Origin of the sequence: Mediterranea massiliensis (assembly GCF_900128475.1) — a bacterium.
Classification (GTDB): domain Bacteria; phylum Bacteroidota; class Bacteroidia; order Bacteroidales; family Bacteroidaceae; genus Bacteroides; species Bacteroides massiliensis_E.
This window is the reverse complement of sequence record NZ_LT635837.1, coordinates 445669-503339: the sequence shown is the minus strand read 5'-3', so window position 1 is coordinate 503339 and position 57671 is coordinate 445669. Positions and strand designations below refer to the sequence as shown.

The following is a 57671-nucleotide window of genomic DNA, read 5'->3' as shown; positions in this document are numbered from 1 at the left end:
GGCTGGATGTGTCGGGCGGGCTGGAGTGGCGTACCAAGAGCCACTTGCGGACCACGGACCGGTGGGGGCTGGACGTAGGTGCCAAATATGCCGTACTGTCTTTTCTGAAGCTGGGGGGCGGATATGAGATTCATTATCGCAACCGGGGTGGAGACGGGTGGAAGTTCCGCCACCGTTATCATGCCGACGGCACGTTGTCCGGCCGTTGGGGAAGGGTGAAGCTGTCCTTGCGCGAAAGGTTTCAGCATACCTGGGACGACGTGGAGAACGAGCTGAGGCTGCGCTCCCGCCTGAAGCTGGCCTATGACATACGCCACTGCAAGCTAGAACCCTATGCATCGGTCGAAATGTACAACAGCCTGAACCGTGGGGATGGTTTCGACGTAGCCCGCATGCGCTATCGGGCCGGGCTTTCGCTGCCACTCTTTTCGGAAAACTGGGAGGCGGATGTGTTCTACTGCCGCCAGTGGGAGGCCGACGGACGGAAAAACATCTTTGGCGTGGATTGTGTGTACAAGTTCTGAAATCTTTTTATTACATTTGTTGCGTACACTAAAATCGGAAACACTCATGAAGAAGATAATCAATCCTTGGAAGAAGCTGGAAGGGTACAACTGTTTCGGTTGTTCGCCCGACAATGAATATGGCGTGAAGATGGATTTCTATGAAGACGCTGACCAGGTGGTGAGCGTCTGGAAGCCGGACGGCCATTATCAGGGTTTCCTGCATACGCTGCACGGAGGCATACAGTCGGTGTTGCTCGACGAAATCTGCGGATGGGTGGTGTTCCGCAAGCTGCAGACGGCGGGCATGACGACCCGGATGGAAACCCGTTACCGCAAGGCGGTGTCTACCGACAGCCGTTACTTGTTGCTGCGTGCATCGCTCCGCGAACAGAAGCGCAACCTGGCTTTTGTGGAGGCCCGGCTCTACGATGACAAGGGCGAACTTTGTACGGAGGCCCTTTGTACCTATTTCACGTTCCCGAAGGAGAAGGCCGAGAAGGAAATGTACTTCCGCAGTTGTGAGGTGGAGGCCGAAGACGTGGCTTTGGAGTCGTTGTTGCCGGCCGAATGATTGCCGGACATTTGGTCTTTAGCCCCGGTAGCGGAGTGGAATGTATCTTTTCCACAACCGGTAGGTGAAGATGCCTGCCAGCAAGACGGTGCCGCAAATGCAGACAATGCCGAACAGTTCTTTCAAGCTGGTCAGCGTGGTCTGTTGCGAGACGACGGCGTAGAGGTTGCGGATAGACACGTCGGGCGTCCAGCCGTTCACTCCGTCCATGCGCCGGCTGAGGAGGCCGATGTTGTCCTGTTGCAGTTGCCTCATCCAGCGGGTCAGGATGGCGGTTCCCAGCGGGGTGGCGATACTGGTACGGATGAAGCTGAGTACACACAATCCCTGGAAGAAATGTTTGAAAGGTACGCTCTTGGCCACGTAGATGGTGAGCGAGATGTAAAGGATGCCATGCCTGACTCCTTTCAGAAAGTTTGGCAGGTAGAGGCTTTCGATATTCAGGTTGGGGTGGATGAGGAAGTACATGTAATATTGGTAGACCACAATCAACAGGAACCCTAACGAGATGAGCAGTTTGTAGCCTTTGTGGAGCACGGCCTGGCGGTAGAACACGATGCCTGCGCCGGCCAGGATACCGGTGAACACCAGCCAGTTGAGAGAGACGGCATTCAGCGGGTCGTAGTGCAGAATGGAGCTCATGAACTGGTTCTGCAGCACGGACGAGGTGGTGAGGAACAGGCAGAGCATCAGGAACAGGAAGAGGATGACAGGAAAATTGCGGTAGCGGAACACCTGCGGCTCGATGTAGGGGCGGCGCAGGGTACTCATGCGGTTGATGTTGATCATCAAGGCCACAACGGCGATGACGATGCACGAGCGGATCTCGACACTGTCCAGCCAGTCATAATATTCTCCGTAGATGCAGACGAAAACGATGGCAAAGAGGATGACTCCCCACAGGAAGCCGCCCAGCCAGTCGATGCCGTAAAGGGGGAGTTTCTTCATGGCCCGGTAAGGCCGTGTGAACAGCAGGACACACATCCACACCACAAGCAGCATGCCGATGACAAACCAGTGCATGTAGCGCCAGTTGGCCCAGTCGCTGATGTGGGTCGCCACCAGGCCCGAGAGCTGGATGCTTTCGAGCACAACGATGTAGATGACGGGGTAGAAGACCGAGAAATTGCCCGACGGAGTGACGCTGAGGCGCATGTTGGAGAAGCATTCGAACGTGCCCCACATTCGGAAGAACCCGGAGACGAGGCACACCATGATGAATACGGGCAGGCTGTTGACGTGCAGGGTGATGAGGTTGCAGGCTATCAGCACCGGGCAGACGGAGAGGAAGATGCTGCGGGTAGTGAAGCGGAACTTGAGCCGGAAGAGGATCGGGAAAATCAGGGTCATGCCGATGAACGAGGCGTACCCGGCCATATTGACATCTTCCTGGATGCAGCCCAGTGCGCTGGACATCTGCACGGCAGTGGGCAGGAACACACCTCCGTTGAACTGGAAGACCATGGCAAAAAACATGGAGAGGAAGATGCACACGGGGGTGGGCAGGAATTCTTTGAAGTAAGGTATGCGGGGGCGTTGTTCAGGCATGGCTTTATTCCCTTTCATTTCGGTTATTGTTCAACGTAGCATTCGGCATTCATGCCTGCGCGGAGGCGTTGCAGGCTTTCAGCGGTATTGTTTTCGGTAAATTCGATGCGCACAGGGATGCGCTGTTCCACCTTGACAAAGTTGCCGGCCGAGTTGTCCTGGGGAATGATGGAGTAGAAGGAGCCGGTAGCATCGGAGATGGAGGCGATGCGTCCTTCATAGACTACATCGGGGATGGCATCCACGCGTACCTCTACCAGCTGGCCGCGTTTCATGTAGGTGGTTTGTGTTTCCTTGTAATTGGCAATGACCCATTTCTCCGTGCCGTCTACCAGCGTGACGAGGGTCTGTCCCTGCTGTACCAATTCGCCTTCATGTATGTTCTTCCGGCCCGTCACCCCGTCGGCATTGGCCAGGATGATGGTGTACGAAAGGTTCAGCTTGGCCAGGTTGAGGGCAGCTTCGGCCAGCTTGATGTCCGACTCGTTCTGTTCCAGGCGTTGCGTCTGCTCTTCTTTGGTCAGCTGGGTGGACTGCTTCTGCCTCAGCAGTTGTTCGTAGCGGGCCTGGGTGGCGGCGTAGTCGGTCTTCACGCGGTCGAACTGCTGCGGGGTGACGGCTTCGCCCTTCAGCAGTTCCTGGTAGCGCTTGTAGTCGGTTTCGGCGTTCTGCAGGCGGACGCGCTGTTCCTCGATGGCGGCATCAGTGACCAGAATGTTGTTCTGGGCTGTGTTGATGCTGGTGAGCATGGCTGTTTTTCCGGCCAGGGCGTTGTGGTAGTCGGCCTCGGCCTGTGCCACTTTCAGTCGGTATTCGGTATCTTCGATGATGACCAACGTGTCGCCCTTCTTGACGTTCTGGTATTCTTCGAAACAGATTTTCTTGATGAAACCCTGTACACGCGTGCTGACGGGCGTCAGGTGCTGCTGTATCTGTGCGTTGTCCGTAAATTCGACGTCGGACAGGTGGACAAATCGTCCGCATACCCAGCTGATGCCAGCTACCAGGACGAGGGCAATGAAGAAATTGGGAATGGCTCTTTTCTTGTTCTTTATCATATCTGTTCTGTTCTTTTTATTTTGTCATGAAACTGTGATCTCTGTGGCTGGAGGCCGTTGCCTATAGGGTGCCAATCTGTCTTTTCAGCAGAAAGTATTGGTAGAGGATGCCCACCTGATAGTTGGCCAGCTGCAGCTCCATGTTGAGCTGGGTGTTGCTGGCATCGAGCATGTCGGTAATCAGGGCCAGGCCGTTCATGTATCGTTGGCGCACGATGTCGAAGTTCTCGTGGGCCAGCTGCACGCTTTTCTCCTGGGTATGCAGGCGGATGTAGGCTTCCTGCAAATTGATGTAGGCCTTGTGGATGGAATTCTCCAGCTCTTCCTCGGCCAGACGGCGTTTCTCTTCCAGTTTCTGGATGGCAATGTCGGCCTGGCGCAATTTGCGTTTGCTCTTGAAAAGGGCGTCCAGATTATAGGATACGCCTACGCCGACAAACCAATAGGTGAAGTTGTTGTTCAGCGGGGGGACTTCTACTAGGATGGGACCGTTGAAATCGTTGGTAGCCGAGAACGTGATGTGGGGCAGGCGTTCGGCCTGTATCATGCGCTTCTGGTTTTTGCCCATTGCGATGTCGATGTCGTTCAGTTTCATACTGGGAGCTTCGTTCATGCCGGCTTTCCATTCGTCTTCCTGTAGATTGTCAATGACCAGTTGTCTCAGGTATACAGTATCAGGAACAATGCGGGTTTCGACTGGCAATTCGATAGTGGTTACCAGCTGGTGGTTCAGTACGTTGAGCTGGTTAATGGTAGAGGTCAGTCCCAGCTCCAGGTTTTGCAGTTGCAGTTCGTAGCGGGTAATGTCACTCTTTAGGGCCGTTCCCTGCTGATAGGCTGCCTGCATGTCTTTGACAAGCAGGTGGGTCTGTTCGATATTCTTGCGGTACACCCGTTCCTGGTTTCTCAGTTGGAACAGGTCCAGATAGTATCCAGCCAGCAGGAAGCGCAGATTCTGCCGGTTGTCAAGGTGAGTCTGCTCGGCTGCCTGCTTCTGCAGCTTGCTTTGCTTGACGCTGCTTTGAATGCTTCCTCCTGCATAGATTGTCTGTTGTGCTTTGACGACGAAGGAATTTCCCCAGTGGGGCATGTCGGCATGGACCGCGTTCGAAAAATCACGGTCGGTCATGCAACCGTCGCCGATGTACGTTGCTTCAGCCCTGACGCTGAGGGAAGGCAGGTAGGCATTGCGTGCTACCTTGATGCCTTGTTCGGCTTCCCGGATGACAAGCTGGTGCAGACGGATGCTTTTACTGTTTTTGTCTGCCAGTGAGAATAGCTCGTTCAGGGTAAATACACGCTCTTGTGCATATAAGCCGGTAGAGGATAAAAAAAGTGCCAAATACGCAAATTTGACAGTCAATGGTCTAAAAATAGATAGCATGTTATTCTTTTTGTCTCTTCAAAAATTTGATGGTGCAAAGGTAAAGCTTTACTTTTGTACCGAATTTGCAAATTCTGCAATATCCTTATCGATTTAGGCCAACGAAAAGAGAATGAATAGCGAACAAAGTGCATACATATCCAGTATTGGAGATTCGGTTCCGGAAGAAATCTTCATCAAGAAGACAGGATGGGAAGAAGTCAATCTCTCAGTCCATTCGCATGGAAAGCATCAGATTGTCTATACCTTGTCGGGTACGTTACATGTAAGGATAGGGTCGGACAGTTATTTTGTACCAGAGAAGCACATTGCCTGGATACCCAAGGGTGAGGCACACGAACTTTCCAGCAAGAACCGTCAGGTGTCGCTGGTCATTTATTACATAGACTGGGGAGAGGATGCGTCCGAAACAGCGTCTACAAGGACATTTTCCATTTATTCTACGAATACGGTCATTGCAGAAAATTTGCGGTTCATCGCTTCTCGGGGACCCAAGATCTTGCATACGGTATCACCTGAATTATACGACTTTACGCTCAGCTTCTTCCGTTTGCTCCCTTCCATGTGCTTGGCTCGGGAAGTACTGTTGAAGACTTTGGTCATTCCCGACGATCCCCGCCTGCATCCGGTACTCGACTATATGATGGAGCATTTGTGCGACAATCTGCACATCGAACAGGTGGCGACAGAATTTGGCTTTTCAGTGCGCAACCTCAGTCGTCTGCTGCATGCCTCTGGAATCCGTTTTCCCGATTATATGAACCATCAGCGCATCGTGAGGGCTATCGAACTGTTTTCCGACGGAGGAAGGACGATGCAGCAAGTGGCCTATGAAGCGGGTTTCAGTACGCCGAACCATTTCAACCGGGTGTTCAGGCAGGTGACTGGCATGTCGCCGGGTGTATTCTTTAACCGTTGGAAACATACGGATGTGGAATCTTAACCGTAAATTATACCTTTTAAGCTGGGAAAAGTGAGAAAATGAAAGATAAAAGCGAATTTTTCTGTTATATTCTTGGCGGTTTCAAAGGAATGGTTTACATTTGTCTCGAAATAAAACGAGAAAGAAATGAAATATAGCATTGCACATCATCACCATCATCATTATCCTGACGAATCAATTCGGTAGGCGGACGGGTGTATGTGCAAAGGAAAGATACATGGTTGGAAGAAGCTTGCCGGATGTGGGCAGGCTTCTTTTTTTATATATGAATAAAAACAGAAAAAAATTATGCTGAGAATTGCAGTACAAGCCAAAGGTCGTCTTTACGACGAGACGATGTCGTTTCTGGAGGAGGCTGACATCAAACTGAACGCGACGAAACGTACGCTGCTGGTACAGTCGTCCAATTTTCCCATCGAAGTGTTGTTTCTGCGGGATGATGATATTCCGCAGACAGTGGCAACGGGAGTGGCCGACATCGGTATTGTAGGCGAAAATGAATTTGTAGAGCGGGGCGAAGATGCCGAAATCGTGAAACGTCTGGGATTCAGTAAATGCCGCCTGTCACTGGCCATGCCGAAGGACATTGACTATCCGGGTATAGAGTGGTTTGAAGGACGTAAGATAGCCACGTCCTATCCGGGAATCCTGTCGGACTATCTGAACAGGTGTAATGTGCATGCCGAGATTCATGTGATTACCGGTTCGGTGGAAGTGTCGCCGGGTATCGGCTTGGCTGATGCCATTTTCGATATTGTCAGCTCGGGATCGACGCTGGTGAGCAATCGGCTGAAAGAGGTGGAAGTGGTGATGCAGTCGGAAGCATTGCTCATCGGCAACAAGCATCTGTCTGCCGAGAAGAAGGAAATCTTGAAGGAACTGCTGTTCCGCATGGATGCGGTGAAGACGGCCGAAGACAAGAAATATGTGCTGATGAATGCCCCCAAGGAACGGCTGGACGACATCGTGGCCGTGCTGCCGGGCATGAAGAGTCCGACGGTGATGCCGTTGGCGCAGGAAGGCTGGTGCTCGGTTCACACGGTGCTCGACGAGAAATGTTTTTGGGAAATCATCGGCAAGCTGAAGCAGCTGGGAGCGGAAGGCATTCTGGTGTTGCCCATTGAAAAAATGATTATTTGAAAAAGAAGCAGACGGTTATGATATTGATTGATTATCCTGAAAAGTCCCAATGGCAGGAGTTGCTGAAGCGCCCTGTCATGAATACGGAAAGTTTGTTTGGCGTGGTGCAGGGCATCATCGGCCGTGTGAAGGCGGAGGGCGATGAGGCTGTACGCGAATATGAACGCCAGTTTGACAAGGTAGAACTGACGACCCTGGCGGTATCGCCGGAGGAGTTCGAGGAAGCCGAACATCGGGTGAGCGAAGAGCTGAAGGCTGCCATCCGGCTGGCTACCGACAATATCGCCGCCTTCCACGCTTCGCAGCGTTTTGAAGGCAAGAAGGTAGAAACCCGTCCGGGGGTTGTCTGCTGGCAGAAGGCGGTAGCCATCGAGAAAGTGGGTCTGTATATTCCGGGAGGAACGGCTCCCCTGTTTTCCACGGTACTGATGCTCGCCGTGCCTGCCCGCATAGCCGGGTGTCGGGAGATTGTGTTGTGTACCCCTCCGGGGCGTGACGGCAAGGTACATCCGGCCGTTCTGTTTGCCGCCCGTGTAGCGGGTGTGCAGCAGGTGTTCAAGGCCGGTGGCGTGCAGGCAATAGCAGCGATGGCCTACGGTACGCAGAGCATCCCCAAGGTGTATAAGATTTTCGGTCCGGGCAATCAGTATGTCACGGCAGCCAAGCAGTTGGTTGGTCTGCGCGATGTGGCCATCGACATGCCGGCCGGACCGTCGGAAGTGGAAGTCCTGGCCGACGGGACGGCTGATCCCGTATTTGTGGCTGCCGACTTGTTGAGTCAGGCCGAGCACGGAGTGGACAGCCAGGCGATGCTGATTACCACTTCAAAAGAATTGCAGCAGGCTGTCAAGGACGAAGTGGAGCGTCAGCTGGAGGCATTGCCCCGCAAGGAAATTGCGGCACGTTCGTTGGCCAACAGCAAGCTGATTGTGGTACTCAGCATGGAAGAGGCCGTTGACATGACCAATGCCTACGCCCCCGAGCATCTGATTATAGAGACGGCCGACTATCAGTCTGTGGCCGGGAAGATAGTCCATGCCGGTTCCGTTTTCCTGGGTTCGCTGACTCCTGAGAGTGCCGGCGACTATGCTTCGGGTACCAATCATACCCTGCCCACCAACGGGTATGCCAAAGCCTATAGCGGGGTCAGTCTGGACAGCTTCATCCGCAAGATGACTTTCCAGGAAATCAGTCCCGAGGGGCTTCGGCAGATAGGACCGGCCATCGAGGTGATGGCGGCCAATGAGTCGTTGGATGGTCACAAGAACGCCGTTGCGGTGCGCTTGAAGGCCATTGGTGATGTGAAATGAATGTTTAAGTGAGATATATCTGAATGAATATGATGAAACCGTTACAAGAACTGGTCCGTCCGAATATTTGGAGGCTGAAGCCTTATTCCTCGGCCCGCGATGAATACAGCGGAGTCGATGCTTCCGTTTTTCTGGATGCCAACGAAAATCCGTATAATCATCCGAACAACCGTTATCCCGACCCGTTGCAGCGGGATTTGAAGGGGCATCTGTCCCGTATCAAAAAGGTCCCCGCAGAGAATATTTTTCTGGGCAACGGAAGCGATGAGGCCATCGATCTGGTGTTTCGTGCCTTTTGTGAGCCGCGTATCGACAATGTGGTGGCCATCGACCCCACGTATGGCATGTATCAGGTGTGTGCCGATGTCAATGACGTGGAATACCGCAAGGTGTTGCTGGACGAAAATTTCCAGTTCACGGCCGATCGGATGCTGGCTGCGGCCGATGAGCATACCAAGCTGATGTTCCTATGTTCGCCCAACAATCCTTCGGGCAACAACCTCTGCCGCGACGAGATGGTGAGGCTGCTCGAACGATTCAGCGGCATTGTCGTGGTGGACGAGGCCTACATTGACTTTTCGGATGCCCGTTCCTTCCTGCCCGACTTGGCGGATTATCCGAACATTGTGGTTCTTCAGACATTTTCCAAAGCCTGGGGATGTGCGGCCATCCGGCTGGGCATGGCTTTTGCTTCGGAAGAGATTATTGCCATCTTCAATAAGATCAAATATCCGTATAATGTCAATCTGCTGACCCAGAAGCAGGCTTTGGAGATGGTGCTCCGGCACTATGAGGTGGAACGGTGGGTCAAGATCCTGAAGGAAGAACGAGTATGGCTGGAAGAGGCTGTCAAAGAATTGCCCTGTACGGTCCAGGTGTTTCCGTCGGATGCCAATTTCTTTCTGGTGCGTGTGACCGATGCCGTAGCTATCTACCGCTATCTGGTCGAGCAGGGGATTATTGTGCGCAACCGCCATACCGTGGCCCGTTGTGGAAACTGCCTGCGCATTACGGTAGGTACGCGGCTTGAAAACGAACAGTTGCTGAAGGCTTTGAGAAACTATCAGGCATAAAAGGAAAAAGATGAAGAAGAAAGTTTTGTTTATCGATCGCGACGGGACGTTGGTCATCGAACCGCCCGTCGACTACCAGCTGGATGCTTTCGAGAAGCTGGAGTTCTATCCGGGAGTGATGCGGAACCTGGGATTCATCCGCAGCAAGCTCGATTTTGAGTTTGTCATGGTGACCAATCAGGATGGTCTGGGGACGGATTCGTTTCCCGAAGAAACATTCTGGCCGGTGCACAACCTGGTGATGAAGACGCTGGAAGGCGAGGGCATCACGTTCGACGACGTTTGTATCGACCGCAGTTTTCCCGAAGACCAGGCGCCTACCCGCAAGCCAAGGACAGGGATGCTGACCCGTTATCTGAATAGTGAAGCGTACGATATGGCGGGCAGTTACGTCATCGGCGACCGGGCTACCGATGTGGAGCTGGCCAAGAACCTGGGCTGTCGGGCCATTCTGCTGCAGGCCGACAAGTCGTCATTGAAACCGGTGTCGGAAGGCGGTACCGCTGCCTGTACAGGGCTGGAAGAGGTCTGTGTGCTGGCCACGACCGACTGGGCCCGGGTAGCCGATTTCCTTTTTGCCGGCGAGCGTCGGGCGGAAGTCCATCGGGTGACCCACGAAACGGATGTATATGTATCGGTCGACTTGGACGGTTTCGGACGGTGCGACATTTCTACTGGCCTCGGCTTCTTCGACCACATGCTCGAACAGATAGGACGGCATGGAAGCATCGACCTGACTGTCCGTGTCAAGGGGGACCTCTATGTGGACGAACATCATACCATTGAAGATACGGCCCTGGCCTTGGGTGAATGCCTCTACAAGGCTTTGGGCGACAAGCGGGGCATCGAACGCTATGGCTATTCGTTGCCCATGGACGACTGCCTGTGCCAGGTGTGCCTCGACTTTGGCGGACGCCCGTGGCTGGTGTGGCAGGCCGACTTCAAGCGCGAGCGGATTGGAGAGATGCCTACCGAGATGTTCCTGCATTTTTTCAAGTCGCTGAGTGACGCCGCGCGGATGAACCTGCATGTCAAGGCCGAGGGGCAGAACGAACACCACAAGATAGAAGGTATCTTCAAGGCCTTGGCCCGTGCTTTGAAGATGGCTGTGAAGCGGGATATCTATCGCTACGAACTTCCTTCCTCCAAAGGAGTGCTTTAGCGGTGGTTCAGGCGATGCCCAGCAGCTCGATTTCGAAAATCAGGGTCGAGCCGCCGGGGATGCTGGGCTGCGAGAATTTGCCGTAACCCATTTCGGCGGGCAGGTAGATTTCCCATTTGTCGCCCACACACATCTGTTGCATGGCGATAATCCAACCTTCAATCAGGTCGCTCAGCCGGAAAGCGGCTGGTGTGCCGCCCCGGCTGCTGTCGAACTTCTTGCCGTTGATGGTCCAACCTGTGTAGTGGGCGGTGACGATGCTTCGTGGGGTGGGGTGCTTGCCGTCGCCGGCTCCCGAAGCCAGCACTTTGTAATAGATGCCTTTGGACAGAGGCTTGACGCCTTCTTCCGCTGCTTTTGCAGCCAGCCAGTCTTTGTTGGCCTGGATGTAATCTTTCTTTGCCATATCAGTTCGGATTTTGGGGCAAAGATAAAAAAGGATTTCATAACTACCTACATTAGCTCCGTAAAGTCCCTCTTTAGCGCGCTAAAGTGCCACTTTACGGAGCTAATGTTGATGTTTAGGATTAGTAATGTAGGCTATGGAATTTTAGTCCTCCCGGGTATACTCCTCAATGTCGCAGATGGCTTCCTTGGCTTTGCGGCGTTCATTCTTGAGATACCGCAGGCCTATGACGGCTCCGACTACAAAACCGACACCTCCTCCGATGCAGATGGACTCTCCGCTTTCTTTGGGGTAGCTCTCAATGATGAACCAAACAATCCATAGCAAGGCGAAAGGGAGGCCGAAACACAGCCATTTCAGCCCCAGACGGTTCATGCGTATCAGGGCCCTGCTGATGTCCACCAGGTTGTCGGTCGATATTTCTTGGATGTTTACGCCTTTGTGGCTGTATATCTGATACAGGCAGGCAGCAATCAGAAAGAGAGAGGTGACGACGCAGAACATCCATGAATAGTCCATCCAGATGAAGAACATATTGCAATAGATCAGAGCAAACGGAATTCCTATATACATGATTCTCTTATTGCGATTGATATAGGCCAGTTTTTCCCGGGTGGATTGCATCATCATTTTTTCGCTGATGATGGTTTCTTTGGCCAGCTTGTCTTTCAATAACCGGATTTGCTGTTTCATCTCTTCCAGTTCGAAGCTATCTTGATACTTTTCCATACTGATGCGTTTTTAGCGGTTCGACATTTTTTTCAACTCCTCCTTGATGCGATACAGGCGCACGGATACGTTTTTGGTCGAGATGCCGACGATGGCACCTATCTCTTTGTAGCTCATGTTTTCCAGCCATAGCAGGACGATGGCACGGTCGAAGGGTTTGAGCCGGTGGATGCGGTCGTAGAGCTGCCGGATTTGCCGGGAGTCCTCGTCCTTGTCTTCAAACAGGTTGATGTCCATGGTCAGTGGAAGGGTGGCCCGCTTCTGCTTTTCCGTTCGTAGGAGATACAGGTGTTGAAGCTCACCTTCCAAATCCAGGTGTCAACGCTGCTGCGGTTCTGGAAAGACGCGTAGCCTTTCCACAGATTGATGAGCACTTCCTGAAACAGGTCGCTGACTTCATCGGAATCTTTCGAGAACATGAAGCACACCGTGTAGATGGTGCTTTTGTGCTCCCTGATCATTTGCGCAAATGTAGTATCCAATGTTTCCATATCGAATTGAGTAGTTGTTTTTGTCCGTTAGACGCAGGCGCCGTCGGAAAAACTACACAAAAATAGAACTTTTTGGGGAGGAATATGAGAAAGTGCCAAAGAGGGACTGGCAGATTGTAGCATGAAGGCGCGGATTACGTGGAAATTCACGGATTGATTTTACATCCTTTTCCGTGCTCTTCCGCGTAATCCGCGCCTTAATAATGTACTTTATATATTTAAGGATGACAGTTCGTACTATTGCTTCTTCAGCGTGAACTCCAATTTCTGCAATCCTAATTTGTAGACATTGGCAAGAATCAGTGCGTAATGCAGTTCTTCGCCTGCCTGCATGGAACCGGTGATATGATTGAACTCGTCCTCCGGAACTATATCCTTGAACATCGGTCCCGATGAACCGTTTCTGATTAGGCGGATTTCATCCGTAAGGGGTGACAAAACATAAATATAAGTTGCCTGATAAGGGATGCGTTGGAAATCTATCCAATTCGGATCATCTTTAGGGAGAATGTTTTCAATCCAAAGCCTGGCCATGTCATAGGAAGGCAGCAGGTCTCCATTATTATATCTTATATGACCTTCATCGTCAACCAGCAGTTCTTTTCCCATAGCAATAGCATACTTGTTGATGGGGCATGATTCTTCATATTCGATATCTTCTTCCGATTGGATTTCTTTGTCATCCGGTGTCTCAGGCTCAGTGACAAGCCGGTCCTGAAGAATGGATACAAGCGTATAGGTGCGGTCTGGGGCATCCATCGGCGGATTGGCAAGAATGGTTCTTTTGCCCCGAAGTTCATATTCATGCCCTCGTTCGTAGGTGAAGCCTTCGATGGCATCGAAAGCAAGCGGTTGCCATTCTTTGAAATTGTCTTCGGTCTTGACGAGCATACATTCGATGGGGTGCTCTCTATCAGTATCGAATAGAGCATACATGATGCCCGTTTCCGAAGATACCGACATGGCAATCTCCTTCACAATATCTGTAGGCTTGTCGTCATTATTACAAGCTGTCCAAAAGAGGCAAACGAACGTAAACAGGAAAATGATGAACTTGCTCATGGTTATACAATTTCTCTATAGGTTCAATAGAGGTTTTAGGTTTGAAATGCCAGAAACGTGAGCCGGTATGCCGTTTTTTCAAGTATGAGACGGGCATAACGTTTCTTCTTTCTCTCTCACATGTCGTTTCGGTTAGGAAGGATATTCTTAACTCAATTACAAAGATAATAATCCTATTATAATTTCCTGTCATCGGACGTATTTTTCCCTTTCGCTTGCTCAAAGCTGTTTGCTTTTGAAATGGAAGTGTTATCTTTGTGCCAAGGTGTACCATTATTATGAGAGTATGAAAAAAAGTCTGATACTTTGCCTGTTTATTTTTTGTAGTCTTTGCCGGGTGCAGGGACAGACCGAAGTTTGTTTGGTGGGGACGAAGCATGAACCTCGTGTATACTTCAATAGCGACAGTGTCTATGCCATTCTGTTGCGAGTACAGCCTGATGTCGTGTTGATGGAGCTGGATTCTTCTTTCTTCGACAAAAACTTCCGCTTCAATCTGGAGAAGTATCCCGACCTTCTGTCGACTAACGAAACCATAGGAGCGCACCGCTACCAGCAGGAGCAGGGTGTGGATTTACGTCCTTTCGAAATTACGGGCCGGAATGAATGGTATCGGGAGCATCGGTACTTTGAACGGCAGGACAGCATGTGGCGTGACGCATTGGCCTTGTATCGGGCGGATAAACTGAGCCGGAAAAATCGGGAGGACATGGAGTTGATTCTCCAAGTGATGAACTATAATGATATGAAATTCGCTTCACCCCGCGACATGAATTCCAGCATGACGATGGGATACTTGTCGCTTCGTGAGTATATCCTTTATCAGAAGTTGGTGTCCATTGTGGAAACGGAGGAGATGCTCAATCATTGGCGAAGCTTTGTTCGTCTTTGGTCGTCCCGTTGGTATGAGCGCAACGTGGTGATGGCTGCCAATATCCGCCGGATGGCCGAAGTCTATCCTGGCAAGCGTCTGTTGGTATTGGTCGGTCTGGAACATAAACCCGGACTCTTGAAGTTGTTGAAGGAGTGTGAGGGGGTGGAGCTTAAGGAATACTGGGAATTTTAGGCATAAGGAAACGCGTAGACAAAAGTTATGATTGGATAATGAAAACGAACGATATTCTGGATAATCTCAAGATAGAACAGTTGAACCCTATGCAGGAGACCGTAGGGCGTGTGTATGAATCGTGCAGAAGCCTGATTGTGCTTTCACCCACCGGCTCGGGAAAGACGCTGGCCTTTCTCTTGCCGTTGGTACAAGGGCTGTCGGCCTCGACGGAGGCAGTGCAGGCGGTTGTGTTGGTTCCTTCGCGCGAACTGGCCTTACAGATAGAGGGTGTATTCAAAGCCATGAACACGGGTTTCAAGGTGATGAGCTGTTACGGAGGCCGTCCGGCCATGGACGAGCATCGGACAATGAAGAGCCTGAAACCGGCAGTTATCGTGGGGACGCCCGGACGTATGAACGACCATCTGCACAAGGGTAATTTCGGCGTAGAAGAGATTCGGACGCTGGTCATCGACGAATTCGACAAGTGCCTGGAATTCGGCTTTCAGGAAGAGATGGCCGAAGTGGTAGGTCAGCTTCCCGCCCTGAAAAAACGGGTGCTGCTTTCGGCGACCGATGCCGAAGAGATTCCTCGGTTTACGGGGGTGGCCGAAGGAGAGGCTGGCTTAGAGAAACTGGATTTCCTGACGGAAGGAGGAGTCTCTTCGCGACTGACTTTGCAACAGGTCCTTTCGCCCCAGAAAGACAAGCTCGACACCTTGTACAGGTTGCTTTGCACCGTGGCTTACAAGCCGACACTGGTGTTCATCAACTACCGGGAGAGCGTAGATCGCGTGGTCGGTTACCTGCAATCGAAGAAGTTTCCTTGCGAGGCTTTTCATGGAGGCATGGAGCAGCCCGACCGCGAACGGGCACTTTACAAATTCCGGAACGGCAGCTCGCCCGTATTGGTGTCTACCGACCTGGCTGCCCGTGGACTTGACATACCTGGCGTGGAGAATATCGTGCACTATCATTTGCCGGTCAATGAAGAGGCCTTTACACACCGCAACGGACGTACTGCCCGCTGGGAGGCTACAGGCTCGTCGTTCCTGCTGCTCCATTCGGAAGAACGATTGCCCGAATATGTACCTCAGGATATCCCGGTTTTTACGTTGCCCGAAGAAACGCCCAAACCTGTCAAGGCACGATGGACTACCTTATATATAGGTAAGGGGAAAAAAGATAAGTTGAACAAGGTGGATATTGTAGGTTTTCTATATAAGAAAGGTGGCTTGTCGCGCGAAGACGTGGGGCAGGTCGACGTAAAGGACCACTACGCTTTTGTGGCCGTCCGCCGCAGCAAGTGCAAGCAGCTGCTTTCCTTGGTTCAGGGCGAAAAAATCAAGGGAATAAGGACTTTGATTGAAGAAGCCAAGTGATGAATGACACTGTTTTAACTTTCATTTTGTAAACTATATAGTGGGTATATGGAGCAATAATGGTTTTGGCTCTTACATTTTGATAGGTTCTTTAGGTGAAATTTGCTATCTCTACATAACAAAATAGTGGGTATATGCGGCGAAATGCAATAAATTGGAAAGCATTTCCCCCTGAAAGGTGAGAAAATGAATGGAAAAGTTTGGTTTATTGAATTAAATCCGTAAATTCGCCATGTCGAAAGACATAAATAACGCATCGTATAACCAAAACTATTTTTACAATGAAAAAGCATAATTTCAGTGCAGGACCTTCCATCCTTCCGCGTGAAGTCATCGAAGAAACAGCAAAAGGTGTATTGGATTTTAACGGCTCAGGCCTTTCCGTTATGGAAATCAGCCATCGTTCCAAAGATTTTCAGGCCGTGATGGACGAAGCGGTTGCCTTGTTCAAGGAATTGCTGAATATCCCTGACGGTTATTCCGTTCTGTTCCTCGGTGGTGGTGCCAGTACCCAGTTCTGCATGGTTCCCTATAATTTCCTTGAAAAGAAAGCGGCTTATCTGAATACAGGCGTTTGGGCCAAGAAGGCAATGAAAGAGGCCAAAGGTTTTGGCGAGACGGTAGAGGTGGCCAGCTCGGCAGAATCTACCTATACTTATATCCCCAAAGATTATACCGTTCCGGCAGACGCCGACTATTTCCATATCACAACCAACAACACGATCTACGGTACTGAAATCTTGAAAGACCCGGATTCACCCGTACCCATGGTGGCCGATATGTCGTCTGATATCCTTTCCCGTCCTGTAGACGTTTCCAAGTATATCTGTATTTACGGGGGTGCCCAGAAAAATTTGGCTCCTGCAGGTGTGACGTTCGTGATCGTGAAGAACGAGGCTGTGGGCAAGGTTTCCCGCTACATCCCGACCATGCTGAACTATCAGACTCACATCGACGGTGGTTCGATGTTCAATACACCTCCCGTACTGCCCATCTATTCCGCCATGCTGACCCTCCGGTGGATCAAGGCCCAGGGTGGGGTGAAGGAAATGGAACGCCGTGCCATCGAAAAGGCTGCGATGCTTTATGGAGAAATAGATCGCAACAAGTTGTTTGTAGGTACGGCTGCCAAGGAAGACCGTTCGCGCATGAATATCTGCTTCGTCATGGCTCCCGAATACAAGGAACTGGAGGCTGACTTCCTGAAGTTCGCTACCGAAAGAGGTATGGTGGGCATCAAGGGACACCGTTCAGTGGGCGGTTTCCGTGCATCGTGCTACAACGCTCTTCCGAAGGAAAGCGTACAGGCCTTGATAGACTGCATGCAGGAATTTGAGAAACTTCATTAATTTAGAATAAACCAATTGTTCTTCACCACAGATTGCACAGATTACCACAGATACTCTTATGGGATGATGACTGTGATGATGGTGTGTTCTGTGGTGAATTCTTTTTTCAACCATTTAAAAACACTGTAGTTATGAAAGTATTGGTAGCAACTGATAAACCGTTTGCCAAAGTGGCCGTAGACGGCATCCGTAATGAGATAGAAGCAGCAGGTTACGAACTGGCTCTGCTGGAAAAATATGGCGAGAAAGCCAAATTGCTGGAAGCTGTGAAAGATGCCGATGCCATCATTATCCGTAGTGATGTCATCGATGCGGAAGTGCTCGATGCAGCCAAACAGCTGAAGATTGTGGTACGTGCCGGGGCCGGTTACGATAACGTGGATCTGGAAGCCGCTACGGCTCACAATGTATGCGTGATGAATACACCGGGGCAGAATTCCAACGCCGTAGCCGAACTGGCTTTTGGACTGATGGTGATGGCGGTACGCAACATGTACAACGGCACGTCCGGCTCCGAGTTGAAGGGAAAGAAGCTGGGTATTCATGCATACGGCAATGTAGGCCGCAACGTGGCACGTATAGCCAAGGGCTTCGGTATGGACATCTATGCTTACGACGCTTTCTGCCCCAAGGACGTGATCGAGGCTGACGGCGTGAAGGCCGTGGCCAGTGCCGAGGAGCTCTATTCTACTTGCAACATCGTTTCCTTGCACATACCCGCAACTGCCGAGACAAAGAACTCCATTAATCATGCCCTCGTGGGACGCATGCCGAAGGGTGGTCTGTTGGTAAATACGGCCCGCAAGGAAGTCATCAACGAAGCCGAACTGATCCAGCTGATGGAAGAGCGCGCTGACCTGAAGTATATGACTGACATCATGCCGGCTGCCAACGAAGAGTTTGCTTCCAAGTTCCCCGGCCGTTACTTCTCTACGCCCAAGAAGATGGGAGCCCAGACGGCTGAAGCCAACATCAATGCCGGTATCGCTGCTGCCAAGCAGATTGTCGGCTTCCTGAAAGACGGTTGTGAGAAATTCCGTGTGAACAAAAAATAATACTCATTCAGATTTCAGAAACGATATCATGGCAACAATCAAACCATTCAAAGGCATCCGTCCGCCACAGAACCTGGTGGAAAAAGTAGCTTCACGCCCTTACGACGTGTTGAACTCTGACGAAGCCCGTGCTGAGGCCGAAGGTAATGAGATGTCGCTCTATCATATCATCAAGCCCGAGATTGATTTTCCTGTAGGTACCGATGAACACGATCCGCGTGTCTATCAGAAGGCCGCGGAGAATTTCCAGAAGTTTCAGGACAAGGGTTGGCTGGTGCAGGACGAAAAGGAAAATTATTATATCTACGCCCAGACCATGAACGGCAAGACCCAGTTCGGCCTGGTGGTAGGTGCCTACGTGCCTGATTATATGAACGGAGTCATCAAGAAGCACGAGCTGACTCGTCGCGACAAGGAGGAAGACCGCATGAAGCATGTCCGCGTGAACAATGCCAACATCGAGCCGGTATTCTTTGCCTATCCCGACAACAAGACACTTGATGCCCTCATTGCCCGCTATACAGCACAGAAACCGGTGTATGACTTTGTGGCTCCCGACGACGGTTTCGGCCATACCTTCTGGATTGTCGACCAGCCGGAAGACATCGCTACCATCACGCGCGAGTTTGCCAAGATGCCTGCCCTTTACATTGCCGACGGGCACCATCGCAGTGCGGCTGCCGCCTTGGTGGGTGCCGAGAAGGCCAAGCAGAATCCCCATCATCGGGGCGACGAGGAGTACAATTACTTCATGGCCGTCTGCTTCCCTGCCAACCAGCTGACCATCATTGACTACAACCGCGTGGTGAAAGATCTCAACGGCTTGACACCCCAGCAGTTTTTGGAAGCATTGAACAAAAATTTCATTGTGGAAGAGAAGGGTACGGAGATTTACAAGCCTGCGGGGTTGCACAACTTCTCCCTTTATCTGGATGGCAAGTGGTATAGCCTGACAGCCAAGCCTGGTACTTACGATGACAATGACCCCATCGGTGTGCTGGACGTCACCATCTCATCCAATCTGATTTTGGATGAAATCTTGGGCATCAAGGATTTGCGCTCCGACAAGCGTATAGACTTTGTGGGTGGTATCCGTGGATTGGGCGAATTGAAGCGTCGGGTGGACAGCGGAGAGATGAAGGTAGCTTTGGCGCTTTATCCGGTTAGCATGAAGCAACTGATGGATATCGCTGATACCGGCAACATCATGCCGCCCAAGACAACGTGGTTCGAGCCGAAACTCCGTTCGGGACTCATCATCCATAAGTTGGAATAAAGAAAGGATATTTGTCTGATAGAAAGGAGGGCGCGTTCAATTCCGATGAACGTGCCTTCCTTTTTTATTGCCATTTGCGTGACCTCAGAATCAGGTAGGAGGCCAGGCCGGCAATCAGCATGATTCCCCAGGCCATGAGGTATCCGTACTGCCAGTCAAGTTCCGGCATAAACTTGAAATTCATGCCCCACACGCCTACCAGGAAAGTCAGCGGGATGAAGATGGTCGATACAATGGTCAGTCGTTTCATGATGTAGTTCATGTGCATGTCGCTGTTCGAGATGTAGAGGTCCATCAGTGATGACAGGGTTTCGCGACAGCCTTCCGTCAGTTGGACGGCGTTGAGCAGGTGGTCGTTGACATCGTTGAAAAAGGGACGGTTGGTTTCGCTGACCAATTCGGAGTCGGGATGCAGAATCCGGGAGTATTGGTCTTTCAGCGGAACGACTGTACGCTTTATCTCCATGTAGCGTTTGCGCAGCAACTGCAACTGCATGCGGATGTTGTAGCTGGTAGTGGCGGCCAGCAGTTCCGTTTCCAAATCGTCCAGCTGGTCGCCTATTTCGATAGCCAGTGAAACGTAGCTCGAAACCAGTTCGTTGAAGAGGACGGAGAACAGATAGTCGGACGTGCGTGTGCGTATCTTCAGAACATTTTCCTGCAGGGCCTTGACGGCATCATCGAAGAAAGTGGCTTCCCCTTCGGTAAAGGTCAGTACGACATCCTGCCCCTGTATCAGTCTGACGGAAGAGACCACATCACCGTGGAAGATGCGGGTCACCACAAAGTTGAAGTCACCGTTTTTCTCAATCTTGCTGGGATGGTCTACGTTCAGGATGTCCTGCATCATCAGGAAGTTGATTTTGAAATGAGTACAGATGTTCTTGATGTATTCAGTATCTTTCAGCCCGTGGACTCTGACCCAGAGCTTGCTTTCGTTCGTACCCTTTGCAACAATGTCTTCAAAAGTAGTGCAGATGCTTTCGTCGAAATGTTCGGCCGAGTAACGGAGCAGATGTACATGGGTATGTGTACCGTTATCTCCATTGTAGGTGAGGTGTTCAGACAGCAGATTGTTTTTCATAAACGTTCTTTTTGAATGATGGTACAAAGGTAGAAATTCTGTTCTATAATTGATATAAATCAAGAAAGCGTATATGAAAAAACATCTATCTTTGCAGCGGTTTTAGTTTATAAAAAGATTGTAGCAAATGAAATTACCCGAAGAACCGATGATGCTTTATAGCTTCATCAACATGAAATTAAGAGATTTCTATCCTTCGCTTGATGCTCTTTGCGAGGATATGAACGTAGAAAAGGCAGACATTGTCAGAAGACTGAAGGCTGTAGGTTTTGAATACAGCCCCGAGCGGAACAGATTCTGGTAATCGTTCTCAAAGTTATAGTTGTTACTTTTTTGAAATGGGAATGCATTCCGGCAGATACTTGCCGTGATTCATTCCTATTTTTTTGCTTATAAGCGTTCTGTTGTTAATAAATTGCAAAAATGGGGCAGTCCGATGTTACTTTTGGTGCTTTTCGCTTTCTAAGCAAATGTGAGGCCTGTCGGCTTTCCCTTATTCCGGATGTCGGGAAGGGCAGGTCCAATTTGTAGTAACATTAATTAAAAAGGAGATTTTTATGAAAGCAAAAGTAATGTCATTGATGGTATTTGTCCTGTTGGTTGCAGGAAGTTTGTCAGCACAGGTAGAACAGAAGACGATGGGTGAGAAGGCAAAGAAACCTCGTATGACGGAGGAAGAGATGATACAGAAACAAACGGAACGGATGTCTGCGGCCTTGCTGTTGGACGATGCGACGTCTGCCAAGTTTGCTCCCGTTTACCAGCAATATCTGAAGGATCTGAGTGACATCAGGAAAGAAGCCCGTCAGGATTGTCCGGCTGCAGGTGCACAGTGCCAGAAAGCGGAAAAGAAGGCTTTGACCGATGCGGAGATTGAAGCTCGGATTGAACAGCGCTTTGACCGATGTCGCAAAATGTTGGATACGCGCGAGAAGTATTATAAAGAATTCAAGAAAATGCTGACCGCCAAGCAAATTGAGAAAATTTTTAAGCAGGCTCCTTGTCAGGGTGGTCACCGCATGCATCAGTTCGGTCACAAGCAGATGCCGATGGCCAAGGGGCAACTGCCGATGCACCGTCAGAACTGCCCGTTGCAGAAGTAAACCCGAAATGGGGATAAGAATCAGGAGGCTGTCTCAAAATTAAAAACAGAGATAAGTTTACTTACAATTTATAAGCTACAACATAAAAACCTCCTGCTTTTAGTCTTATAATTGCAATAAATAAGGGCTAAAGCAGGAGGCTTTTTATTACTAAGTTTCAATCTGTAAGATTATTACTTTTGAATTTCTATTTTGAGACAGCCTCCTGATTGTTTGATAATAGGCTGACCGGAGCGGCTTATTGGGCCAGTCCGTTGATTTCGTCCAGGTTCTTTTGGATGTCGGCGTCGGTGAGCGAGTAGTTCACCAAGTCGCCTGCGAGGAATTTGTCGTACGAGGCCATGTCGATGAGGCCGTGGCCCGAGAGATTGAACAGGATGACTTTCTCTTCTCCCGTTTCCTTGCACTTGTTAGCCTCGCGGATGGTGGCGGCGATGGCGTGGCACGATTCGGGCGCCGGGATGATGCCTTCGACACGGGCAAAAAGACAGCCGGCATCGAACGACTCCAGCTGCTGGATGTCGACAGCTTCCATCATGTGGTCCTTCAGTAACTGTGAAACGATGACACCGGCACCGTGGTAACGCAGTCCGCCTGCATGGATATTGGCAGGGGCAAAGTTGTGTCCCAGGGTGAACATGGGCAACAACGGCGTGTAGCCGGCCTCGTCACCGTAGTCGTACTGGAACTTGCCTCGCGTCAGCTTGGGACAGGAAGCAGGTTCGGCCGCAATGAATCGGGTTGTCTTTCCTTCCAGAATGTTGTGACGCATGAAGGGGAAGGAGATGCCGCCGAAGTTGGAACCTCCGCCGAAGCAGGCAATCACCATGTCGGGATATTCGCCGGCCATGGCCATCTGCTTTTCCGCTTCCAGGCCGATGATGGTCTGGTGCAGGGTGACGTGGCTCAGGACAGATCCCAAGGTGTATTTGCAGTTGGGCGTGGTGCGGGCCAGTTCGATAGCCTCGGAGATGGCTGTTCCCAGTGAGCCCTGATGGTTGGGGTGGGCCGTCAGGATGTCTTTTCCTGCACGGGTCGACATGGACGGCGAGGGGGTGACCTGCGCGCCATAGGTCTGCATGATGCTGCGGCGGTAAGGTTTCTGCTCATAGCTGATCTTTACCTGATAGACGGCGGCTTCCAGTCCGAAGAGTCGGGCGGCATAGGCCAGGGCGGCTCCCCATTGTCCGGCGCCGGTCTCGGTTGTCACGTTGGTCACGCCTTCTTTCTTGCAGTAATAGGCCTGTGGCAGGGCGGAGTTCAGCTTGTGCGATCCCATAGGGCTGACGCTCTCGTTCTTGAAATAGATGTGTGCCGGTGTGCCCAGTGCCTCTTCCAGTCCGTAGGCACGTACCAACGGCGTGCTGCGGTAATACTTGTACATGTCGCGCACTTCTTCGGGGATTTCGATCCAGGAATCCGTCTGGTTCAGCTCCTGGTGACACAGCTCTTTGGCGAAGATGGGGTAGAGGTCTTCGGCTTTCAGCGGCTGGCGGGTGGCTGGGTTCAGAGGTGGCATGGGCTTGTTCACCATGTCGGCCTGTATGTTGTACCAATATTGTGGAATTTCGTCTTCCGTCAGGATAAATCTTTTTGTTCGTTTGCTCATAGTGGTTAGTTTTTAAAATTTGTGCGTCCAAATGTATGGATTATTTTTAAATATCTGTCTTTTTTCTATAATTATTTTGTTTGTTATGTCGTTTTTGTTGTTTGAAGACGCTGCCGGCTTACCTTTCGACTTGTTTATTTCCTGCAGTTTCGCTTGGTGTTCCCCTTGATTTTTCGTTTCTTTGTCTGGTGCAATCCAGAATCTTTCCAACATTGCACGTTACATTTGTTGCCATGAAGATATTAGTAGTAGAAGACGAGCAGGACTTGCGTGAAACCATCCGCACTTCGCTCCTGAAAGAAAAATTTGTGGTCGAGACTGCCGCAGACTATCATTCGGCATTCGACAAGATCAATGACTATGATTACGACTGCATTCTGCTGGACATCATGCTGCCGGGCGGAAGCGGTCTGGACCTGCTGCGTGAGCTGAAGCGCTTGCACCGCAGCGACAGTGTGCTCATCATTTCGGCCAAGGATTCGCTGGACGACAAGGTCGACGGGCTGGAACTGGGAGCTGACGACTATCTGACGAAGCCTTTCCACCTGGCCGAACTCAACGCCCGCGTGAAGTCGCTGATACGCCGCCGGCAGAACAACGGCGATACCAGTGTGACCATGGGCAACCTGGTACTCTACCCTGACAAACGGCAGGCCGAGGTGGACGGCGTCCCCATGCAGCTCAATCGCAAGGAATTCGACCTGCTCTATTATTTTGTAGTCAATCCCAACCGGGTCATCAACCGCATGAGCCTGGCTGAATCTGTCTGGGGGGATAACATCGACCAGGCTGATTCGCTCGATTTCATCTATTCGCAGGTCAAGAACCTGCGTAAAAAAATGAAGCAGGCTGGGGCGACGGTGGAGGTGAAGGCTGTTTACGGTTTCGGTTACAAGCTGTCGGAAGTATGAAGCTGCTTCATTATACCTATTGCAAGCTCTCCCTCTGGCTGCTGGGATTGATGGCTGTGTGGGGTGTGTTGTTCTATTACACTATTATGTACGAAGTAATGGACGAGACCGATGACACGCTGGAAAACTATGCTCAGATTATCATCAACAATGCTCTTTACGACCCTTCGACGCTGGAGACCGAAGGCAACCTGATGTCCTTTTACTATTTCCACCCCATTTCGGTAGAGGAGGGGGAAGACTATCGCGACATGTTCTACGATTCGCTGGTCTATGTGGAGAGCGAGGACGAGCACGAGCCGGTACGCGTTTACCGCACGGCTTTCCGCATGCCCGACGGACAGTTTTACGAACTGGAACTGATGATATCCACCTTGGAGCGCGACGATATGGTCAATGCGATGTTCTGGTACCTGGCGGCGTTGTTCGTTCTGTTCCTTTGTTGTACGGCTGTCGGTACACGGCTCATTCTTCAGAAGATATTCCGACCCATGAATAGGCTGATGGACTGGTTGCAGCGGTTGCATCCCGGGGCAGAGGTACCGCCGTTGGACAACGATACCGGTATCCGCGAATTCCGCCTGCTGGGCGATGTGGCCTGTGACATGGCCAACCGCAGCCACAAGGCCTACGAGGAGCAGAAGCAGTTCATCGAGAACGCCTCGCACGAGTTGCAGACTCCGCTGGCCATTGCCCGCGGCAAGCTGGAACTGCTGGCAGAAAGCGACGGCATGACCGAAGAGCAACTGAAGGAGATTGATTCCATTTATGCCACCCTGGGACGGGCCGTGAAGCTGAACAGAGCCTTGCTGCTGCTTTCGCGCATCGAGAACGGACAGTATGCCGAGACGGAAGACGTATCGGTGGACGAGTTGCTGGACGAGCTGTTGCCCGACTTGATGGACATCTACGAGCATAAGCAGATCCGGCTGGAACGGTTGAAGGGAGACGCTCCTTTCGTGATACGTTGCAACGCTTCGCTGGCCCATATTCTTGTCACGAATCTGGTGAAGAACGCCCTTCTCCATAATTTGGATGGAGGAAGATTGGTGGTGCAGACTACTCCCGTATCGCTGGTAGTGAAGAACAGCGGAACGGCTCCGCTGGACGAGGCCATGTTGTTCAAACGCTTTGCCCACAGCGTGGACCGCAAGAAGGAGTCCACCGGACTGGGGTTGGCCATCAGCGAGGCCATTGCTTCGGGCTGTTCGCTCCATCTGTCCTATCAGTGGGAAGACGGTATGCATGTCTTTTCGCTGGTTAAATAGTGTAAAAAATCGGGACATGTTCTGTTTTTCCCGATTTTTTCCCAATTTGCCTGCTTCCTTTGCATCATAAACGATAACAAAGAAAGTATTAACTCATAAAAAGAAGAAAGAAGATGAAAAAGATGATTGCCTTCCTGATGGTGATGGTGTTGACCGTACAGCTCGGTTTTGCCCGCGATGTGATTACAATGGATCCCAAAGAACTGCCGGCTGCGGCCCAGACTTTCTTGAAACAATATTTCGGCAATCGGCAGATTTCCTATATAAAGGTGGAAAGTGAATTCCTCTCGAAGAAATATGAGGTGGTGATGACCGACCGTACGAAGATTGAGTTCGACGGCAAGGGCAACTGGGAAGAAGTGGATTGCAAGCGGGCTGAACTGCCCAAAACGTTGGTTCCGGCGTATATACAGCAATATGTCAACGCACAATATCCGGGAGTCATTTATCACAAGATTGAGCGCGACCGCGGTGAGGTCGAAGTGGAACTGAGTAACCGTCTTTCACTGAAGTTCAACAAGAAGGGACAGCTGATAGACATAGATGACTGACCTGGTTAGGTTTCTCTTTGAAGTAGGGTGAAGAAAAAGACCCGTTTTCAACAGTTGTTTGCCCAGCTTAAAGCATTCGTTTTCCCAGCTCAAATGAATTGTTTAAGCTGGGTAAACGGATTGTTTAGGCTGGGCAAAATGTTGATTTTCTCTGCTTAAATGGAAGAGAAATTATGATGACATTGTCTTTACTTTTATCTTTATTTTTTTAGTATATTGCTTTAAGCCTTTGCGGTGTCCCTGCAAGGCTGTTGCTGTGATGTCCCGTTACATCGGGTGGTAGTCCTTGGCCAGTCCGCCTTCGCTGGTTTCCTTGTAGAGCGAGGGCAGGTCGTTGCCGGTCTGTTTCATCACTTCCACCACCTTGTCGAACGACACGCGGTGCATGCCGTCGGTGAACGATGAGTAGAGGTTGGCGTCCAGCGCACGGGCGGCGGCATAGGCGTTGCGCTCGATGCAGGGTATCTGTACCAGTCCGCACACAGGGTCGCAGGTCATGCCCAGGTGGTGCTCCAGACCCATCTCTGCTGCATATTCAATCTGGGCCGGGCTTCCGCCGAACAGCTGGTTGGCAGCGGCCGAGGCCATGGAGCAGGCGGTACCCACTTCGGCCTGGCATCCGGCTTCGGCTCCCGAGATGGAGGCGTTCTGCTTCACGATGTTGCCGATGAGTCCGGCTGTGGCCAGCGCGCGCAGGATGCGGATGTCGGTGAATTCGCGGCTCTTCTGCAGGTGGTAGAGAACGGCGGGAACCACGCCGCACGAACCGCAGGTAGGGGCCGTCACAATGGTGCCTCCGGCGGCATTTTCTTCACTGACGGCCAGGGCGTAGGCAAAGACCAGTCCGCGGCTTTGGAGCGAAGCCTTGTAACCGCTGGCGCGGATGAAGTAGGTCGATGCCTTGCGGCGCAGGTTCAAGGGGCCGGGCAGCACGCCTTCACTGTCCAGTCCGCGGTGGATGGCTTCCTTCATGGTGGTCCACACTTCGGCCAGATAGTCCCAGATGTCGCTTTCCTCGCATTCCTTTACGTACTCCCAGTAGCTCTTGCCCGTACGTTCGCACCAGTGCAGGATTTCTGTCAGGTGGTTCATTTCGTAGACATCGGGCGTGTTGACCGACGCGTCGCCGTCATTTTCTTCAGCCAGGGCGCCTCCGCCGATACTGAATACCGTCCACGAGTCGGTCTCCTTGCCTTCGGCATCCACAGATACGAACTTCATGCCGTTGGGGTGGAAGGGCAGGAAGATTTTGGGCTCCCAGATGATTTCTACCGGTGCGGCGGGTTGCAGAGTTTCGGTGATGGCCACGTTGGTCATGTGGCCTTTACCCGTGGCAGCCAGGCTGCCGTATAGGGTTACTTTGAAGCCGGCGGCTTCGGGATGTCGTTTCAGGAAGATTTCGGCAGCCTTGCGCGGTCCCATGGTGTGACTGCTCGAAGGTCCGGTGCCGATGCGGTAAAGTTCTTTGATTGATTTCATAGGTCGTCTATGGTTATGGATTCTTGATTTGATTAGTTATTCTAAGTCGACTACGGTGATGCCTGCTCCGCCGAACTGTACATGCTCGTCCTGGAAGTGGCGTACGCCGGGCACGGTCTGCAGGTATTGCCGGATGAGGGTGCGCAGGATGCCTGTCCCTGTTCCGTGCAGGATGCGGACACGCGGTACGCCTACCAGGATGGCGTCGTCGATGAAGTAGGTCACTGCCTGCAGGGCCTCGTCGCCTCGCATGCCGCGCACGTCGATGTCCTGCTTGAAGGCGAGCTTCTTCTCGTACATACTGTCCTGCGTCTGGCTGCTGAGGAAGGTGGCCTTGGCGTTGGTCGGAGTGGTCTGCGGTCGGGCCTGTGTCACTTCCAGGCGGTCCAGGCGGACAGTAGTCTTCAGGCTTCCGAAGGCCACGACGGCACTCTTCCCGCCCACTTCCATCACTTCGCCCACAGCGGTCTGCCCCTTGATGCGGACACTGCAGCCGGGCACGATGGCCTTGAGGCGTTCGGCTTCCTGGCGTGCCTGACGGGCGGCTTGTTCTTCGGGTGACAGGGCCGGGGTTTCAGCCTTGCGGTTCTTCTTTTCCTTTTTGCGGTTCTGCTTCTCCTTCAGCTTCTCCATCTTGCGGGCTATCTTCTCTTCCAGTTCGCGGCCGGTCTGTTCCTCGAGGTTCTCGCGGAAGTCGGTCAGCTCCTGGCGTGCCTGGCGGGTCTTTTCTTTCTCGGCCTGCGACTCCTTGATGGTGCGTATGGTGTTCTCGATGCGTGCGTTGGCTTCCTGCATCAGCTGCTCGGCCTCTTCGCGCGCCTTCTTCAGTATCTCTTTCCTTTCTTTCTGCAGCGATTCCATCTCGGCCTGGTAGCGGGCGATGGTTTCTTCCATCTGCTTCTCGCGCTGGCGGATGTTCTGTCGCTTGGTTTCCCAGTAGCGCTTGTCGCGGACGATGTCCTGCAGGTACTTGTCACTCTGGATGTATTCGCTGCCCACGATTTCGGATGCATCGGCGATGACGTCCTCGGGCAGACCTATCTTGCGGGCAATTTCCACGGCGAACGAGCTGCCCGGGTTGCCTATCTGCAGCTGGAAGAGGGCCTGCATCAGGTGTCGGTCATAGAGCATGGCTCCGTTTACCACCCCTTCGTGGTTCTCGGCGAAGTGCTTCAGATTCTGGTAGTGAGTAGTGATGACACCGAAGGCCCGCTTCTGGTTGAACCGCTTCAGCACCGCTTCGGCAATGGCACCACCTATCTGTGGCTCCGTGCCGCCGCCGAATTCGTCGATGAGGATGAGGCTCCGCTCGTTGCACTGCTTCATCATGATTTTCAAGTTCGTCAGGTGTGACGAGTAGGTACTCAGGTCGTCCTCGATGGACTGCTCGTCACCGATGTCGATGAAGATGCTGCTGAAGATGCCCGCATGGCTGCGTTCGTGCATGGGGACGGGCAGTCCGCATTGCAGCATGTACTGCAGCAGTCCGACGGTCTTCAGGCAGACCGACTTGCCGCCGGCGTTGGGGCCGGAGATGATGAGGATGCGCTGCTTGTCGTTCAGTTCGATGTCCAGCGGCACCACTTTCTTGCCGTGGCGGGCCAGCGACAGTTGTAGGAGCGGATGCACGGCCATGGTCCAGTCGATGACCTGCCGGTCCTCGACCACAGGCTTCAGGGCCGAGGTCTGCAAGGCCAGCAGGGCCTTGGCGCGGATGAAGTCTATCTCGGCCAGAAATTCGTAGGACAGCAGTACGTCGGGAATCTGCGGGCGCATCCGGTTGGAGAAGTCCGTCAGGATGCGGATGATTTCGCGTCGTTCGTCGCTCTCCAGCTCGCGGATGCGGTTGTTGGCCTCCACCACCTCGGCCGGCTCGATGAATACCGTCTTTCCGCTGGCCGATTCGTCGTGGACGATGCCTCTTATCTTCCGTTTCAGAGCGGGAGCCACAGGGATTACCAGTCGGCCGTCGCGCATGGTGGGGGTCACGTCCTTGTCTACCACACCTTCGCTCTGTGCGTTGCGCAGGATGCTGTTCAGCGAGCGCGAGATGCTGCCCATGGTCGAGGCCAGCTCGCGGCGGATGCGCGCCAGTTCGGGTGATGCGTTGTCCTTGATTTTTCCGTAGGGCGACAGTATTTCGTTGATGCGGGCGATGAGTTGCGGAAATACGTTGATGTCGCCGGCCAGCCTGTTCAGGCGGGGATAGGGGATGTTCTCCTCTTCCGTTTCCTGCCCGTCATTGCCTGTCGCCTTCAGGAAGCGCACGATGTCGCGGATGGTTTCCAGCGAACGGCGCAGGTCGAATAGTTCCTGCTCGTCCAGATACATGCCTTCCACTCGTATGCGCCGCAGGGCCGGGCGTACGTCAAAGAAGTATTGTGCCGGAAAATTGTCTTCTTCCTGCAGGATATGTATGAATTCGTCGGTCTGTTCCAGTCGTTCGTTCACTTCACTGAAGTGGTCGGTGAAGGTCATTTCCGTCACCCGTTCCTCACCCAGTGGGCTGAGGCATTTTTCCTTCAGCAGCTGTCTGATCTGGTCGAAACCTATCTTTTGTTCAAAGTTTTGTGGATATATCATGGGCTTATCCTGTTATTTTGCGTACAAAAGTACGATTAATCCATGAAAAAACAGGCAATAAGTTTGCAGATTTAAAAATGATTTGTACCTTTGCACCGCCTAAGAAAAACAGAGGCACTCCTCCGATGGAGTTTTGGAGAGGTGGCAGAGTGGTCGATTGCGGCGGTCTTGAAAACCGTTGTGCTGCGAGGCACCCGGGGTTCGAATCCCTGTCTCTCCGCAATAAACATTGGAAATCAATGGCTTACAAGGTTAACACCCGATTTTACACCCAAGAATGTAAAGTCGGGTGTTTTTATATTCATTTAAGGAATCATGTTCTAGTGGTTATAATAATTTGCGCATGACAAAATTTGTCAGTTCCAGTTTGTTTGCCCTATACTTCTGTATTTTGACTATTTCATATCCTTTCTTTTCAAAGAACGGTCTGGCTGTCAGGCTTACTTCGGATGTTATTTCAGCAACTTCCAATTGCTTGGCAATGCGTTCAACTTCAGAAAGAAGTTGTGTGGCCACACCTTTGCCTTGCCAATCCTTGTGTACGAACATGGAATGCAGATAGCCGTCTTTATTCATAGATGAAAAGCCAACCATGCGGCCCGCCTCATCAAAAGCACCTATAAAATGATTGTGTGACAGAAGCTCTTTCAAATGCTCTACACTGTCACCACAAGATGCCCAATCTTCTACCTCTTCTTGTGTATAATGCCTGATATTAACATTCAGCACGGTAGAGCGAAATAATTCCTGCATTTCGGGAATGTCCTTTTCTTCGAGTGGGAGAAGCCTATATTGGGGGCTTAACCATCTAATCACTTTACATGGATTTCCAGCAGCAAGACAATTCTCAGGTATTGATTTTGTAACCACACTTCCTGCACCAATTACACTACCTTTTCCAATGGTTACTCCGGCAAGAATGATACTACCACCGCCAATCCATGCATTATCTTCTACGGTGATTGGTAAAGCTTTGGTTCTGAAAAATAGTTCCCCCGAATCTTCATTCCAATTTTCCACAAATCTCTCATCAAAATTAATTGGATGAGTAGCCGTATAAAACTGCACGTTTGGAGCAACTAGTACTCTATCACCAATATGAATCTGATTTTCATCCATCATCGTACAGTTCTTATTAATAATAGTTTGTTCACCAATAAAAATATGCTTACCACATTGACAAGTAAAGTTTTGTCCTACGCTTGAATGATTTCCAATGTTTCCTAACATTTTGGAAAGGATTTCTTTTTTTTCATTTTCCGCTGTTTTTATGTCATTTAACACGGACAAATAACCTTTTGTTCTATTTATCATCACTAACACTTCTGCATCCAGATAGTTACAATATTCTCCTGACAAAAAATGTTGGTAATTGCTCATTTTTTTATTCAATTCATTTACCATTAAGAATTCCTCCAATGTCTCTTTTATTATTTTGAATCCCAACTTAAGATACATATTAACTGCATAGTTGGCTTTTTGTACAGAAAGAGATACACGATTATATCCCTTATCTTTAAGGGATGCTAACATTTCGTTCATTAAATGACTTCCAATACCTTTATTACGGTATTCTTTATATAAAGAAATGGAAAGGGAGGGAGTTTGGTTGTCTATATGTCCGTAATCATTCATAATCCGTACCCATACAGCACCAATTACTTTTCCTGCACAATCAGCGACCAAACAAAAATCATCCTTTTTTGTTCCAAAGTTTTCAATATATAATTTTAATTCAGGTGCATTTATAACCTCTTTTGAGGGAGTTTCTATTCCTTTTGGGATGAAAATAGCTTCATAAAGGAATTCTCTTAATAAGAACGTTTCCTCTTGACGTAAAGGACGAGTTTTATAATTTATTGCATTACTCATAGCGTTCACACTTTCGTTGTAAATCTGATACATATTGTTTCTGTTGTTTTTTCAAATACCATTTGGCAAATGGATATAACCACCATTTCTTTACAGAAATCATTTCTATAAATTTAATTTCAGTTTTTGTATCAACTTGCTTGAAATATCCAGTCCACGTACCATATAAGTTTTTGTTATCCAAATCAAATGAATATTGGCTATATGGCTCAAACACTCTGACTATAAAATGTGTGATAATATCATCGCTATTTCTTTCAGTAAAATGCCTTTTATCAGAAAAGCTAATAGAAACAATATCACTACGCCATGAATAGTCATTTAAGGATGTTACAACTTTCCAAACTGTTTGTATATTACAGTTTAATGTGGCACAAATTGTTGATTTTATTTGTTTATCCATATAATTCAGTATTATAAGTGATGCCATAAAGATACGAAAAAGGAGCAACCAAAATAGCATTTGATTACTCCTCTCTTCTAAATTTGAGCGATTTAACAATTACAATTTGAATCCTCTGCTTTTTCTTGGCTCTTCTGTTGGTCTTCGTAAACTTTGCCGTAATTTATCAAACTGCTCTTTGAACCATTCTCCCATCTGTATCCTGTTTATAGTCAGTATGAGCTTACCGCTATCCATCGGATGTTTCTCAACCCTGAAAACATCGTTTTTGATATCAAACTTATGTCTGTGTTCTTCGGAATAAATTTTGCCACTACATTGTATGGCTTCTTTCTTTGTCAAGAGGCTCTCTATCATTTCTTTGGTGAATCCGATGGTAGCACACAATTTTTCCATTCTCAGCATCTCTTTAAGCATCGGAAACCACTTGAATGCCTTTTCAAGCAAGGTGTTAAGCCGGGAAATTTCCCTGTCTTTGGCTTCAAGCTCTTGATTGTGTATTCCTTGAAGATTGCGTATCTGTTTGCCGTGCTGTTCCTGCATTTGTTGCATCTTGGCTTTTAATGCATCAATACCTTTATCACGCTTGACAACTTCCTGACGCAATTTTTCATTGGCTTGTTCCAAATCTTTCAACTTTCCACTACCGAAAAGAGAACCGACACCGCTTGCTATGGCGGTGGCTGCATTGGTGGCTGTTTTCTTTAGCTTGTCGGTGCGTATTTCTGATTTCACCTGTTTCAGTTCCTGTTCAGCAAGACCTATCTGTTCTTCTTTGTGCCGTTTTGCAGCATCCATGCGTTGCAGTTCGGCTTTCTGCTTCTCAATGATGAAATCGTTACGCTCCAGATGCTCCTTGCCAGTAACAGCCTTTGACTGCCCACGCTCCATCAGGAGAATGTCGGATGCCAAACTCTGCATTTCCGTCATATCCTCGTCATTGAGCTTTCGGCTTTTACCTGTATCGTGGTTCATCCAGTCGAAAACGATATGTGCATGGTAATTCGGCTTGAACCACTTTTCACCGACTTGGAAACTCTCCCTATCTCCGGCTTCGGGTTGTCCACTAAGCCAGTGTCCCTCGTCCTTGTGCAGGAAGATTTGCAGCGGTGTGATACCCCAGCGTCTTTGGCATTCCTCACCGAATTTACGCACGTCTGCCAGTGTCGTATCCGGTCTGATGAGTAATACTCCCTCACGGATTGGTGAGCATCCAGCCACTTTTATAATCTTCCCATTCTTTCCCTTGCGTTCACGCTCCTTTTCCTGCATCGCTCGTCCGGTCTTTTCCTTGACCATCCGTTTGATGTTTTCATAGTGCGCCTGCAGGTCAGGACTACCGAAGCTGGGGTTTATCCACTGCTCGTTATTGGAAGTCAGTTCGGGCACGATGTAGATTTGAGATTTGCCGATATTGCGCATATACTCTGCTGCTCTTCGGTTATGAGCCCCGCTTGATGTAATTCTGCAGGGCTTGATATGTATGCTTGATTTTGTTGCCATATTCTTAAAATTTGATTTGGATTGTTGGTGAAATTTTCTGTTGTCCGCTCATAACCGCACAGGGTTCTTAGGGGTGTAACCCATAAGCGGAGATTGCAAAGAGAGGGTCACTCTTTGCTCTGGGTTCTCAGGGGAGAAACGCCCTGAGTGGGTTATTAGGGTAAAACCCTAATCCCCTCGGGAGAGCCCACAACTACGTAAGCGAAGCGTGTAGTTATAGTGGGCTATAACCGGAAGCCTTTCGGTTTCTTGGATAGCGTATCATTCCTCTTTTTGACAGATTGCGCTTGCTCTTTCCTATCGGCTATTCGTTTCTGTAAATATTCGTTCAGATCTTTACATCCACTGTAGATTTGCGAGGCGTCACGTATATACCGGGTAGCATCATACTCCTTTCGGATTTGCTGTATTGCTTCCATTCCTGCACGGTCATTGTCAAAGAAACAGTGGATGCGCTCATAGCTTCCCAACGGATAGAGTGCCTTGGGAACATTGGCTACGGAATTAAGAACTATGTAATCCTGTCTGTCGAAATCGGGTGATTGCGGACAGCTTTCCAGCCTTAAGGTAAGAAAGGAAAGGTAATCCATAAATCCCTCAAAAACGTAACATGCACTCCTTGGCTTTCCTGACTGTCTGATATGGGATATTTCTTTCGGTGCGATACATCCCTTGAAATATCGGTTGCGGATTTCATATCCGCCCGATATGTTCGGAAAAGCAATGGCGAAATACCGTTTGCCGTTGTGGGTGAAACGGGCTTCCTTACATTCTCTTTTCGCCAGTGCCGTGTTTATCCCTCTTTCCTGTAGGTAGGCAAGCAGGGCAGGAGAAGCCAGCAGCACAATGTCCAATTGCTGAAAACTCGGTTCGGAAAATGATTGCTTTCCAAAAGAGAAAGATACGGGACGTATGTACGGTGTCTGTTCCTCGATTTTCTGCAGAAGATAAGGCACATAGTCGGAACAGTAGAGTTCCTGTGCCAGTGCGATGATATTTCCACCTTTGCCGATTGCAAAATCATACCATTGGTTGCGCTCGGTATTTACTTTGAATGAAGGTTCTGTTTCTTCCCGTAGCGGGGATTTATACCACAGGTTGATACCTTGCTGCTTGACGGGAGAATGTCCCAAACTGTACAGAAAATCCGCTATCCTGATTTGTTTTGCTGTTTGTATATCCATAATAAGATGAGTGCTTGAATAATGGTTGGAATATTTATTTCTCTTTTCGCCCGTACCTTTTTGTGAAGTACGGTCTGTATAATCACTTCACTTTATTTTCGTATATATAGGATACGGTAATAAAGTGAAGCGGTTTTACATTCTCTGCAACCGCTTCGCTTTATCCTTAATATATAGACCTGCCGAATAAAGTGAAGTGATTACAGGTTAGACGGTCTAATAGTGAAAGTCCGGCTTGAACGTGTATTTCCTGCCGTTCTCCTGTACTATCATCCGTTTGTTCCGGAGCATGGTGATAAGTGATACTGCTTTTTGATGGTTCAGTTTTACACCTACCGACATATATGACTTGATTAAGGCGGTTTCCAAATCCTTGTAGCCGTATTCCTCTTTCAGTCCGAAAGCCGCTTCCAGTGCTATGCGGTGCTGTTGTTCGGTAATATGCCTGTAAGGGTCGAACTTTTCCTCTTCCGGTCTTCCGGGTTTCTTCGCTTCGGGTCTGTACCCCTCTATGAGTTCAGGCAATGCATTGTCGTTGATACGGAAAGCGAAAGGCTCGAAATCCATTGCACGGATGTGCATGGCTGAAACATTGCTTATATCCCCGTTGCTCTTGTCCTTTTCCACCAGCAGAACAGTTTCCGCCTTGTTGTTCAGCTCCGTACCGATATGCCCTCTTGCGTTTTCATCGCCTTTGTTTTGGTGGAGTATCGTATGGATGTGTATCTGCCTGTCATCCGTCCACTGCATCAGTTTGGATATAATGCGTGTCGATTCTCCCGGACTGTTGATGTCATATACCATATCACGGATGCCGTCTATGATTACAAGCCCTATGTCCGGTGTATTATAGATAGCCTGTTCGACAATCCTGATACGCTGTTCGGGCGTGTATTTCCTCAAAGCGAGAAACTCCAGATGTTCATTATCCCTGTCATCAGGAAGACCAGCAAGCCGTAAAATACGTTTCATGACTTTCAGACAGTGATAATGGCTTTGTTCCGTGTCCACATAAAGAATCTTCCTTTTTTCTTCCGGTAGTTCCGCAACATACCGCAGTACCGTACCGTTTTTCAATGCGGCGGCTACGATAGCCGATACATTGAAAGTCTTTTTACTCTTGGCTTTGCCGATGGATGCACTGAAATTGCCCAGTGTACCAATGACCGAACCTTGCACTTTTAGAATCTCAGGTGCTTTTTCGTAGATTTTCGACAGGCTCAGGCGTGAGGCTTGCCAAAGGATTATAGCCTGTTCTGCCGAAATCTCCTTTATTTCTTTCATATAGTCCATAAGCATACCTCCCATTATTTCCGTCCTCCTGTTTTCTTCCCGGCAAGTTCAAGAGCCAATTCCGCATCTACGATAATCTTGCGCCCTATCTGGGTAATCGCCTTGTCTATCTTACCGCTTTTCTTTATGCGGTTGGCAGTGGGCAGACTGCACCCGAACAGTTTGGCTATGCCGAGTATTCCGTACACATACTTCTTTTCCGTGTCTGTAACGGGTTGCGGCAATGCTTCGGCCTGACCTGAAGCGTGCTTACTCAGGAATATGAATTCTTCGCCTGTCATCTGCCAGACGGGTTTTGATAATAATTCTTGGATATTTGTCATCGTCCAATCTATTTAGTCGTTAAACAATCAGCCCTGCGCACTGGCTGTTATTTCTGTTCTCGAACGATGCAAAATTAGGTAGGGTTATGAGTGGTAAGGATGGGGACGGTACAAACTGAATATCATTGTATCTTATTGAATATCAGAAAATAAAAATACCACTCAAAAATTATTTTGAGTGGTAAAAGTGGAACTTTCGTAAAGTATCAGGATATATCACGGATTATCTGAATATATGTTCCATTTCCTTGGCGAAATTTTGGTTGCTGTCACTGGGGAAATCTGAAACAGGCTCCTTGTACTTGGATTTGTAGTAGCTGTCGTCAATATCCAGCAGTTTCAGTATTCTGTCTTTCCATTTGTCCCTGTCCTGTTTGGAGAGTTTCTCGCTCATCAGGAATATCAGATAGCATACACGTATTTTCTCTCTCGGTTTTATTTTCAGCTTGCAGTTGCAGGGGTGAAGATTCATATTGGCATAAAAATCCGGTGCGGAAATTTCTTCGAACTGTTCTCCTTCGCACACCTCATGAATGAGCGAAAGTAATTTCATGCTGAAATATTCCTGCTGTTCTTCTGTTGTTTCCCGTTGATTGATTGGTTTATCCGGTTCATACTCTTGCTGCCCGTCAGGAATGTATTTCTTCAATATATCCAGAAAAAGGCAGCTTTGACGGTATATGTCCGCACAACAGTTCTTCATATATTGGAATGCCTCTGTTCTTGTAGCCTTTTGCTGGTCATAGAGTTTGTTCAGTTTGGCTTTTTCCCTGTCATATTCAGCCTTGCAGCGTTCATATTCTTTCTCTGCCTGTTTTTCCTCTTCGGCTGTATGCTCCCTGTAACCAATGGAATCATACCTGTTGTTGGCTTCATTCAGCGGCTTGCTCAGACTTCTTGTAACATCCAGCTGGGCTTCAATTTCCTGAGAATACCTTTCCATGTGCTGATAGCAAGCACGTTCTATGGCTCTGTCACTTAACGGGCGTATCTCATAAGCCTGTATGCTCTTTTCTATTTCAGTTTTCAGGCTGTTGAGTATCAAGGTGTATTGCTCTTTTTGCTTGTCAAGCACCAGTTCAAGGATAGCGGCTTCAAAAGATTTCATGTCATTATACTCCTGATAGAAATCCGATATGAATTTCTGCCTGTCAAAAGAAAAAGCGTAATTATCTATATAGTCTCTGTATATTCTGTTGAGTTCTCCATATTGGGGAATCATCGTCTGTATCTTTCCTGCCATATACTTTATATTATGGGTTCTTGTCCTTGTCAAGGAATAAGGTCAGTTCTTCTTCCATTTCTTCTATACTCGGTAGGGCAGATTTCAGATTTTCGGGTACTGCCTTGCTCAGTTGGTAATCGCTGATACCTATCGGCTGGTCATAGCCTGTCAATGCGTATTGTGCTACAACTTCGTCTTTTCCCTTGCACAGCAACAACCCGATAGTCTTGTTGTCATTCTCTCCCCTCAGTTTATCATCCACCACATTGATGTAGAAGTTCAGTTGCCCTGCATACTCCGGTTTGAATGGGGTAGCCTTTAATTCTACCACGATATATGCGTGCAGTGGAATAGAATATAGTATCAGGTCTGCATAGAAATCGCTGTTTCCGACTTGGAAATGTTTCTGTCGTGCAACGAAAGCAAAGCCATTGCCCATTTCCAGCAAGTAACGGGTAACGTGCTTATAATTATACCATATCCGGAACCCGCATGGTAGTGCGGATAAAATCAGAGGTTCCCTAGGGTTAAACTTAACTACTATTTTTCTTTGCGATATAAAATACATAACTGTAATAATCTACTACCAATCTAAAATAAAGCGATTATAAGCTATCCTTTTTCCTGTGTTTGTTTTAAAGTTTTCACCTATACACTTTTTTATCTTTTCCTGTTCTTTTTCTTTATCCATAACCGTTAAATTTTCAAGCAAATCAGCTTCCCATTGTATTTGAAAATCAAGTCCATCAATTTTAGATGGAGTATGATGGTTGCCTATTATAAAGCATATTCTATCAATATTTTTGTTATAGCCTACCTTTTTTAATATTTCTTTCGCTACTGCTGGTCCTTCCTTTTCTTGATAGACACCATCAATAGAACCGTATTTTTTTTGTGCTTCAACCGCACCAATATCATGTAGTATAGCAATAATACTGATGAATTCTTTTTCTTCCTCTCCGATATTTTCTCCTTTCATTATATCTTCTGCATTTTTCAAAACTTTGAGAGTATGCTCTATGCCAAAAGGAATTTCTTTGAATACTTCTTTCATCTCTATAATAATTTTTTCTTTAAACATAAATTACCTCCATTTATACCTTATAGGTGTTTTAGTTCTATCTATCCACTTTTTTGTTCGCCGATACAATCAGCATCATGGGACGGCGCATTTCATCCTGCATCCCCGGAATATCCATCATGTTTTCCGGCGGCTGCGGCTCCACAATATGATTTATTATAAAACCATTTGAAAGCAGTGTATTTAGATATGTGGTCAGTGTTCTATGATATTTTGTAACCTTTTCTCCCAAAAACACAGCTGTCCGTTTGCCCTCATAATAATAATTATCCACCGGAAAATGCAGTATTTCTCCTTTTTCGTTATAATGCCAGTCTTGTGTTCCATAGGCAGTAAAAACAGGATGTTCAACCGTAAAAACTAGCTTACCACCAGACTTCAGTATTCTATATATCTTTTTTACTAAAATCTCATAATCTGCTACATAGTGAAACGCAAGTGAACTTAATATTACATCAAAACTCTCCTCTGGGAATTCCACATCTTCTATAGCACAGCATTTATATTCAACCTGTGGAAAATGTGTTTTTTCTTTGGCTACCTCGAGCATTTTATGAGAAATATCAACACCTACAACAGAAGAAGCACCGTGTTCCATCGCATAAATACAGTGCCATCCATAGCCGCATCCTAAATCAAGCACACGCTTATCTTTAAAATCCGGCAGCAGCTTTCTCAATGTTTCCCATTCTCCTGCACCGGCTAGTCCCTGCTGTGAGCGACTCATTTGACTGTATTTTTGAAAAAATATATTATCATCATATTTGTTTTCTTTCATCTGAATTCCCCCTCGTTTAAAAAGTTATTTATCTCCGTTGCAATTTTTTTCACTTCTTTATAAAGCTTCTCGGTCATATCGTAGCATTCAAAAAGTGAAAGACCGAGTACTTCAAAAATATGATTAACCCTTTCGGCATATTTTTCAGGTTTATATTCAAAAGTTTCAAGCAGTTTTATAGCTTTCTTTTCGTTAATGCAATAAGCATTATTGCATGCAAATAGTACTTGATTTAAGCATGAAATAATACGAAAAACATGGCCTGCAATATAATATTTATCCTCTGCTCCCGCATTTGCTTTTACAAACATTAAAGAGAACTCTGCTTCAAATATAAAAAAGTTTATCAAGCTCTTCTTTAGAGCACCAGGGTAAATTTCCGCCTGATTTTTTAATTCGCATAAGCTTTCATTTTTAGCATATTGTATCTTGCTGATAGCCAATTCTCCACGATACATAGCACTTATATAACCATGGGGATGCCCGGTCTGATAATTTGCAGTAACAATTCCTTGCTCCGTATCCTTGATTATTTGTTCCACCCGTTTTATATCACGTAAAATCAAATCAACATGATACCCGTTCATAACTAACCATCCGCCGCCATTGATCCAATCACCCCACGCTCCGGGAGGTACAACAAGGTTGTTTCTATTCTCATCATCCAATTCTGTAGCAATTTGATTAATCGCTGTCAGGTCAAATGATTCTGAATTGTAATAGATTCCGATATCTATATCAGAATCCTCTGTATGGGTGCCTCTTGCACGGGAACTCCCTAATACGATGCCTTCTATATAAGGCAAAGAGGATAATTTTTCTGTCACTGATTGAATAATATTATCTATCATACTGAATCACTCCTTTCAATATCAAAAGCTATATCCCATGCTGAGAAACGCCTTTTTTGCCATGTGTTCCTTATGCTTTACGTATATTTCTATGGAAAGAGGGCCTTCAAAATTCATCTTGAAGGCCTTATTTTTTCTGATTAGAGGTCTAACCTACTTAACGTTTAGTTAAAATCAATAACCTCTTTCACGGCCTACTTACGATCTGTCAAATACGAAAAGTAAAATAATTATCGGACTAAGTTTAATTTCTTATCTTTAATTTCATAAATTACATCAGCCACATTTTCAAGTAACCGTTTGTCATGGGTGATAAACATGATCGTTCCTGCATATTCCTTCATTAGTATTTCCAAGGCCTCCAGGCTTGGTATGTCAAGGAAGTTACTGGGTTCATCCATTAGTAGGATGTTATATCTACCCATAAGCATTTTAGCTAGCAATAATTTCATAATTTCGCCACCGCTTAAAATAGATAAGCTTTTTCCAATATCGTTCTGCTTAAACCCCATGGATGCAAGCACGGAACGAATTTCTGAAACATTGTAATCACAATCCTCCTTCATAAACTCCATAACATTCTGATTACTGTTGTACTTGTAACCATTTTGTGCAAAGTAACCTATTTTTGCCTTAGGTGAAATAGAAATTCCTTCTTCATGGTTTAAGATCATTCGGATTAAAGTTGTTTTTCCGGTTCCATTACCACCAGTTAACGCCACTTTTGCTCCTAGAGGAATTTGAAAAGATGCATTTTCAAACAGTGCCTTATCCCCAAATATTTTATTAATTTCCGTACCGACTATAGGGTATGGATTATGGAGCTCCAATGCTTTACTTTGCCTGAAACGAATTCTGCGAATGTCTTCCGGAGCTTCTACATTTCCTAAGGCTGCAATCCTGTGCTCTAGGGATTTAGCGGCATTATGCATCTTTTTTTCCTTACTTCCTATTGATTTTTGATGAGCTAAACGCCCTCCGCCTTCAGTACTTTTTTTCTTTGAAGCACCTTTCGCCTTCTGTTCTATTTTACGAGCCTGTTTTCGCTTTTCCTCCGCAGCCCTTTCCAATCGGGCACGTTCCGCAATAAATTGTTCGTATTCTGCAGCTTGACTCTTGCGTTCTTCCTCTTTCTGGCGAAGATAATCAGAATAGTTTCCCCAATACTCAGTGATTTTGCAATCTTTCAGCTCCCATATTTTATCTACTACCTCATCAAGAAAATATCGGTCATGGCTAATAACTAACAGTGCACCTGTAAAATATTTTAGTTGTCCAATTAGAAAATCAATTCCTTCACGGTCTAAATGGCTCGTAGGTTCATCCGCTAAAATACCATGAACCTGTGCCGATAAGGCCTGTGCTATTTTAAGCCTTGTTTCTTCACCACCGCTCATGGTCTGTATATCTAATTGCTCAACACCGAGCTTGCCTACAAGTGCAAAATCTTTTTCCACCTGCAAAGTTACCTCGTCCAACTGGGGAATATAGGCAAGTTCACCCAGACGATTCATTTTACATCCTGGGGGAGTTAATTCTCCTAAAAGTACCCTGAGTAAAGTGCTTTTTCCAGCACCATTTGCTCCTACTAAACCAATACGGTCATAATCATATATTTCTAATTCTTCTATATCTAAAACATCGCGTCCTTTGAATTCCACACGAATGTCTTTAGCTTTTAATATCAATTCCATAAAATTTTCCTCCTGTCTATAATCGCATGTTTTCATTTGCTTGTACGCAGGGAAAACCCTGCGATTTTAGCAGGAAGAATTACATGAAAATAAGATACATAAATATCCCTCCAATATTGTTTATTTTAAATCTAATTTCCTAATCTCAGTTATCATCGGGCAAGCTATGGCAATGCAAATAATTAAAATACCTGATAGTAAAAACCAATAATTTACACCGATTCTATCAGCAAAGAACCCAGAAAGAATTAATCCAATTGGCATAGCAAGTGACATGATACTACCAGTCAAAGAAAATACACGTCCTAAATATTCAGGTTTAATTTTCTCCTGAAAAAGAGCTGTTTGCACGCCGCTATAAAATGGCACCGAAAGCCCCATTATTGCACAGCAAATTACAAATATAACAAATCCACTTGTAGGAAGTATTCCTGAAACGGCTAAACTGGCCCCCATGATAAAAAATGAACCTGTTATTAGTAGTACACGCTTTTTGAAACTTCCTAATCTCCCCAATAGTAAGCCTCCTACTAGCATTCCAGATGCAAAAGCGATTTCGGTAATAGAAATATGCACAGGTGTTCCATTAAAGTATTCCATGCTTATTAAAGGAAATAGTGCATTAATTGGCATATAAACAAAAGTATATAGTGTTCCTAAGAGTAATAAGGCAAATAATCCTTTGTTTTGTCTCAGTACGACAATTCCTTCTTTCATTTCTCTTATGAAATTTGGTTTCAAGCTTTGCACTTGAACGCCCAGCTTAGGAATACGTACAATTGCTACCGTAATAGACGCCATCACTGCCCCCAATACATCGATGGCAATAATAGCATTTAATCCCCAAACGGAATATAACAATGCTGCAACCGCCGGACTAACAATATAGCTTATAGACTGTAAAGACTGACTATAGCCTGCACATTTCGTAAGCTGTTCTTCTGGTACTAAAAGTGGCGTAACAGCATTGAGTGCTGGGGTATGAAAAGCCGTTCCAATGCTACGGATAAACAATACTACCATAACCATCCAGATAGGTAGCTCCATATACAATGCAACAATAGCAAGCACTGCCCCAGCTGCTGCGATAATTAAATCAGCACCAATCATTATCTTCTTCCTATCATGACGATCCACTAATACACCAATGGCTGGTCCAAAGACCGCATAGGGTAAAAAACCTACTAGTGAAGCCATAGACAAGACCATCGCAGATCCTGTTTTCTCTGTAAGGTAAAAAATAATCGCCATTTGCAGGATGGCACTAGTGATTAATGATACTGCCTGCCCTGCCCATATTGTATAAAACTTAAGTTTCCAATTGTTGTATTTTTCCATTGATATTATCTCCTGCATATTATTTTGCTTGAATTTCTATTTTGATTAGTAATGTTTTGAATATTGGGGACAGACAGTATTGAATCTGTTTCAATAAAACTACGAAGTACATTTAACGGATATAAACGGGCAAACTGGCACATATAAGTAAGATTACGCTCCGAATATCCTTTCTTTTCCGGGTAATTGAATCGGATTGCCTGCGCCAACTTCTTGATAATTTTACCTCCCCACCCATGCAGGTTTTGATGATACAGTATATAGTTGCCCATTTTCCAGTAATGGAACAACATCTGGGCATTGGCTGCGGTAATTAACCGGATTTGTGCCTGTTCTATTTCCGAACCGACAGCATGGACAAAGGCATCAAAATGACCTTTCTTTATATTATGTTCGTTGTTATTTTCCATATCACTAACTATTACTTAACAAAGATAACTCTAATAATGGATAATCTGTGAAACTGACTGATACTTTTAGAGTTGGTTAAACTTGTTCATTGCATTGGCCTTAATATCATCTGCTATGTCAATGTAAGGCTTCATGGCTTTATAATCACTGTGCCCTGTCCATTTCATTACAACCTGTGCAGGAATACCGAGAGCCAGTGCATTACAGATGAATGTCCTTCTTCCTGCATGTGTGCTGAGTAATGCGTATTTCGGTGTAACTTCATCTATACGTTCATTTCCTTTGTAGTAGGTTTCACGTATAGGTTCGTTAATTTCTGCCAGTTCGCCCAGCTCTTTCAGGTAATCGTTCATCTTCTGGTTGCTGATGACGGGCAGAGCCATGTAATTCTCGAAATGGATGTCCTTGTATTTGTCCAGTATGGCTTTGCTGTATTTGTTCAGTTCAATCGTCAGGCTGTCGGCAGTCTTGACTGTGGTTATTTCGATGTGGTCGGACTTCACATCGCTTCTTTTCAGATTGCGAACATCCGAATACCGCAAACTCGTAAAGCAGCAGAACAGGAAAACATCACGCACACGTTCCAGGTATTGCTTATCCTTGGGTATCTGGTAGTCTTTCAGCTTGTTCAGTTCATCCCAAGTCAGGAAGATTACTTTTTTCGAGGTGGTTTTCAGTTTCGGTTTGAACGTATCGTATGCAATGTTCTGATGATGTCCTTTCTTGAAGCTCCAGCGCAGGAACCATTTGAGGAATCCCATTTGTTTACCGATGGTACTGTTTCTCATGTCTTTCTTGTCGCGCAGGAAATTGACATATTCGTTCAGTCCGAATTCATTGAAATATTCAAAGGTTAAATCTTCCTTGAACTCTTTAAGGTGATTTTTTACGGCTGCAAACTTTTCGTATGTGGATTCAGTCCAGTTATTCTGATTGCCGCATTCTTTTACAAATTCATCGAACACCTCCCAAAAACTTATCTGTGCTTCTTCCTGCTGTTCTTCGTTGGCATTCTTCATCCGCAGGTTGAATGCATCCTTTAGTTGTTGGGTAGTTGGCATGGTTTCCTGTACCTCAAACTCCTTGAACACATTTTGAATTTCGGCATAGTATTTCAGCAGATCGGCATTGATTTCAGATGCACTTTGCTTTAGTTTGTTGGTACACCCGTTCTTTACTCGCTGCTTGTCGGAATCCCATTTGGCTACATCGATGCGGTAACCCGTTGTAAACTCAATGCGCTGGCTTGCGTATATGACGCGCATACGGATGGGGACATTCTCCACAATTGGCACACCGTTCTTTTTCCGGCTTTCCAATGCAAAAATGATGTTTCGTTTGATATTCATAATTGGGTGCGTTTGAAATTCTACACCCAAATATACACCCAATATTTGGAATAGCAAAAGATATTCAGAAAGATTTAGATTTACTATGTATTCCAAATTGTGTGTGATTATCAGTAATTTGTAATTTTATGATATTTCTTGAATATGTAGGTTTGAGAGCCTGTCTCTCCGCTAATGAATTGGAAACCCGCTGAAAATCAGCGGGTTTTTCTTTTTTAATAAATGCTCTATTCCCCCATTAAAATGCCACTTCTGACAAAGTTCCGTTACTAAATCGTTACAGGAAAATCGGGAAAATCTTCTGTAACGATTAAAAAACGCAAATCGCTTTGTGTGACTTTCCCAAATCGAAATGTGTTATTTTAACAAATTGGTTTCCAAAACAAAATGTGACAATATTAGATTTTTCGAGTGATATTCAAACAATGATTTAATGGAGTTTAAACGCCATTAAATCATTGTCTTTTCTTGGAAATATTCCGTAAAAATTGGGTCGTTTGCTATTATTTTACTATTATCTTTACATAGCGATTAAGATGCCTTATCTAGCTTTTTATCATAGCTTTAATAACTTTCTATTTGTGGTATCTAAAAACAATATTCAAATAGTATCTAATCATTCCACAAATAGAATTAAAATAACGTAGCCTGATTTTAGTTAGTATTGCAAAGATAGTATTTGTTCCTGATTATACTTCCAAGTTCTTGATTTCTTTTTGCAGATTTTCCAAAAAACGGGAAGCATGCGCGCCATCCATTTGTGTATGGTGAAATTGAAAAGAGACAGTCAATGTACGCTTCCATAACCCCCGTTTGTATTTACCCCAGATTAAAAACGGATTATTGAACACACCGCTGTACATGCCTACCGCCCCATCTATCTCATATTGTGCAAGAGCAGATGTACCGATGACCATGCTGTCCGTCAGGTCATGATTCTGGCAACTTTCAGAAACTTGCTTCGTCAGTCTCAGATAATCAGCATTGAACTGCTGCAAATTATCGGAGAACGGAATATCGCAGGAACTGACTTCGCCCTCCCGATTGGTTACAATGGTACAGACGGCAAGGTTGTCGAATTGCATTAATTTTCTGCCAACAGGAAGCATATAGAACTCTTTTATGTCGCTTGCAGCCCGTCCGATGCACCAGCACATCAACATATTGAATTTTAGCCTTGTCCGTTTGCTGATACGGGTCAGACGAGTAACATCTATGGTCTTGAAAAAGGTGAGCATAGGCATGGGGGCATTCATCCACAATTCAAATGCATAGGCACGGGTCGTTTCTTTTGGATTCACTTCTTTCATTTTATCATTCATTTTAAGTTTAGTCAGAGCAAAGGTAAGCCGGTTATTCTTGTAATACATGAATTGGCATCTTCACAGTCAAAGATTTGCGCAGCCAGTTGTTTTAATTCTGCGTTTTCAAGGTCATAACCGGAAATCTCTTGATTGTGCAATAAGGATATGGGTAGATTCAAGAAGGCTTTTAGAACGTATGGCTGAAACACAACCACAATCATTTCCACATTCCCATCCACATATAAATGGGAAGGATAATTAACCTGACCGCTAATGGTAAATCCCGATTGGGCGGTTTTCAACTCCAGAATATAAAGCGGTGTTCGCTTATGGAAAATGATTTGAGGACAGCCAATAGGAAAAGTAAGGGTATTCAGCGGTTGATAGCTTTTGAATACCCAATAGTACCTGACGTAAGGTTGCAAGAACTTACATGGCTTATAAAATTGGAATTCGTCTTGAACCATATTACAAAGTTAAAGATTTTAGTTCTAACGTACTTGTTATAAAGTTGTTTTTTTATTTGCCAATCCTTGTGCCTTATACGATTTTTATTGCATGATTATTTTATAACTCATGAAACCTTTCTCTCTGACTGAGGACTTTATTCATGCTGATTTTTCAGCTGTTTTTTATGAATGTTCTATTCCCCTCTATTGTTTCCTTCTCATATGATAAAATGGCATTCCATGCAGATTCAGTTTTATTTTTCTTCATAGGAGATTATGGAGCCAATTTTTTCCATAACTTTAGGCACTGAATTAAGAAAACAGTGCTAAGATGACTACTAAAGAAGAATTTATAGAATTGCTCCGCTCTACTCATCGTGAAGGAGTGGAAGATTTACTGGAAGGTCTGGAGAACATGGGGTTCTTTACGGCTCCGGCTTCTGCCAATCACCACCTGAATACGGAAGGAGGATTGGTACAGCATTCACTGAATACCTGCAAGGCTGCCCTGATGGTGTGGGAAGGAATGGCTGCCATCGAGCCCGGCCTGGAGAAAGAAGTGGAAAGGGAAAGTGTGATAATAGCCAGTCTGCTGCATGATGTCTGCAAAAGTGACATCTATTTCCGTACAGTGAAAAAGAAGAAAACTGCCATAGGAACTTGGGAGGACAATGAGGGTTATAAGGTTTCCTACAAGAACTTCCCCATGGGGCACGGAGAGAAATCCGTCATTCTGCTGCTCTGCAATGGTATAGCCTTGAGTGACGATGAGATGCTGGCAATCCGTTGGCACATGGGAGCATGGGGCATCAATATGAACAGTTATGAAGACCAGCGATGTTTTGATACCTCCCAAAAGCTTTATCCCCTGGTTACCATCATTCAGGTTGCAGACAAACTGGCTGCCAATATTATGGAACGGAGCGGTGAAGAGTTGGATGAGCTTTAATTGTTCAAGAGGAGATATGGGGTAAATTGTTCACTCCATCCGTCCGTACTTCATTTCTTCTCCCTGCTCGTCGTACTGTTTGCGTTTGCCGGTAGGAGGGGCGGACAAGGTGATGCGCACGACGGCGGTGCGGTGGAGGCTTCTCCGGACTGCTTCGTCGAAGGCATCCATGTGTTGGGGCAGGAACCGTTGGCTGATTGCCTTGAGGGCCTGCACCTTCTCTGCTTCATCCGTTACCAGCTCTGCTTTCCCGAAAGCCATGGCGGATCGGTATTGCAGGGTGAAGCTTCCGTCCTTGGGACCGACGGTGGGCTGGCATTTGGTGACGGCTGAAAGGCACACTTCGGGATGGGCCACGATGGCTTCCAGCTTTTCTCCTTCCAGCGCGCAATGGAAGTACCAGACGTGGTCGTCGGTGGAGGCCAACGAAAGTGGAACGCCGTATGCCGTGCCGTCCGGCCTTGTGAAGCTGACGGTGATGTAAGGGGCTTTGTGCATGATGTCCAAGGCCCAGTCGCTGTTCATTTCTCTGCTTGCTTTTCTCATAATTTCGTTTTTTCGGGGTCGTATAGACCGGTTGCCGATTCGGGAGGTAAAAGTAACACTTTTGTTTGAGAAAACGGTCGGACAACCGATAATTCTGGTCATGATATCGGACGGGGAGGAATGAAAACAGAGGATGCGGCATCTGGCAGTCGTACCGGAAAGCCGCAATCCTCTGTCTGTATACCAAAAAGGGATGATGTCAGGAATGTGTCGGAAGTCTTCAGCTTGTCATTTCAGTCGGTCGTACGCTTCGTCGGAAACGGGCTCCAGCCATTCGTTGGACGTGTTTTCTCCGGCTACCTCAAAGGCCAGGTGGGCAAACCAGCTGTCGGCTGCCGCTCCGTGCCAGTGCTTGACGTTGGCGGGGATGTGGATGACGGTTCCCGGCAGAATCTCTACAGCGGGCTTGCCCTCTTCCTGGTACCAACCGCGTCCGGCCACGCCGATGAGCATCTGCCCGCCGCCGCTTGTGGCGTGGTGGATGTGCCAGTTGTTCCGGCAGCCCGGCTCGAAGGTGACGTTGGAGACGGCTACCTGTTCCTTCGAGAGGGGGGCGAGGTAGCTGTTGCCGACGAAGTATTGGGCGTAGGCTGTGTTGGGCTCGCCGATGGGGAAGATCATTTCGCGCTGGAAGGCAGCCTTGGCATCTGCGGCGGCCGTGTCTTCGGTCCACACTTCCTTGGCCAGGCGGAAGGCTGCCCAGGCTTTCGGCCATCCGGCATAGAAGGCGATGTGGGTCAGTATTTCGGCAATCTCGCTGCGGGTGATGCCGTTCTGCTTGGCGGTCTGGAGGTGGTAGGTTAACGAGCTGTCGGTGATGCCTTGGCTGATGAGCGAGGTAAGTGTAATGAGGCTGCGGTCGCGCAGGCCGAGTTGGTCGGTGCGGCTCCACACTTCTCCGAAGAGGACGTCGTCGTTGAGTTCCGCGAATTTGGGGGCGAAAGTGCCCAGCTGGTCGCGTCCGGCTGTCTGTTTGATAGTTTTCTGTGCCATAATGGTTGTACTGTTTACGGTCAATGCGACAAGCGCAAGGATCAGTTTGATTTTCATGATGAAGAGGTTTAAAGGGTTCGCCAATCTTTTCGTTTGCAAAGTTAGTGCATGGTGAGGGCAGGTCTTGTATACCGATTACGGATGTTTGTACCCGAATCCATGGTTTTTCGGTCGGTACTTCCAGAGGATTACTCCAGTACTTGCTTGGGAGTACTCGAGTACTTGCATATAAGTACTGGAGTACTTGGCTGGAAGTACTGGCGCTATGCTGCGGGCATTGAGAACTTTTAAACCGATGGGACAGAGGAGAAGATATGAGCCGGGAAGGCGTTTATCCTTTGGCCTCCTGGTAGAGGAAGCGCTTGATGCTTTTCTTGGCTGTCTTTTCGAACTCCTCAAAGTGGATTTTCACTTTGGTAATCTGGCAGTAGGCGGGCAGCTGCTGGTTCAGTTCCTGGCGGTTCTGCTCCATGGCCTCTTCGATGTCGCTCTGCTGGAGTCCGCGGGCAAAGGCTTCGTCGAAGTCGGGATAGATGAGGGCCACCAACTTGTCGTTCTGTAGCACGATGAGCGACTCGGCAACGTAGGGCATGTTGTTCAGCTTGCTCTCAATCTCTTCGGGGTAGATGTTCTGGCCGCTGGCGGTGAGCAGCATGTTCTTACTGCGGCCGCGGACGGTGACGTTGCCTTCGCTGTCCATCGTGGCCAGGTCGCCGGTATGGAGCCAGCCTCTGACATCGATGATTTGTGCTGTCGCCTCGGGATTCTTGTAGTAGCCAAGCATCAGGTTTTCGCCGCGGCAGATGATTTCGCCGGCGCGGTGGGCGGGGTCGTTCGAGTCGATGCGCACCTCCATGCGTGAGGCTGCCTTGCCGCACGAAGCGAGCTTCAGGTCCTGCCAGCGGCTGGAGCAGATGATGGGGCCGCACTCCGTCATGCCGTAGGCGATGGTGTAGGGGAAGCCTATCTGCTTGAGGAACCGCTCCACGTCGGCATTGAACGGGGCGCCGCCGATGATGATGTCGTTGAACTCGCCACCGAAGATTTCCATGGCTGCCTTGCGTGCCGACGCCTTGATCTTGTCGTTGATGATGGGTACGCGCAGCAGCAGCTTGCCGATGGTGTTGTCCACGCGCGGCAGGATGTTCTTCTTGATGATTTTCTCTACGATGAGCGGTACGCAAGAGATGATACGCGGCTTGATTTCGGCAAACGACTGCTCGATGATTTTGGGTGAAGGCATGCGCGTCAGGAAGTACAGGTGGGCGCCGGCACAGATGCCATAGAGGAAGTCGTACACCATGCCGAACACGTGTCCCAGCGGAAGCATCGAGACGATGTGGTCGCCGGCCTGGATGGGGCGCATCTCGAAACAGTAGTCAACGTTCGAGCGGATGCTGCGGTAGGGCAGCATGACGCCTTTCGAGTAGCCGGTGGTGCCCGACGTGTAGTTGATGATGGACAATTCTTCGGGCGACTCTTCGTGGCGGTAGCGGATGTGTTCGGGGCGAAAGTTCTTGGGGTAGCGCTGGCCGTAGATGGCGTTGCGGTGCTCGAAGGCTTCCATCAGGCGCGGGTCGCGGCATACGACGGGCGTGAAGTCGGTGAGCAGCACCACGCCCATCAGGCCGGGCATGCGGTCTTCGTTCAGGTTCTCCCAAGCCTGGTCGCCCACGAAGAGCAGCTTGGCTTCGGAGTGGTTGACGATGTTGTGGATGTTGTCGGCCTTGAACTCGTGCAGAATGGGGACGATGACGGCTCCATAGGTGATGGTGGCCAGGAAGGTGACGGCCCAATGGGCGCTGTTGCGTCCGCAGACGGCAATCTTGTCGCCGGGCTGGATGCCTGCACTTTGCAGTACGATGTGGAACTTGGCTATCTTCCGGGCCACGTCTTTGTATTGTAGGGTTGCTCCTTTGTAATCTGTCAGCGCATCGCGGTCCCAGTTGCGGACGATGCTTTGCTCTATATATCCGATGAAGCTTTTATCTGGTTTCATTCCTTTGTTTTCTTTTCAATTCTGCACAGTAGTTGAAAAACTGCGCAAAGATAGGGCTTACACTAATCTCTTGCAAACAGTTTTCATATTTTTTGAATTCGCTACAACTTCGGGTTGCCTTCCGTTTTTTCCTGGGTGGTCTGCTCTTTTTTCTTTTCGGAGATGAGCAGCAGTTTGTCGTTCGTGTGTAGCTTCAGCGAACCGTTGGGGATGAGGTACTCGTCGTCGCGCTTCACAATCATGACCAGTGTGCCTTTGGGGAGCTGCATGTCCTTCAGGGTCTGGGCACGCGAGAGCATATCGGCGCTGACGGTCACCTCATGCAGATCCGATCCCAGCTCTTCGGGCAGTTCCACGCCGAAGTCGTTGCCGGTCTTTTCCTGCGGCAGGGAGAGTCCCAGCAGGCGGGAGATGCGGGCAATGGTGGTTCCCTGTATGATGAGCGAAAGGATGGTGATGAAGAACACGATGTTGAAGATGCTGTTGGCGCCGGGCACGTCGGCTACGACGGGGTAGGTGGCGAAGATGATGGGCGCCGCTCCGCGCAGGCCCACCCACGAGATAAACATCCGCGACTTGGGGGTGATGCTCCGCCCGAAGGGCAGCAGGCTGAGGTACACGCTGAGCGGTCGGCCGACAAGTATCATGAATGCTCCGATCAGCAAGGCTACGGCGGCTACCTGCAACATTTCGTGCGGGTTGACCAGCAGGCCCAGGCAGAGGAACATGATAATCTGGAAGAGCCACGTCAGTCCGTCCATGAAGGTATTGGTCTCCTTGCGGTAGGCTATCTTGTGGTTACCCACCATCATGCCGGCGATGTAGACGGCCAGATAGCCGTTGCCGTTGAGCAGGCTGGTGATGGAGAACGTGAAGAGGACGAAAGCCAGCAGCAGGATGGGGTAGAGCGACTGGTTGTCGATGTTCAGGCGGTTGAGCATGAGGACGGCCAGCTTGCCCAGCAGGTAGCCGGCGGCACCGCCCACTACAAACTGGATGACGAACGAACCGGCTATCTCGCCCCAGCCTCCGATGCCTGTCGACTGGGTGAGCTGGGTCAGTACGATGGTCAGCATGTAGGCCATGGGGTCGTTACTTCCGCTTTCCAGCTCGAGCAGGGGACGCAGGTTGTGTTTCAAGTTAATCTTCTGCGAGCGCAGGATGGCGAACACCGAGGCCGAGTCGGTAGACGACATGGTGGCAGCCAGCAGCAGCGAGGGGATGAGCGGGAAGTGGATGTTGGTCCAGCTCATGCCCGAGAGCCACCAGATGAAGAGGCCGGTGAAGAGGGTGGTGAGCAGGACGCCGAGGGTGGAGAGGGCAATACCCGGCTTCAGCACCGGCTTGATGTCGGCGAAGCGGGTGTCCATACCGCCGGTGAAAAGGATGATGCTGAGGGCCACCATACCGATGAATTGGGCGGCCTTCATGTCGTGGAACTGGATGCCCAGACCGTCGCTGCCGAAGAGCATGCCTACCAGCAGGAAGAGCAGCAGGGTAGGCACTCCGAAACGGTAGCCTGTCTTTCCTGCCCAGATGCTGACGAAGAGCAGGATGGAGCAGGTGAGGAGAATGTGTTCAGCTGTCAATATCATATCTGTTCTATTCTTAATTTAATGATTATTCAACAATTATTTCTTCCTGTCGGTTCAGTTGAATTTCAGCAGGAAAGTCGTTTTTTCGCCGGGCAGGAGGGAAATGCTGCCTCCCGACAGGCGCATGATCTGGCGCGAGATGCTCAGCCCGATGCCGTTTCCTCCTTCGCGGGTGGTGAAGAAGGGGATGAAGATATGGTCGGCTACCTCGGGCGGAATGGGGGGCCGTCGTTCGACACTTCTATGAGTACCGCTTCCTCGTCGTTGCAGTAGGCACGGATGCCGATGTGTCCGCCTCCTGCTGGAGCCGGTTGCTCGCCGATGGCCTGGATGGCATTGCGCAGCAGGTTGGTCACTACCTGCCCGATGAGGTTCTCGTCGGCATGCAGGATGAGGTCGTCGGGAGTCACGTCGATGCTGAAGGTGATGCCGCCTGCTTCGGGAAACTGGTGGCGGGCCAGCTGGACCATGCGCTCTGCAAAGCCTTTCACGAAGAACAGGGTGGGCTCGGGCGTAGGGATGCGGGTGAAGCGGCGGTAGGACTCCACGAAGGACAGCAGTCCCTTGCCCGTGCTGCTGATGGTCTGCAGTCCCTGCCGTATCTCATCCGTCCGGTCGGGGGCGGCGGGGCGTTGGTCCACCAGGTGCAGCAGGGTGTCGCTCAGCGACGTGATGGGGGTCACAGAGTTCATGATTTCGTGGGTCAGCACGCGGGTGAGCCGTGTCCAGGAGTCTATTTCCTTCTCGTCCAGTTCGTTGTTGATGTCGTTCAGGGCCAGGATGCGCAGGTGTTCGCCGTGGATGGTGATGTCGCTCGTACGGACCGAGAGGTTCATTGTGCCCCGTTCGTTGTGGAAGGCCAGCTGGAGTTTGCTGCCCGTGCGGCAGGCCGAGAGTTGGGCGGCCAGTTGCGGGTCGATGCGGTTCAGCTGGCTCAGGTTGGTCAGTACGGTGAGGCCCAGCAGGCGCAGGGCTTCTTCATTTTTCTGGTACACGGCTCCCTTGTCGTTCAGCACCACGATGCCCGTGTCCACGCAGTTCAGTATCAGTTCGTAATATTTCTCCTGCTGGATGATTTCCTGCTTAGTGTGGGTCATGATTTGGGAGACGCGGTTCAAGGCATGGTTCAGCAGGCGGCTGTCGGGGGTGCCGTCCTCTTCGGAAAAGTGGAGCGAGCCGTCGTCGTTTTCGATGGCATCGAGCAGAAACAATACCTTGCGTACGTGCTGGCGGTAGAACCTGGCGGTCCACCAGACGGCTGCCGCAGTGAGCACCGTCAGCAGGATGGACCAGAAGAGCGGGTTGCACCAGCTGGGCAGAGAGGTGGGCCCGACGAGGAAGACTGCCCATGCACCGCCGGCTGCCAGTGCGGAGAGCAGGCACACCGCAAAACGGAAGCTGTAGTAGGGTGAAAGTTTCTGAAAGAGGTTCATGGGGCGTGTCTGTATTTAAAGTCCGTAACGTTTCATCTTGTTGTAGAGCGTCTGGCGCGTGATGCCCAGGCTGGCGGCCACGGCCGAGAGGTTGCCTTCGCACGTCTGGAGGGCTCGGGCAATCATCTGCCGCTCCATGGCTTCGAGGGTGGTGGCTTCGGTTGCATGGGTTGCCGGAGCCGAGGGGCGGGACAGCTGGAAGCTGCCGGCCGTCAGTGTGGGGCCGTCGCAGATGATGACTGCTTTCTCCACCGCATGCTCCAGTTCGCGGATGTTGCCGTACCAGGGATGGCGCATCAGTTTCTCGCGGGCTTCGTCGTCGGGTGTCAGCTGGGGCTTGCCATATTGGCGGCAGAAGCGGGCGATGAACCGTTCGGCCAAGGGCAGGATGTCTTCCGGCCGCTGGCGCAGGGGAGGAATCTCCAGGTGGATGGTGTTGATGCGGTAGAGCAGGTCTTCGCGGAATTCGCCCCGTTGTACCAGTTCGCCCAGGTTGCGGTTGGTGGCGCATATCAGGCGGATGTCTACGGGAATGAGGTCGTTGCTGCCTACGCGGACCACGGCGCGGCGCTGGATGGCGGTCAGCAGCTTGGCCTGCAGGTGGTAGGACAGGTTGCCTATCTCGTCCAGGAAGAGGGTGCTGCCGTTGGCGGCTTCGAACTTGCCCATGCGGTCGGCGTGGGCGTCGGTAAAGGCGCCCTTCACGTGTCCGAAGAGTTCGCTTTCGAAGAGGCTTTCTGTCAGGGCTCCCATGTCTACGCTGACCATCTCGTGCTCCCGTCGGGGCGAGAGGGCGTGTATCTCGCGGGCCAGCATTTCCTTGCCGGTGCCGTTTTCGCCGGTTATCAGGATGTTGGCGTCGGTTGTGGCTACCTTTTCCACCAGTCGGCGAAGGTGTTGCATGGTCGGACTCATGCCCCAGTACATGCGGTTGCTTTCTGTGATGGCGGGTGCGCCTGTTTTCGTCTTGCGTTGGGGAGAGCAGGCGGCGAGCAGCGTTTCTATCAGCTTGGCGTTGTCCCAAGGTTTCACGACGAAGTCGGCAGCCCCTTCCTTGATGCCTTTCACGGCCAGGTCGATGTCGGCGTAGGCCGTAAAGAGCACGACGGGCAACTGAGGGCGCAGGCGTTTGATTTCGTGCAGCCAGTAGAGGCCCTCGTTGCCGTTGTTGATGCCGGCGGTGAAGTTCATGTCGAGCAATACCACCTGCCACGGGGCGGCATTCAGCATGCTGGGCAGGCTGACGGGCGAAGGCAGGACTTCGATGCGGTCGAAGTAGGGCTTCAGCAGCAGTTGCAGGGCGCTCAGCACCCCTCGGTTGTCGTCTATGATGAGTATGTTGCCTGATTTCTTCATATCGTGCAAGTCTTTGTCTTTCTGTTTTACCCCACAAATATAAGACTTTTGACAGGAAGTTGGTTGCTCCATAAAGAGGAATGCATCTGTTTTTGACTTATCTTATTGATATAGTGCTATATATGTCGTTCGTAAAAATGCTTGTCGGAAAGCGCTGCTTTCCAGCGTAGAAAACAGTGCTTTGTCGGGAGGAAAGCATTGCTTTCTGTCACAACAACTGTAGCTTCATGCCGAAGGAGAGGCTCAGATAGTCCTTGGGCTTGAGGTAACGGTTGGTGAAGGCGCTGACAATGTAGAGGTCACAAGTGCTCAGCTCGTAGAAGAAGGTGACGGCCCGTGCCGAAAGGCGGTATTGTTCGGGAATGTTGACGGTGAGCCGTTGTCCCAGAAACACGTGGGTGCGTATTTTCGACGAGAAGCCATAGTATCCTTTGGGATACCGTTCGGGTTCATGCACCCAGAAGTCGCTGCCGAAGACGGTGTTGAAGTACATGCCGCAAGTGAGCGGTTCGATGGCAAAGACGCTGTTTTTGATGGGCAGGCTCCAGGGTATGTAGTTCTGCTTCAGGGTGAAGGTCAGCTTGGCTTTGTCCGACTGGTATTTGGGCAGGAAGCCGAAGAAGATGTCTGTTTCCCATTGGTTGCGTTTGCCATAATCCCAGCCGGTACCTATGGACAGGAGGCCCATGTTGCCGGCAAACTGAAGTTTGCTGTAGGTGGGTATCAGCTTCTCCCAATGTTTGCGGTAGCGGTGTACGCGCTTGTCGTAGCGGCTGTGTGGCGAGGATGTGTGTTGAATCGTATCGGGGGCTGTTATAAGGCTGTCGCATCCCTGCGGGGTAACGGCAGACAGCGGCGATTGGACAATCAGCCACAAGCCTGTCAGCAGCAGGCATAGTTTTTGTCGGCGATTAGAAATAGACCACTTCGCGTTCATATCCGTCGGGAGTTAGGGTGAATATATAGTAGTTGCGATGCTTCATGCAGTCGCTCAGATAATACATGATGCCGTCGTCGAAGAGGTCTTCTTCGGCCAGGCGGTGTTCATGGGCGGCCAGACAGAACTGGACATCGGGGTAGAGGTTGACGTAGCGCTGGAAGACACGGGCGACGTTGTTGTTGAATTCTCCGCAATAGGGGCGTATGTGCATGGCGATGACAGTCCGGTCGAATTCATCAGCCCGTTCGGTCATTTCGTTTTCCATGAAGTCGAAGTCGGGGATAGGGCGCGAATAGTCGTATTCGATGGCATTGGTGTTGAGGCATACGAACTTCACCCGTCCGGCAATGAAAGCGAAGTTCGGGTTGCCGAACACGGCCCGGAAGGTCTCTTCGCCAGTGCCCAGACAGTCATGATTGCCGATGAGGGCTACGTAGGGCATCTTCAGCCTGTTCAGAATGTCGCGCTGCCACAGGAATTCATCCGTCACGCCGAAGTCGCTCAGGTCACCACCATGGATGACGAAGTCGATGTCGTCGCGTCGGTTCACGTCCGTCACGAAGTCCTGCGTTTCGTCATACCATCGTTGTGAGTCGCCCATGAAGGCAAAACGCAGGGTATCTTTCCCCTGACACAGCGTTTCGATGCGGGCGATGTTTTTGTCATTGATACCTGTTTCCCCGTCTATGCGTACGTCGTAGGGGTGGTAGTCAATGAGGTC

At 49.0% G+C, this 57671-nt stretch carries 49 protein-coding genes, 1 tRNA gene and 7 pseudogenes (2 of these 57 only partly in view); 19 read left to right on the top strand and 38 right to left on the bottom strand.

Annotation, left to right across the window (positions count from 1 at the left end; genetic code table 11):
• Together BQ7483_RS09965 and BQ7483_RS09960 are read left to right on the top strand one after the other, a co-directional pair.
• Nucleotides 1-524, top strand: partial view of a DUF2490 domain-containing protein gene (locus tag BQ7483_RS09965; protein ID WP_072545761.1) — the 3' portion only. 142 nt of this gene lie to the left of the window's left edge; only the last 524 of its 666 coding nucleotides appear in the window; the start codon falls outside the window, past its left edge; it ends in the stop codon at nt 522-524.
• 46 nt (nt 525-570) lie between these two features.
• Nucleotides 571-1077 (top strand): PaaI family thioesterase, encoded by a 507-nt coding sequence (locus tag BQ7483_RS09960; RefSeq protein ID WP_072545760.1) that lies wholly within the window; start codon nt 571-573, stop codon nt 1075-1077.
• Nucleotides 1078-1095: 18 nt separating this feature from the next.
• Here the strand turns inward: BQ7483_RS09960 and BQ7483_RS09955 are convergent, their stop codons facing one another.
• From BQ7483_RS09955 to BQ7483_RS09945, 3 genes are all read right to left on the bottom strand, one after another.
• Nucleotides 1096-2643, bottom strand: coding sequence for an efflux MFS transporter permease (locus BQ7483_RS09955; RefSeq protein ID WP_235847341.1), 1548 nt, complete (start codon nt 2641-2643; stop codon nt 1096-1098).
• Between the two features lie 5 nt (nt 2644-2648).
• On the bottom strand, nt 2649-3683 hold the full coding sequence (locus BQ7483_RS09950; RefSeq protein ID WP_022021033.1) for an HlyD family secretion protein: 1035 nt from the start codon (nt 3681-3683) through the stop codon (nt 2649-2651).
• 61 nt (nt 3684-3744) lie between these two features.
• Nucleotides 3745-5025 (bottom strand): TolC family protein, encoded by a 1281-nt coding sequence (locus BQ7483_RS09945; protein ID WP_235847340.1) that lies wholly within the window; start codon nt 5023-5025, stop codon nt 3745-3747.
• A 154-nt stretch (nt 5026-5179) separates the two neighbouring features.
• Between BQ7483_RS09945 and BQ7483_RS09940 the strand changes: the two genes are divergently transcribed.
• From BQ7483_RS09940 to hisB, 5 genes are all read left to right on the top strand, one after another.
• Nucleotides 5180-6010: an AraC family transcriptional regulator gene (locus BQ7483_RS09940; protein WP_072545758.1), complete on the top strand. Its 831-nt coding sequence runs from the start codon at nt 5180-5182 to the stop codon at nt 6008-6010.
• 288 nt (nt 6011-6298) lie between these two features.
• Nucleotides 6299-7150, top strand: a complete 852-nt coding sequence (gene hisG / locus BQ7483_RS09935) for an ATP phosphoribosyltransferase (protein ID WP_022021036.1) — start codon at nt 6299-6301, stop codon at nt 7148-7150.
• A gap of 17 nt (nt 7151-7167) precedes the next feature.
• A complete protein-coding gene (hisD, locus tag BQ7483_RS09930; RefSeq protein WP_072545807.1) occupies nt 7168-8460 on the top strand; it encodes a histidinol dehydrogenase in 1293 nt (430 codons plus the stop codon).
• A gap of 32 nt (nt 8461-8492) precedes the next feature.
• Entirely contained in the window at nt 8493-9533 is a 1041-nt protein-coding gene (hisC, locus tag BQ7483_RS09925; RefSeq protein ID WP_072545806.1) for a histidinol-phosphate transaminase, read from the top strand.
• Between the two features lie 10 nt (nt 9534-9543).
• A complete protein-coding gene (gene hisB / locus BQ7483_RS09920; RefSeq protein WP_072545757.1) occupies nt 9544-10695 on the top strand; it encodes a bifunctional histidinol-phosphatase/imidazoleglycerol-phosphate dehydratase HisB in 1152 nt (383 codons plus the stop codon).
• Nucleotides 10696-10702: 7 nt separating this feature from the next.
• Here hisB and BQ7483_RS09915 read toward each other — a convergent pair whose 3' ends face one another.
• The 4 genes and pseudogenes from BQ7483_RS09915 to BQ7483_RS09900 form a co-directional block, all read right to left on the bottom strand.
• Nucleotides 10703-11101, bottom strand: coding sequence for a BamJ family beta-barrel-assembly machinery protein (locus tag BQ7483_RS09915; RefSeq protein ID WP_072545756.1), 399 nt, complete (start codon nt 11099-11101; stop codon nt 10703-10705).
• Nucleotides 11102-11245: 144 nt separating this feature from the next.
• Entirely contained in the window at nt 11246-11830 is a 585-nt protein-coding gene (locus tag BQ7483_RS09910; RefSeq protein ID WP_072545755.1) for a hypothetical protein, read from the bottom strand.
• A gap of 12 nt (nt 11831-11842) precedes the next feature.
• Nucleotides 11843-12321: pseudogene (locus BQ7483_RS09905) on the bottom strand (RNA polymerase sigma factor).
• 237 nt (nt 12322-12558) lie between these two features.
• Nucleotides 12559-13383, bottom strand: coding sequence for a DUF4377 domain-containing protein (locus BQ7483_RS09900; protein ID WP_083535696.1), 825 nt, complete (start codon nt 13381-13383; stop codon nt 12559-12561).
• Nucleotides 13384-13669: 286 nt separating this feature from the next.
• Between BQ7483_RS09900 and BQ7483_RS09895 the strand changes: the two genes are divergently transcribed.
• The 5 genes from BQ7483_RS09895 to BQ7483_RS09875 all read left to right on the top strand — a co-directional run bounded on the left by BQ7483_RS09895 (nt 13670) and on the right by BQ7483_RS09875 (nt 19493).
• Entirely contained in the window at nt 13670-14449 is a 780-nt protein-coding gene (locus BQ7483_RS09895) for a DUF5694 domain-containing protein (protein ID WP_139247623.1), read from the top strand.
• 38 nt (nt 14450-14487) lie between these two features.
• Complete coding sequence (locus BQ7483_RS09890) at nt 14488-15813, top strand: DEAD/DEAH box helicase (protein WP_072545753.1); 1326 nt, start codon at nt 14488-14490, stop codon at nt 15811-15813.
• 281 nt (nt 15814-16094) lie between these two features.
• Complete coding sequence (serC, locus tag BQ7483_RS09885) at nt 16095-17162, top strand: 3-phosphoserine/phosphohydroxythreonine transaminase (RefSeq protein WP_072545752.1); 1068 nt, start codon at nt 16095-16097, stop codon at nt 17160-17162.
• Between the two features lie 131 nt (nt 17163-17293).
• Nucleotides 17294-18217, top strand: coding sequence for an NAD(P)-dependent oxidoreductase (locus BQ7483_RS09880; RefSeq protein WP_072545751.1), 924 nt, complete (start codon nt 17294-17296; stop codon nt 18215-18217).
• Nucleotides 18218-18245: 28 nt separating this feature from the next.
• Nucleotides 18246-19493: a DUF1015 domain-containing protein gene (locus BQ7483_RS09875; RefSeq protein ID WP_072545750.1), complete on the top strand. Its 1248-nt coding sequence runs from the start codon at nt 18246-18248 to the stop codon at nt 19491-19493.
• 64 nt (nt 19494-19557) lie between these two features.
• On the opposite strand, the gene corA is transcribed toward BQ7483_RS09875, so the two are convergent.
• Nucleotides 19558-20577: a magnesium/cobalt transporter CorA gene (gene corA, locus BQ7483_RS09870; RefSeq protein ID WP_022021049.1), complete on the bottom strand. Its 1020-nt coding sequence runs from the start codon at nt 20575-20577 to the stop codon at nt 19558-19560.
• Nucleotides 20578-20704: 127 nt separating this feature from the next.
• On the opposite strand from corA, the gene BQ7483_RS09865 reads away from it, so the two are divergent.
• Together BQ7483_RS09865 and BQ7483_RS09860 are read left to right on the top strand one after the other, a co-directional pair.
• Complete coding sequence (locus BQ7483_RS09865) at nt 20705-20881, top strand: DUF4250 domain-containing protein (RefSeq protein ID WP_022021050.1); 177 nt, start codon at nt 20705-20707, stop codon at nt 20879-20881.
• Between the two features lie 253 nt (nt 20882-21134).
• Complete coding sequence (locus BQ7483_RS09860; protein WP_072545749.1) at nt 21135-21680, top strand: hypothetical protein; 546 nt, start codon at nt 21135-21137, stop codon at nt 21678-21680.
• Between the two features lie 238 nt (nt 21681-21918).
• Here BQ7483_RS09860 and BQ7483_RS09855 read toward each other — a convergent pair whose 3' ends face one another.
• Nucleotides 21919-23289, bottom strand: coding sequence for a TrpB-like pyridoxal phosphate-dependent enzyme (locus BQ7483_RS09855; protein ID WP_022021052.1), 1371 nt, complete (start codon nt 23287-23289; stop codon nt 21919-21921).
• 233 nt (nt 23290-23522) lie between these two features.
• Here BQ7483_RS09855 and BQ7483_RS09845 point away from each other — a divergent pair, with 233 nt between their 5' ends.
• From BQ7483_RS09845 to BQ7483_RS09835, 3 genes are all read left to right on the top strand, one after another.
• Complete coding sequence (locus BQ7483_RS09845; RefSeq protein ID WP_022021054.1) at nt 23523-24200, top strand: response regulator transcription factor; 678 nt, start codon at nt 23523-23525, stop codon at nt 24198-24200.
• Nucleotides 24197-25468, top strand: coding sequence for a sensor histidine kinase (locus BQ7483_RS09840; RefSeq protein ID WP_072545748.1), 1272 nt, complete (start codon nt 24197-24199; stop codon nt 25466-25468). Before BQ7483_RS09845 ends, BQ7483_RS09840 begins: the two co-directional genes overlap by 4 nt.
• A 113-nt stretch (nt 25469-25581) precedes the next feature.
• Complete coding sequence (locus tag BQ7483_RS09835) at nt 25582-26019, top strand: PepSY-like domain-containing protein (protein ID WP_022021056.1); 438 nt, start codon at nt 25582-25584, stop codon at nt 26017-26019.
• Between the two features lie 267 nt (nt 26020-26286).
• On the opposite strand, the gene BQ7483_RS09830 is transcribed toward BQ7483_RS09835, so the two are convergent.
• Together BQ7483_RS09830 and BQ7483_RS09825 are read right to left on the bottom strand one after the other, a co-directional pair.
• Nucleotides 26287-27498, bottom strand: coding sequence for an L-serine ammonia-lyase (locus BQ7483_RS09830; RefSeq protein WP_022021057.1), 1212 nt, complete (start codon nt 27496-27498; stop codon nt 26287-26289).
• Between the two features lie 36 nt (nt 27499-27534).
• The gene (locus BQ7483_RS09825; protein WP_022021058.1) at nt 27535-30081 is read right to left on the bottom strand and encodes an endonuclease MutS2; all 2547 of its coding nucleotides are present in this window, start codon (nt 30079-30081) and stop codon (nt 27535-27537) included.
• A 135-nt stretch (nt 30082-30216) separates the two neighbouring features.
• Here BQ7483_RS09825 and BQ7483_RS09820 point away from each other — a divergent pair.
• Nucleotides 30217-30301: transfer RNA gene (locus BQ7483_RS09820), tRNA-Ser, on the top strand.
• Nucleotides 30302-30408: 107 nt separating this feature from the next.
• Here the strand turns inward: BQ7483_RS09820 and BQ7483_RS18340 are convergent.
• From BQ7483_RS18340 to BQ7483_RS09725, 19 genes and pseudogenes are all read right to left on the bottom strand, one after another.
• Nucleotides 30409-30780, bottom strand: a pseudogene (locus BQ7483_RS18340) (GNAT family N-acetyltransferase); the annotation flags it as partial.
• 108 nt (nt 30781-30888) lie between these two features.
• Nucleotides 30889-31461, bottom strand: a pseudogene (locus tag BQ7483_RS18335) (sugar O-acetyltransferase); the annotation flags it as partial.
• 93 nt (nt 31462-31554) lie between these two features.
• Nucleotides 31555-31953 (bottom strand): annotated as a pseudogene (locus BQ7483_RS18330) (GNAT family N-acetyltransferase); the annotation flags it as partial.
• Entirely contained in the window at nt 31946-32356 is a 411-nt protein-coding gene (locus tag BQ7483_RS09800; protein ID WP_071150780.1) for a hypothetical protein, read from the bottom strand. The pseudogene BQ7483_RS18330 and the gene BQ7483_RS09800, both read right to left, overlap by 8 nt.
• A 99-nt stretch (nt 32357-32455) precedes the next feature.
• Nucleotides 32456-33859 carry a mobilization protein gene (locus BQ7483_RS09795; RefSeq protein ID WP_071150073.1) on the bottom strand — a complete coding sequence of 468 codons (1404 nt, stop codon included), beginning with the start codon at nt 33857-33859 and terminating at the stop codon, nt 32456-32458.
• Nucleotides 33860-34083: 224 nt separating this feature from the next.
• Nucleotides 34084-35043: a toprim domain-containing protein gene (locus BQ7483_RS09790; protein ID WP_071150072.1), complete on the bottom strand. Its 960-nt coding sequence runs from the start codon at nt 35041-35043 to the stop codon at nt 34084-34086.
• Between the two features lie 216 nt (nt 35044-35259).
• Complete coding sequence (locus BQ7483_RS09785) at nt 35260-36336, bottom strand: AAA family ATPase (protein ID WP_071150779.1); 1077 nt, start codon at nt 36334-36336, stop codon at nt 35260-35262.
• Between the two features lie 14 nt (nt 36337-36350).
• Nucleotides 36351-36659, bottom strand: coding sequence for a DUF3853 family protein (locus tag BQ7483_RS09780; protein ID WP_007842330.1), 309 nt, complete (start codon nt 36657-36659; stop codon nt 36351-36353).
• 223 nt (nt 36660-36882) lie between these two features.
• Nucleotides 36883-37902, bottom strand: a complete 1020-nt coding sequence (locus tag BQ7483_RS09775) for a hypothetical protein (RefSeq protein WP_071150071.1) — start codon at nt 37900-37902, stop codon at nt 36883-36885.
• 10 nt (nt 37903-37912) lie between these two features.
• Nucleotides 37913-38350 (bottom strand): annotated as a pseudogene (locus BQ7483_RS09770) (PDDEXK nuclease domain-containing protein); the annotation flags it as partial.
• 117 nt (nt 38351-38467) lie between these two features.
• Nucleotides 38468-38965, bottom strand: coding sequence for an HD domain-containing protein (locus BQ7483_RS09765; RefSeq protein WP_071150069.1), 498 nt, complete (start codon nt 38963-38965; stop codon nt 38468-38470).
• Between the two features lie 37 nt (nt 38966-39002).
• Complete coding sequence (locus tag BQ7483_RS09760) at nt 39003-39743, bottom strand: class I SAM-dependent methyltransferase (protein ID WP_008766909.1); 741 nt, start codon at nt 39741-39743, stop codon at nt 39003-39005.
• On the bottom strand, nt 39740-40594 hold the full coding sequence (locus BQ7483_RS09755) for a nucleotidyltransferase domain-containing protein (RefSeq protein ID WP_071150068.1): 855 nt from the start codon (nt 40592-40594) through the stop codon (nt 39740-39742). Before BQ7483_RS09755 ends, BQ7483_RS09760 begins: the two co-directional genes overlap by 4 nt.
• 230 nt (nt 40595-40824) lie before the next feature.
• A complete protein-coding gene (msr(D), locus tag BQ7483_RS09750; protein ID WP_071150067.1) occupies nt 40825-42288 on the bottom strand; it encodes an ABC-F type ribosomal protection protein Msr(D) in 1464 nt (487 codons plus the stop codon).
• A 120-nt stretch (nt 42289-42408) separates the two neighbouring features.
• Nucleotides 42409-43626, bottom strand: coding sequence for a macrolide efflux MFS transporter Mef(A) (gene mef(A) / locus BQ7483_RS09745; RefSeq protein WP_072545804.1), 1218 nt, complete (start codon nt 43624-43626; stop codon nt 42409-42411).
• Between the two features lie 41 nt (nt 43627-43667).
• A pseudogene (locus BQ7483_RS09740) lies at nt 43668-44036 on the bottom strand (DUF1016 N-terminal domain-containing protein); the annotation flags it as partial.
• A 66-nt stretch (nt 44037-44102) separates the two neighbouring features.
• Complete coding sequence (locus BQ7483_RS09735) at nt 44103-45386, bottom strand: site-specific integrase (RefSeq protein WP_071150065.1); 1284 nt, start codon at nt 45384-45386, stop codon at nt 44103-44105.
• Nucleotides 45387-46075: 689 nt separating this feature from the next.
• Complete coding sequence (locus BQ7483_RS09730; protein ID WP_072545803.1) at nt 46076-46696, bottom strand: CatA-like O-acetyltransferase, family 2; 621 nt, start codon at nt 46694-46696, stop codon at nt 46076-46078.
• A 23-nt stretch (nt 46697-46719) separates the two neighbouring features.
• On the bottom strand, nt 46720-47157 hold the full coding sequence (locus tag BQ7483_RS09725; RefSeq protein ID WP_022019659.1) for a DUF6597 domain-containing transcriptional factor: 438 nt from the start codon (nt 47155-47157) through the stop codon (nt 46720-46722).
• A 313-nt stretch (nt 47158-47470) separates the two neighbouring features.
• Here BQ7483_RS09725 and BQ7483_RS09720 point away from each other — a divergent pair, with 313 nt between their 5' ends.
• Complete coding sequence (locus tag BQ7483_RS09720) at nt 47471-48088, top strand: HD domain-containing protein (protein ID WP_072545747.1); 618 nt, start codon at nt 47471-47473, stop codon at nt 48086-48088.
• A gap of 30 nt (nt 48089-48118) precedes the next feature.
• Here the strand turns inward: BQ7483_RS09720 and BQ7483_RS09715 are convergent, their stop codons facing one another.
• From BQ7483_RS09715 to BQ7483_RS09680, 8 genes and pseudogenes are all read right to left on the bottom strand, one after another.
• Nucleotides 48119-48634: a pyridoxamine 5'-phosphate oxidase family protein gene (locus tag BQ7483_RS09715; protein WP_072545746.1), complete on the bottom strand. Its 516-nt coding sequence runs from the start codon at nt 48632-48634 to the stop codon at nt 48119-48121.
• A gap of 228 nt (nt 48635-48862) precedes the next feature.
• Nucleotides 48863-49684: a carboxymuconolactone decarboxylase family protein gene (locus BQ7483_RS09710; protein WP_022019656.1), complete on the bottom strand. Its 822-nt coding sequence runs from the start codon at nt 49682-49684 to the stop codon at nt 48863-48865.
• A 274-nt stretch (nt 49685-49958) separates the two neighbouring features.
• A complete protein-coding gene (locus BQ7483_RS09705; protein WP_072545745.1) occupies nt 49959-51626 on the bottom strand; it encodes a long-chain fatty acid--CoA ligase in 1668 nt (555 codons plus the stop codon).
• Nucleotides 51627-51727: 101 nt separating this feature from the next.
• Nucleotides 51728-53221, bottom strand: a complete 1494-nt coding sequence (locus BQ7483_RS09700; protein ID WP_072545744.1) for a potassium/proton antiporter — start codon at nt 53219-53221, stop codon at nt 51728-51730.
• 54 nt (nt 53222-53275) lie between these two features.
• A pseudogene (locus tag BQ7483_RS09695) lies at nt 53276-54654 on the bottom strand (sensor histidine kinase).
• Between the two features lie 15 nt (nt 54655-54669).
• Nucleotides 54670-56010, bottom strand: coding sequence for a sigma-54-dependent transcriptional regulator (locus tag BQ7483_RS09690; RefSeq protein ID WP_072545743.1), 1341 nt, complete (start codon nt 56008-56010; stop codon nt 54670-54672).
• A gap of 208 nt (nt 56011-56218) precedes the next feature.
• Nucleotides 56219-56947, bottom strand: a complete 729-nt coding sequence (locus tag BQ7483_RS09685) for a hypothetical protein (protein WP_072545742.1) — start codon at nt 56945-56947, stop codon at nt 56219-56221.
• A protein-coding gene (locus tag BQ7483_RS09680; RefSeq protein WP_072545802.1) for a metallophosphoesterase family protein crosses the window boundary here: on the bottom strand, nt 56922-57671 show its 3' portion. 60 nt of this gene lie beyond the right edge of the window; only the last 750 of its 810 coding nucleotides appear in the window; the start codon falls outside the window, past its right edge; the stop codon is at nt 56922-56924. Before BQ7483_RS09680 ends, BQ7483_RS09685 begins: the two co-directional genes overlap by 26 nt.

Excerpts from the sequence above, each read along its gene's own strand:
- BQ7483_RS09960 (WP_072545760.1), top strand. The coding sequence starts at position 571 with ATGAAGAAGATAATCAATCCTTGGAAGAAGCTGGAAGGGTACAACTGT.
- BQ7483_RS09955 (WP_235847341.1), bottom strand. The coding sequence starts at position 2,643 with ATGAAAGGGAATAAAGCCATGCCTGAACAACGCCCCCGCATACCTTAC.
- BQ7483_RS09950 (WP_022021033.1), bottom strand. The coding sequence starts at position 3,683 with ATGATAAAGAACAAGAAAAGAGCCATTCCCAATTTCTTCATTGCCCTC.
- BQ7483_RS09940 (WP_072545758.1), top strand. The coding sequence starts at position 5,180 with ATGAATAGCGAACAAAGTGCATACATATCCAGTATTGGAGATTCGGTT.
- hisG (WP_022021036.1), top strand. The coding sequence starts at position 6,299 with ATGCTGAGAATTGCAGTACAAGCCAAAGGTCGTCTTTACGACGAGACG.
- hisD (WP_072545807.1), top strand. The coding sequence starts at position 7,168 with ATGATATTGATTGATTATCCTGAAAAGTCCCAATGGCAGGAGTTGCTG.
- hisC (WP_072545806.1), top strand. The coding sequence starts at position 8,493 with ATGAAACCGTTACAAGAACTGGTCCGTCCGAATATTTGGAGGCTGAAG.
- hisB (WP_072545757.1), top strand. The coding sequence starts at position 9,544 with ATGAAGAAGAAAGTTTTGTTTATCGATCGCGACGGGACGTTGGTCATC.
- BQ7483_RS09915 (WP_072545756.1), bottom strand. The coding sequence starts at position 11,101 with ATGGCAAAGAAAGATTACATCCAGGCCAACAAAGACTGGCTGGCTGCA.
- BQ7483_RS09910 (WP_072545755.1), bottom strand. The coding sequence starts at position 11,830 with ATGGAAAAGTATCAAGATAGCTTCGAACTGGAAGAGATGAAACAGCAA.
- BQ7483_RS09900 (WP_083535696.1), bottom strand. The coding sequence starts at position 13,383 with ATGAGCAAGTTCATCATTTTCCTGTTTACGTTCGTTTGCCTCTTTTGG.
- BQ7483_RS09895 (WP_139247623.1), top strand. The coding sequence starts at position 13,670 with ATGAAAAAAAGTCTGATACTTTGCCTGTTTATTTTTTGTAGTCTTTGC.
- BQ7483_RS09890 (WP_072545753.1), top strand. The coding sequence starts at position 14,488 with ATGAAAACGAACGATATTCTGGATAATCTCAAGATAGAACAGTTGAAC.
- serC (WP_072545752.1), top strand. The coding sequence starts at position 16,095 with ATGAAAAAGCATAATTTCAGTGCAGGACCTTCCATCCTTCCGCGTGAA.
- BQ7483_RS09880 (WP_072545751.1), top strand. The coding sequence starts at position 17,294 with ATGAAAGTATTGGTAGCAACTGATAAACCGTTTGCCAAAGTGGCCGTA.
- BQ7483_RS09875 (WP_072545750.1), top strand. The coding sequence starts at position 18,246 with ATGGCAACAATCAAACCATTCAAAGGCATCCGTCCGCCACAGAACCTG.
- corA (WP_022021049.1), bottom strand. The coding sequence starts at position 20,577 with ATGAAAAACAATCTGCTGTCTGAACACCTCACCTACAATGGAGATAAC.
- BQ7483_RS09865 (WP_022021050.1), top strand. The coding sequence starts at position 20,705 with ATGAAATTACCCGAAGAACCGATGATGCTTTATAGCTTCATCAACATG.
- BQ7483_RS09860 (WP_072545749.1), top strand. The coding sequence starts at position 21,135 with ATGAAAGCAAAAGTAATGTCATTGATGGTATTTGTCCTGTTGGTTGCA.
- BQ7483_RS09855 (WP_022021052.1), bottom strand. The coding sequence starts at position 23,289 with ATGAGCAAACGAACAAAAAGATTTATCCTGACGGAAGACGAAATTCCA.
- BQ7483_RS09845 (WP_022021054.1), top strand. The coding sequence starts at position 23,523 with ATGAAGATATTAGTAGTAGAAGACGAGCAGGACTTGCGTGAAACCATC.
- BQ7483_RS09840 (WP_072545748.1), top strand. The coding sequence starts at position 24,197 with ATGAAGCTGCTTCATTATACCTATTGCAAGCTCTCCCTCTGGCTGCTG.
- BQ7483_RS09835 (WP_022021056.1), top strand. The coding sequence starts at position 25,582 with ATGAAAAAGATGATTGCCTTCCTGATGGTGATGGTGTTGACCGTACAG.
- BQ7483_RS09830 (WP_022021057.1), bottom strand. The coding sequence starts at position 27,498 with ATGAAATCAATCAAAGAACTTTACCGCATCGGCACCGGACCTTCGAGC.
- BQ7483_RS09825 (WP_022021058.1), bottom strand. The coding sequence starts at position 30,081 with ATGATATATCCACAAAACTTTGAACAAAAGATAGGTTTCGACCAGATC.
- BQ7483_RS09800 (WP_071150780.1), bottom strand. The coding sequence starts at position 32,356 with ATGGATAAACAAATAAAATCAACAATTTGTGCCACATTAAACTGTAAT.
- BQ7483_RS09795 (WP_071150073.1), bottom strand. The coding sequence starts at position 33,859 with ATGGCAACAAAATCAAGCATACATATCAAGCCCTGCAGAATTACATCA.
- BQ7483_RS09790 (WP_071150072.1), bottom strand. The coding sequence starts at position 35,043 with ATGGATATACAAACAGCAAAACAAATCAGGATAGCGGATTTTCTGTAC.
- BQ7483_RS09785 (WP_071150779.1), bottom strand. The coding sequence starts at position 36,336 with ATGGACTATATGAAAGAAATAAAGGAGATTTCGGCAGAACAGGCTATA.
- BQ7483_RS09780 (WP_007842330.1), bottom strand. The coding sequence starts at position 36,659 with ATGACAAATATCCAAGAATTATTATCAAAACCCGTCTGGCAGATGACA.
- BQ7483_RS09775 (WP_071150071.1), bottom strand. The coding sequence starts at position 37,902 with ATGGCAGGAAAGATACAGACGATGATTCCCCAATATGGAGAACTCAAC.
- BQ7483_RS09765 (WP_071150069.1), bottom strand. The coding sequence starts at position 38,965 with ATGTTTAAAGAAAAAATTATTATAGAGATGAAAGAAGTATTCAAAGAA.
- BQ7483_RS09760 (WP_008766909.1), bottom strand. The coding sequence starts at position 39,743 with ATGAAAGAAAACAAATATGATGATAATATATTTTTTCAAAAATACAGT.
- BQ7483_RS09755 (WP_071150068.1), bottom strand. The coding sequence starts at position 40,594 with ATGATAGATAATATTATTCAATCAGTGACAGAAAAATTATCCTCTTTG.
- BQ7483_RS09735 (WP_071150065.1), bottom strand. The coding sequence starts at position 45,386 with ATGAATATCAAACGAAACATCATTTTTGCATTGGAAAGCCGGAAAAAG.
- BQ7483_RS09730 (WP_072545803.1), bottom strand. The coding sequence starts at position 46,696 with ATGAAAGAAGTGAATCCAAAAGAAACGACCCGTGCCTATGCATTTGAA.
- BQ7483_RS09725 (WP_022019659.1), bottom strand. The coding sequence starts at position 47,157 with ATGGTTCAAGACGAATTCCAATTTTATAAGCCATGTAAGTTCTTGCAA.
- BQ7483_RS09720 (WP_072545747.1), top strand. The coding sequence starts at position 47,471 with ATGACTACTAAAGAAGAATTTATAGAATTGCTCCGCTCTACTCATCGT.
- BQ7483_RS09715 (WP_072545746.1), bottom strand. The coding sequence starts at position 48,634 with ATGAGAAAAGCAAGCAGAGAAATGAACAGCGACTGGGCCTTGGACATC.
- BQ7483_RS09710 (WP_022019656.1), bottom strand. The coding sequence starts at position 49,684 with ATGAAAATCAAACTGATCCTTGCGCTTGTCGCATTGACCGTAAACAGT.
- BQ7483_RS09705 (WP_072545745.1), bottom strand. The coding sequence starts at position 51,626 with ATGAAACCAGATAAAAGCTTCATCGGATATATAGAGCAAAGCATCGTC.
- BQ7483_RS09700 (WP_072545744.1), bottom strand. The coding sequence starts at position 53,221 with ATGATATTGACAGCTGAACACATTCTCCTCACCTGCTCCATCCTGCTC.
- BQ7483_RS09690 (WP_072545743.1), bottom strand. The coding sequence starts at position 56,010 with ATGAAGAAATCAGGCAACATACTCATCATAGACGACAACCGAGGGGTG.
- BQ7483_RS09685 (WP_072545742.1), bottom strand. The coding sequence starts at position 56,947 with ATGAACGCGAAGTGGTCTATTTCTAATCGCCGACAAAAACTATGCCTG.